Source organism: Streptomyces sp. AM25, from assembly GCF_058146165.1.
In genome coordinates this window covers 1-56,927 of sequence record NZ_JBKIWN010000030.1, presented here as the reverse complement: position 1 = coordinate 56,927, position 56,927 = coordinate 1, and the positions used below count along the sequence as shown (strand labels likewise).

The following is a 56,927-nucleotide window of genomic DNA, read 5'->3' as shown; positions in this document are numbered from 1 at the left end:
CGTCAATTACCACCTGCCCGGAGGCCGGGGTGCTCGGCCGGGAACTGCCCCCGGAGGGAAGGTCGTCCTCGGAGGCCTCGTGACCGAAGTAGGTGACGCCGTCGCGGCCCTTCCATGCCGGGTCGGCGACGACGATGCCCTCGGGGTAGTCCGGGTAGCCGTATCCGTAGACGTAGGACGACTTGCGGGAACGGGCCATCCGGTACACGCCATCACCCTCCGGGGAACCGCGTCACCGAAGACGGCTGCCTCCGTGCTCCGGAAGGCGGAGAGGCAGCGGCAAAGGCCATGGTCGACCAGCTGCTGTGGTGGGCCAGGGCACTCCGGCGCGCCCGGAGCGAATCCGCCTACCAGCGCTGAGTTCTGACGAGTGGATGCGAAATGAGTCATTTGACTTTCTCCGGCCTGCCGGAGATCCGACGCTCCGATGTGGCATCGATTTTCGTCGGCCAACGACATGAACCGGACCGTGCTGGAGCACAGGCCGTACTGGAACGGACGGTTGCGGAGTGGAGCAGTACCCCATGGCCCGCCGGGATTCTCTCGTTCAACTGCTACCTGAGCACCGAGGAGGACACGGTGCTGACCTATACGCAGTGCTCCGACGGGGATTCCTACGTGCCATTCGTGGACTCGCTGCGCGGACCCGCCAGGGCCGGAGCGGTCGAATACCGGCTTCGCGCCAGCGTGGTGCCGCAGGGGACGTCCGGCGTCCCGGCGTGCGTGGTCATTGCCATGTTCGACGTCGACGGCGCCGAACGACAGGAGCGGGTCATCGCTTCTCTGACCGACGCGCTGGACGGGCCGCCGGACAGCGGGCCGCCCGGCATGCTGTCCGCGAACTTCCATGTCAGCACCGATGCCACCCGCGTGCTCAATTATGCGGAGTGGACATCGGACGAGGCTCACCTGGCGTTTCTCGACAGTGCGGCCCGGGTGACCACCATGCGGGTGAGCGGTGACATCCCGGGGGTTCGGCCCATCGGGTTCAGGCGGTATCACCTGTACCGCAGTGTCGGCCGCCGGATCGCTTGATGTCTGCTGCCGGCACATTTGAGCTCCCCTGACACTGATTTGACATTCCCTGGCAGGCTCCTGCGGAACTTCTGGTTCCAATCGAAAGGTTTCAGCGGCTGCTATGGGAAAACACCGCTGTGCCGCCGAAAATGGACCCGTGGTTCTGTCGGATTGCCGAAGGGGATTGATAATGGCGAACGCCCCTGCCGGCCTGCCGGCCATCGACCGTCCGGACGTCGATGCCGTCCTTGTCGAAATGATCACCGTCAATGGCCCCGGTCTGCAGGACGAGGTGGCCGATGCGATGTCCGCCCACTGGAAAACGGCGGAGTGGCCGGAGGAATTGCTGTCCGCCAGCTGCTACCGGAGCTCGGACGGCAACTCCGTGCTGGCGTACGCCCAGTGGTCGTCCCGCGCGGCGCTGCAGGTCTCCTTGCAGCAGGAAGGGAGCATCTCCCGCCCTGCTCCGGTCTGGGGGGTGGGAGATGCCCGGTCCCTGGGCCCCGGTCCGTACCAGCTGTACCGCGTTGTCCGTGGTGGAGCGATACCCCAGTCGGCGCCCGTGCCCGAGTGCTTCCCCGCAGCAGTCTTCCCGATGGCCGGTGCAGAGGCGGCCCGTCAGTGGATCGACGGGTTGCTGGCGGCGGAGGAAGAGGCGGAAGGGGAGGAGCGGGCCTATCCCGGAGCCATTGCTGCCAACTTTCACGTGAGCCAGGACGGCAGCAGCGTGCTCGTGCTCTCCGAGTGGGCCTCCGAAAAGGAGGCCGCCGACCACATCGACGAGGTGATCGAGCCGTTGCTGGACGCGGCGGGCGGAGGCGACGCGGGTGCTCTCTACACCCACTGGCTGACCCTCACGGCCTCGGAGGCCTGAACGCCGTCGACACGTCCGGATGGCAGCAAACATCGTGTCCAACGGGGGAGTCCATGTATTTCGCCATTCTCGGCCCGATGGAAGTCTGCGGGGATCGCGGACCGTGCGGGCCCGCCTATCCCATGAGCCGTCAGGTGCTGTCACTGTTGCTCGTCCATGCCAATCGGATGGTTTCCATGGAGAGCCTGGTGGAGGAGCTCTGGGGCGACAGTCCCCCGAAGCTTGCCCGGAAGACTGTCCAGACGCACGTCTACCACGTGCGGAAAGCTCTGCGGGACGGTGCCCGGGACGGGGCAGGGGTGGAAACGGCGCAGCGCGGCTACCGGATCCGTGTCGACAAAGGACAGCTGGACCTGTGGCGTTTCGAGGAGCTGTGTACTGCAGGGAGGGCGGCACTGAGCGGGGGGTGCCCCGAGGCCGCCTCCGGCGCCTATCGCGAGGCGCTCGCGTTGTGGCGGGGACAGGCCTTCTCGGGAACGGAAGCCGGCGTGTTGCTCTCGGCCCAGCGGGCCAGGCTGGAAGACCTCAGGATGAGCGCCCTGGAACAGCGCATCGAGGCCGATATGGCGCTGGGCAGGCACCGGGAACTGCTCAGTGAGCTGAGGGGCTTGGCCATCGACCATCCGCTCAATGAGGTGATCGCAGGCCAGCTCATGCGCGCCGCAGCGCGCTCGGGGTACCGGCAGGTGGCGCTCGACGCCTACCGGCGGCTCCGCGCGACCATGGTCGACCAGCTCGGCCTGGAGCCCTCGGCGAAGGTGAAAGGACTGCAGCAGGGCATTCTGGAGGATGTCCTGCCGCCCGAGCACCGATCCGCGGCTCCCGTCGACGAGGCGGTTCACCTGGCCGCTCCGGCAGAACTTCCGCCGGCGATAAGCGACTTCACCGGTCGGCAGGAGGAACTGAAGGTGATCGTCACCGCGGCCCGCCCGGCGGGCGGTGATGCGGACGGTCCGTCCGTCCGTATCGCGGTGGTGTCAGGCGGTGTCGGATCCGGGAAGACCGTGACGGCCGTCGAGGCGGCGCATCGGCTGCGGGCGCATTTCCCCGGCGGTCAGCTCTTCGCCACCTTGCACCGGTCCGACGGCACTCCTGTGTCCGCTCGGGACGCGCTGGCCTCCCTGCTCATGTCCTCGGGTCACTCCGGGCATCGGCTGCCGGAGGCCGTCGAGGACCTGGCCAGGCTGTTCCGCAGCTGGACGGCAGAACGTCGCATGCTGGTGGTGCTCGACGACGCTCACGGCCCCGAACAGGTGCTGCCGCTGTTGCCCAGCAGCCCCGACTGTTCGGTGGTGATCACTTCTCGCCGGCGCCTCGAGGGGCTGCCCGGGGCCGTCACCCGTATCCCCCTGCAGGGGATGAGCAAGGACGAAGGGGTGGCACTGCTCGAGCGTATTGCCGGAGCGGAACGGCTCGGACGGGAGCGTCGCGCCGCCGAGGAGCTGGTGCGGCTGTACGACGGGCTTCCGCTGGCCGTTCGGGCTCTGGGAGAGCGTCTCTCGGCTCGTTCGGACCTGCTGGTGGGCAATCTGCTGGGCCGGGCGCGTCAGGACGCCCAGCGGCTGGCGGTTCTCCGGGGGCCGTGGAGCGATCTTCTCGCCCGTCTCGTGCAGGCGCACCTCCGGCTGCCGGAGGCGGAACGCGAACTGCTCGCCTTCCTGAGCCGGCTGCCGAGGCCGGTGCTCGAGCAGGAACTGCTGCAGGCCATGGAGCGCTCCGGCCGGTTCTCCGGGGAGTTCGGCCGCTTGGTCGAATCGCTGGTGGTGGCCGGCTTCCTCGAGCTGCACACATGCCGCAAGGGATCGGCCTTCACCGTTCCGGAACTGTCCCGGCGAGTGCTCGCCGAGCACGCTCCGTCCTCCCCGTGCATGCCGCTCCCGGCCGTCGCAGCGGATGCACAGGCCGACCTCCCGTCCGCCGGCCGCGCCGGCAGGAGTGCAGCGCTGACCTGTTGATGCGCTCGACATGAACCGATCGGTTCAGGTAATTGTTTGCGTGGGTTGTGCGCAGGCCCGGCTGGTGGGGCAACCCTACGTCGGCAGCGCCGTGTTGAACGGTCGGAGCGAGGAGAACAACATGAAGCACTTCGTGGTCCAGGGCGGCACCGACGGGATGGGCAGGGCCATCGCACTCGCCTGCCTGAAGCGCGGGGATGCCGTCGTGGTCATCGGGCGTGACGAGCAGAAGGGAGAGTCCTTCCTCGCTGCCGCGGATGAATCGGGTGCAGTGGAACGGGCTTCGTTCATCCGCGCGGACCTGGGCCTGATCAGCGAGAACGAGAGGGTCGTTCGGTGGGTCACGGACAACTTTCCTTCCGTGGACGGCCTGGTGCTGTGCGCGCGCCACTACCTCTCGCAGCGACGGGAGACCGTGGAAGGTCGGGAGGCCACCTTCGCGCTCTTCTACCTGAGCCGGTACCTGCTCGGCCACGGCCTGCGGGCGCTGCTGGAGAAGGCCGAGGAGCCGGTCATCATGAACGTCGCGGGTCCCGGGTCGCCGATGGGTGAAATCAACTGGCAGGACCTGGAGTTCACCCGGGAGTACCACGGTCTGGCTGCGCAGATGCAGGGCGGCAAGGCGAACGACCTGCTGGGCGTGGCCTTCGCGGACAAGTACGGATCGGGCCGTACCCGGTACGTGCTGTTCAATCCGGGCAGTGTGTCCACCAGCTTCTCCGGAGAGTATGACGCGGAGACGAGGCGTCACATCGAGGCGATGAAGCGCACGGCCAAACCAGTGGAAGCAGGTATCGCACCCATCGTCGAAAAACTGTACGCGCCTCCGGCTGAAGCGTTGAGCGCATTCGTGGAGGGACGCCGGATGAGTCTGGAGGACAGGTCCTTCGACGTGCGTGCTGCCCGCAGGCTCGATGAACGGACCCGGGTGCTGCTCTCCCACTGAACGGAGCGGACCGGCCGTCCCGGTACGGCCGGTCCATCCCGTACTCGGAAGCCTTTCTGCCTACTTGACGACGTGGAGGTTCCCCTCTTGCGCCTCTCTTCGCCCCCGGCCGGTGGTCCTGTCCGCAGAACCGAGTTCGATGCGGGCGGCCTGGTCCTCTCGGGGTTCCTGGCCCTGCCGGAGGCTGTTCCGCCCCGAGCCGTGGTGGTGGCGCTTCACGGCGGAGGCATGCGCGCCGGATATTTCCACGGGCAGGCGGACCCGGCCACCTCATTGCTGACGCTGGCTGCGTCCTGTGGTTACGCTGCGCTTGCTCTGGACAGACCTGGTTACGGGCTTTCGGCGCCGGCGGTACCGGAGGGGATGGGGCTCGCTGGACAAGCGGCCCGGGTCCGTGCGGTGTTGACCGACTATGCGCGCCGCCTTCCGGTAGGAGCGGGGTTCTTCATGGTGGGGCACTCGCTGGGTGGAAAGGTTGCGCTCTGCACTGCGGCCGACTGGTCGGCCGACCACCTGCTGGGAGTGGATGTTTCCGGGCTCAGCGACCGCTGGGCCGCAGATCCGGCGCTGCTGACGGGAGCGGACGGGCTGCGCGCTCGCGGGCTGCACTGGGGTCCTCTCTCCCTCTATCCGCCCCGGACTTTCCGGTTCGCCGAGGAACTGGTGGCGCCGGTCCCCTTCGGGGAGTTGGCGGAGGCGGTGAACTGGCCGAGCAGGTTCGAGGAGGTGGCGCGTGCCGTGCGAGTTCCGGTGCGCTTCACCTACGCAGAGCATGAACGCTGGTGGCGGTGTGATGCGCAGACGGTGAGTGCCATGGCCGGACGTCTCACTGCCTCGCCCCTGGTGCGCATCGATCACCAGGCACGTGCGGGCCACAACATCAGCCTCGGCCGGGTCGCCCGAAGCTACCACCATCGCGTCCTCTCTTTCCTGGAGGAGTGCTTGGTCCGTCAGGATTCGGGCCGGGAGTGAGTCACGCAGCACTTGCCCCGTCACCCAGACGGAACCCGATACCTCGGACCGCGATGATCCAGTCGGACGAACCGAGCTTGCGACGCAGGCTGTTGACGTGAGTGTCGATCGTCCGGCTGCGGCTGATGTCGGTGTCGTGCCAGATCTGCTGGAGGATGCGTCGCCGGGTGACCACCTCTCCCGGCAGGGAAGCCAGGAGCTGGAGCAGGTCGAATTCCTTGCGCGTGAGCGACAGGGCGTGGCCGTGCAGCAGTACGGTGCGCGTGGCCTGGTCGATGATCAACGGGCCCAGGTCCGCACGGGCAGGGAGCGCGGCGTCGGGGCGGGCGCGACGCATCACGGCGTCGACCCGGGCCAGCAACTCACGCAACCCGTACGGCTCGACCAGATAGTCGTCGGCGCCCGCCTGGAGAGCCAGGACACAGTCGAGTTCGCTCCCGTTGGCAGTGATCGCGAGGGTGGGAGTGTTCCGCGCAGTTGCAATGGAACGGCACACCTCCAGTCCGTCGACGTCCGGGAGGTCGAGGTTGAGGAGTACGACGTCGGCGTCGGCGTGCTCGCGGAGAGCTGCTGCTCCGGAAGTGACGGCTCGGGCATCGTGTCTGTGCCGTTGAAGCTGTCGGCTCAAGTCATGCGCGGAGACTTCGTCACTGTCGACCACGAGTATGCGCCATGACCTGCCCGGCACGCTGCCTTGCTGCCGGGGCAGCGACGGCAGAAGCGGTAACGCGACCGGTGTGGATGTCTGCACTTGCTCTCCCCTGTGGCCGGGTGCATGGGTCACGGCAGTAGTGGTGCAGGTGCTCTGTGACCACGACGGCATGTGTTGCCGCGCGTATAGGCGAAGGAGTGCAAGGCCCCCCCGTCCGAGCCCTTTTGCGCTGCCTATGGAAGCGTTGCATGCGCAGCCCTGAAGGTCGATGTATATATCACCAAAGTTGATGTCGTCCATCTGGCTGCCACCCGCTTGCCCGCATGCAAGAGCCGGGTCCGCGCTCGGCGCGGCCCCGGCCCTGTCATGCCGCTTGTGCGGCTGTCCACAAGCGATTCGGCTCAGACCGTAACGGTCTCATGCACCGACGGGACCGCCTCCCTCGGCGAGCGCATGCTCCTCCTGCCGGTCACCGTCATCCTGCTGCTCTGCGGGCGCAGTCCTGGGGCGACCGGGAAGAAGCGGAGTGGCGGCCAGAATGACCAGACCCACCGCGAAGACGAACCAATAGGCGTCCTGGAACCCGCCGGTCCCACCGGAGCCCTTGTCCGTGCCGACTGCTGCGAGGATCAGGGCGACGCAGGCCACGCCGAGCGCTCCGCCGAGCTGATTGAGGTTGTAGAGGACGGAGCTGCCCTGCGGTACCTTCTCGGGCGGCAGCGTCCGGTACAGCGATCCCATGGTGGGTGCGCCCACGGCGCCGAGCCCCAAGCCGATGGCGAGCGCGGCCATCGCCGACCACGCCTCACTGTCGCTCGCACCGAGCCGGGTGAGGACGACTGCTCCGAGAGCTGTGAGAGCCGCTCCGCCGCCCACCAGACTGCGTGCCCCGAACCGGTCGCTGAGTCGCCCGGCGAGAGGCATGGCGAGTGCCGATCCGATGCCCAGTGGGGCCACCAGGAGGCCGGCTGCGCGGGCGCCGTGTCCGTGCACCACCTGGTAGTACAGCGGCAGTGCGAACAAGCCCGCATAGGTGCCGAGCCCCACCAGCCCCTGCACGACGACACTCGCGGCGAAGCTGCGACTGGCGAAGAGCCGGACGTCGATCAATGGTTCGGTCTCCCGGGCGTGCAGCGCGTGGATCACGTACCCGGCAAGCAGCGCGAGCCCGGCGGCCAACGGGATCAGCACGGAGGGCGCGCCGAAGCCGGCGTGCTGGCCGGCCTCGGTCAGGGCCAGCACGATCGCCGCGAAGCCGGGTGCCATCAGCACGGCACCGACGATGTCGAGACGAGCTCCCGGCCCTCGTGCCTCCGGCGGATCGGCCGGGACGACCCGCAGCGCGAGCAGGACGGCGACGATACCGATGGGCAGGTTGATGTAGAACATCCAACGCCAGCCCAGGGATTCGAGCACGATGCCGCCCAGCACCGGTCCGAGTACCGGGCCCAGGGACAGTACGACGCCCATCATGCCCATGACGCGTCCAGCTCTGCTGGGTCCTGCGGCGCGGGCCAGGATCACCAGGACCAGTGGGTCGACGACCCCCGCCCCGATGCCCTGGACGATCCGGAAGCCGATCAGGCTGGTCACGTTCCAGGCGAGCGCGGAGGAGATCGAGCCCACGAGGAACAGCGCAAGGCCGAAGAGCCACAGTCTCTTCACGCCGTACCGCCTGACGGCCCAGCTGGTGATCGGGATGGTCACGGTCAGTGCGAGCAGATAGCCGGTCGAGGCCCAACTGATCGAGCTCAGCGACGTGCCGAACTCGTCGGCGAGGGAGTCGGCCGCGACGGTGACCATGGTGCTGTCCAGGATCCCCATGATCCCGCCGAGCAGGGTGACACCGATCAGCCGTAAGAGGGCGGCATCCAGGCGGTCATCTCTGGCTTGAGACATGTCTTTCCTAACCGTTGAGCGCCTAGTAAAGATCTTTGAACCGACCGGTTCAGTCTACTGGTCAAGTCGGTGCAGGCTCAACCTTGTTGGGTGCCCAGTTGAACTGATCGGTTCAATCAAGTGCTGTGGCGGTACGATGCCGGGGTGAACGGAGCCAAGACGTCAGAAGCGAGCAGGCGCGGCGGGGCGCGCGGGCGCATCGACAAGCGGCAGGCGATCCTCGAATCCGCCTTCCGGACCTTCGCCCGTGAGGGATACGGGCAGTCCTGCGTAAGGGAGATCGCAGCCGAGGCGGGCGTGGCCAAGCCCACCCTCTACAACCACCTCGGCGACAAGGAGACGCTGTTCCGCGAGGCGATGCTGGCTGCCGTCGGGCGCACGGTCGTCAGCGAACTCGCAGCACTCGACCGGTTGCGTGACCCCGAGGGCGGGATACGCGCCATGCTGGAGGAAACGGGCTACCGCCTGCTGCGGAGCCATTGCGACGAAGAATCCCAGGCGCTGCGATGCCTGCTCCATGCCGAAGGACCCCGGTTTCCGGACCTCTTGAGGGACATTCAGCGGAGCGGTGCGCAACGTGTGAGTGAAACGCTCGCCGACCGCCTGGCCCGCCTCGTGCTCTCCGGCCAACTGCGTGCGAGCGACCCTGAACTGGCGAGTGAGCAGTTCCTCGCGTTGCTGACGGGGCCGATGGAGCTGCGCTCCAGGCTGGGTACACGCCGCGTTCCCGCCGCTGAACTGCGCGCTGTGGCAAAGGCTGCCACCGACACCTTCCTGTACGCCTACGCCTCGCCGGCCCCGAAGGCGCGGGCCTCCGACGCGGCGTCGTCCGGCACGGGTGGCACGTCATGATGACAACGCTCGTCACCGGCGCGAACAAGGGTTTGGGGCTGGAGACCGCCCGACGTCTTGTCGAGGCGGGTCACACCGTCTACCTCGGCGCACGTGACCCCGACCGCGGCCGAGTGGCTGCGGAGCGGATCGGTGCGCAGTGTCTCGAACTCGATGTGACCGGTGACGAGTCGGTCGCGGCAGCGGCGGCTTCGTTGCGGGAACAGGCTGGTTGCCTCGATGTCCTGGTCAACAATGCAGGGATCACCGGGCCTCTCAAGGAAGCCTCGGAAATGACGGTCGACGACGTCCGGACGGTGTACGAGACCAACCTCTTCGGGGTCGTGCGTGTCACTCAGGCGTTTCTGCCGCTCCTCCGGGCGAGTAGCGCTCCTGCCGTTGTGAACGTGAGCAGCGGCCTGGGGTCGTTGGCCATCGCCCAAGATCCCGAGCAGTATGTCCCGCTGCTGCCCGTCTACTATCCGAGCCTGGCGTACAACTCTTCCAAGGCTGCCCTCAACATGCTGACCGCCCAGTATGCGAAGGCGTTTCCCGGAATTGTGTTCAACGCCGTGGACCCGGGCTGGACCGCCACCGATCTGAACGGACACACGGGTGTTCAATCTGTCACCGAAGGTGCCGAGGTGATCGTCCGCACGGCGTTGGCGGGCGGAGAACGCCCGACGGGTGGATTCTTCGGGAATGCCGGCCCGGTCCCCTGGTGAACTGCCGGCTGCCCCTCGGAGCGGGCCGGTGCCGTGGGCGTACCCGTCGGAGTCACGCATGGGGTACGCGGCGACTGCCCGGTATCAGCATGGGGCCAGAGGGCCGGACCGATCACGACGGGGCGCCTGTTCTGCCGATGCTGTGCTGTTCGGCAGCCCGGACATCGGTGGTGCGATCAAGCCGGCGGCGAGCGCTTGGGTCACCGCGTCCAGCCGGGACACAGCTCCCAGCTTCCGGAAGGCGGCGTGCAGATGCCGTTTGACCGTACCGGTGGTGATGCCCAGGCTGTGACCGATCTGCTGGTTGGTCATGGCCGACGCCACACCGCGCAATACCTCCGTCTCGCGGCGGGTGAGTGCGGGTGAAGGGCTCCTGACGGCATTCCGTACTGCCGGAGGGGCGAGCGTGCGCACCGTGGACAGCAACTCGTCCAGGTCGGCGCCCCGGGGCAGGTAGGTGTGCAGTCCGGCAGCTTCCAAGGCGCGGCGGTCGGCCATCGAGTGGCGCACCGACAACGCGACCACAGCCGGCCTCGGAGACAGACGGTGCAGCGATTGCATTGTGCGCACCAAGGCATTGTCCATGGCCCAGGGCTCCAGGACGACCACGTGCGGATGCAGGGCCGCGGTCCTGTGCACCAAGTCGTGCTCATTGGCGGCCTGTGCCAGGACGGACATGTCTGCCTGGGAATGCAGTAACTCCGCAAGCGCATCGCGTAGCAGAGCAGTCTCACCGGCGACGAGAATGGTCAGGCGAGGCATGAATCCCCCTCGATGTGGGTTGTGACGCTGGATGGTGACTGATGCGAACGGGCCTTGGCGATGGGGTCTTCGGAGCAGCTGAAAGTTTAATGAACTCGTGTGCTGATCCTGGCTCAGATTGCCCAAAATGTTGACGGAAGGCTGCCGGAAGTGTGCAGTGGGCGGGATGCTGATCAGTTACGGCGATGTGGTGACGGGGCGTTGTGTCCCGGTGCTCCTGAGTGAAGCCCCGGGCATCGTCCGCGCTTGGCAATCTTCTGTAGATTTCCTGTACTTGGCCTGCTCGATGCCGGCGGCGGACTGCGCATAATGAAGCGGTCGGCCCGGGTTCCGCGCTCACCCTGAAAGGGAGTTGTATGGCCAAGTTGCAGAACAGGACGGCGCTCGTCACCGGGGCCAGCCGGGGGATAGGGCGCGGTATTGCGCAGAGGCTGGCCCGTGACGGTGCGCTCGTCGCGGTGCACTATGCGACCGATGCCTCCGCGGCGCAGGAAACCGTGAGGTCGATCGAGGAGGAGGGCGGGCGTTCATTCGCCGTGTGTGCCCGGCTCGGTGGGACGGGTTCCGTCGACGAGCTGATGAACAAACTGAAAGAAGGGCTCGAAGTCCGGGCGGGCGAGACCACGTTGGACATACTCGTCAACAATGCAGCACAGACGGGGTTCGGCGGTGTTGCTCCCGACGATGTCACGGAGGAGATGCTCGATCGGTATTATGCAGTGAATGCGAAGGTGCCGTTCCTTGTCGTGCAGCGCGCCATGGTCTTGATGTCCAGAGGCGGGCGGATCGTTAATATTTCTTCCGGTATGACACGTTCCGCCTTCCCGGCGCAGATCAGCTATGCGATGAGCAAAGGTGCGATGGAGCAGATTACTCTGCACATGGCTCCCTGCCTTGCTGCCAAGGGAATCACCATTAACACCGTTGCCCCTGGGGTGACCGACAACGGCGACCCGGTCTTCGACGACGCGGAGGCCCTGGAGGAGATGTCCCGGCTGTCGGTATTCGAGCGAGTCGGTGGGGTTTCCGATATTGCCGACATCGTGGCCTTCATGGCGTCCGACGACTCTCGCTGGATCACGGGATCGTTCATCGATGCCACCGGGGGCACGCTGCTCCGCTGAGAGCCGCCGATCGTCCGACTGGGTGCCATGGTGCGGATCCGGCCGGACATCCGCATGGCGCCGAGGGGTCTGTGTGTTCAGCCGGCCTGCAGTGCGGCCGCGGCGGGCGAGGCCGAGGTCGTTCTCCGGGCGTAGGGGCGGGGTGCGGGGAGGGGTGTCGGGAGTGGCGCGTTCTCATGGGTGACCCCTGACACCTCTTGTCACGTTCGCGGGCCTTCCGTTTCAATGCCCGGCAACGGTTAGGAAACTTTCCTAACAAGCCACCGGGAAACGGAGATCCGCATGCTCGCGAGCACGTGGAAGAAGACCACCCCCATCGCCCTGATCGGTGCCGCCATCGTCCTTCCCGCCTCCCTCGCCCTCGGCGGCGTGGGGCAGGCGGCCGCGGCGGAGCACGGGCTCCAGGACGCCTCCGCCACCGCCCTGATACGCGCCCAGGGCGCCGGGCTCGACGACCCGCACGAGAAGGACATCGCCATGCAGCTGGTGTCCAGCGCGGAGAACTCCTCGCTCAAGTGGCGCGACCAGTTCAAGTACATCGACGACATCGACGACGGCCGCGGCTTCACCGGCGGCATCATCGGCTTCACCTCGGGCACCGGCGACATGCTCGAACTCGTCGAGCGCTACACCAAGCAGAAGCCCGACAACCCGCTCGCCAAGTACCTCCCCGCCCTCCGCAAGGTCAACGGCAGCGACTCCACCGCCGGCCTGGGCAGCGCCTACAAGGCCGCCTGGAAGAAGGCCGCCCTCGAGGACAAGACCTTCCGGGACTGCCAGGAGGCCGAGCGCGACCGCGTCTACTTCGGCCCCGCCGTCGACCAGGCCAGGAAGGACGGCCTGCGCACGCTCGGCCAGTTCGCCTACTACGACGCGATCGTCATGCACGGCCCCGGCAACAGCAAGGACAGCTTCGGCGACATCCGCAAGCACGCCCTGGCCAAGGCCAAGCCCCCGGCCCAGGGCGGCGACGAGAAGACCTACCTCAACGCCTTCCTCGACGCCCGCAAGACGGCCATGAAGCACGAGGAGGCGCACAGCGACACCAGCCGTGTCGACACCGCGCAGCGCGTCTTCCTCGACAACGGCAACTTCGACCTCAAGCCGCCGCTGAAGTGGAAGGTGTACGGCGACTCGTACGAGATCAAGGAGTGACGGACCGCACGACCGGCCGCCCGCCCGCGCATTGCGCAGGCGGGCGGTCCTCATGCGAGCGTCAGTGCAACTCCATGTCGCAGCACGAATCCCGGCGCAACTGGCGCCCCACCGCCGCCCAGCCGCCGTGCGGATGCGGCTGCCGCGCCGCCGGAGCCGCCGCGTGCTCGTACGCCTCGACCAACTCCCGCTGCTCGTAGAGCACTCCGCCGCGCAGCACCGACGGCGTCCGCACGAGCACGTCGAAGTCCTCGAACGGATCGCCGTCGACCATCGTGGCATCGGCGAGCTTGCCCGCCTCCAGCGTGCCCAGGTCCCGTTCCGCACCGTACGCCCGTGCCGCCAGCACCGTCGCCGTGCTCAGCGCCTGGGCCGGCGACAGGCCGTAGCGGTGCAGGGCGCGCAGCCCCATGTGCAGCGAGAGACCGACGGGCACCAGCGGGGCGTCCGTGCCCAGGGCGACGATCCCGCCCTCGGCCAGGACCCGGCGGTAGACGTCGATCTCCCGGCTCAGCGCGCCCAGTTCGTCCTCCGTGGGCGCCCGGCCCGCCGTCTTCCGCACCAGGTCGACGTCCCACGGCGGCATCAGCTGCGTCACCCGCGGATCCTCCGCGAGCGCCGGGTCGCTGCCCACCAGCGGCACCGAGGTGAAGATGGTCGCGATCATGTGGAAGTCCACGCCGCGGGCGGTGTAGATGTTCACCAGGTCCTCGTACGAGCGACCTGTTGCCGTCGTGGCGTGCCCGAACTCCAGCCGCTGCGTGGCCTGCAGATGGGTCGTCAGATCCTGGCCCAGCTGCACACCCGGCGTGCACAGATGACCGCCGCTGCGCACCCGCAGCCGCTCGTGCGCGAACCGCGCCGCCTCCTCCATGATCCAGCCCGGGGCGCGCACATAGGTCTTCACGAAGTCCCAGTCCAGCGCCGTCGCACGGGACAGCGACCGGCGCAGCCCCTCGCGGGTGCGGTGCGCGCGGCCCATGCTGTACGCGACGCGCGGACCGTCCAGCAGCTCGCCCGTGGCCAGCAGCCGCGGCCCCGCCAGCGCCCCGGCGGCCACCGCCTCGCGGATGCGGGCCTGCTCGTAGGCGAAGCCGCCGAGCGAGACGGCCGTGGTGATGCCGTACGCCAGCTGCAGCGCGGTCTGGCGGCCGCCGTAGGTGTACTGCCAGGGGTGGGTGTGCGCGTCCCAGAGCCCCGGGATCACCGTCTGCCCGGACGCGTCGACCGTACGCACGGCGGCCCGGCGCGCCCGGTGCGGTTCGACGGCGGCGATGCGGCCGTTGCGGATCACCAGGTCGACGTCCTCGCGCACCGCCGTGCCCGTGCCGTCCCAGAGCCGCCCGGCGTGCACGACCGTGTCGGCGGGGGCGGGCCGCCGGTAGTCGAGCCTGACGGGGAGCGTGCGGGCGGATCCGTCGGCGGTGTCGAGCAGCCGCAGCCGCCCGGCCGACAGGTAGAGGATCTTCCGGGAGTCCGCGGACCAGGAGGGATGGTCGGCGGCCTCGTCCGTCAGCCGGCGCGGCGCACCGTCCGGGGTGCCGTCGGGGCGCACGGGCAGCAGCCACAGTGCCGACTCGACGATCACCGCCATCGAGCGGCCGTCGGGGGACCAGACGGGCCCGGAGTCGTAGCGGTCGGAGACCGAGGCGTGCGGGGCGACCGCGTGCAGCCGGGCGGTGCCGGTCGTGGTGTCGACGACCCTGATCAGGTTGTAGCCCTCGCGGAAGCGCTGGTTGAGCCGGTTGCGGTCGCACAGCGCCACGTAGCGCCCGTCCGGCGACCAGCTCGGCCGCCCCGGGAGCCCGCCGGCACCCATCGGCGCCGCGAGCACCCGCTCCGTACCGGCCGCCAGGTCGCGGACGATCAGGTTGCCGGAGAGGTCCAGGCACGCCAGCCGGGCGCCGTCCGGCGAGAGCGCGGGGTGGACGCGTCCGCCGCCCGCCAGGGCGGTCTCGGTACCGGAGGCCAGGTCACGGCGGCGGGCGGCGAGCAGTCCGTCACGGTCGTCGGCGTAGATCAGCGACTTGCCGTCGCGCGACCAGGAGGGTTCGAGGATGTAGCGGGTGGGGTCGGCCTGCACGATCTTGCGGGGCCGGACGGCCGCCTTGCCGTCCGAAATGTCCGCGACCCAGAGCGCATTGAGCGCGGCGAAGGCCACCTGCCGGGCGTCCGGGGACAGCGCGGGCAGATGCACGGAACGGACCCGGCTCACGCCGCTCGTGGCGACGTCGTACTGCTTGACCTTGTAACGCGGCCGGTCGACGGGCAGCTTGGCGGTGAAGGGGATCGTGGTGCGGTCTTCGGTCGCCGGTGCCGACGGCCGGAGGACGGTGAACTGCCCGCTGACAGTGACCAGCAGCTCGTCGCGCGAGATCCAGCGCGGGGGAACGGGCTCCAGGTCCCCGTCCAGCGGCACGGCCTCCCCGTCCACCACCAGCGTGCAGGAGGCGGCGGGCGCGGGGGTGGTCCGCAGGTAGGCCAGCCGCCCGGCGGGGGACAGGGCCGGCGTCATCAGCTGGGCGGCGGTCGTCCCGTCGGCGTGCTCGGTACGCACCGGCCCCGCGCCGTCGGCCGGCACGGACGCCACCGTGCGCGCGTCGAGTCCGCTCCCGGCCGCGACCTTGCCCCGCACGAACCACAGCCGCTTGCCGTCCGGCGACCAGACGGGGTCGAAGTCCTCCCAGGCGCCGTCCTGCCCCGGGCCCTCCTGCCCGGACAGACCGGTGACCTGGTGGAGCGCACCGCTGCGGACGTCCACGGTCCAGATCCGGTACGGGCTGCCCGTGACCGGGTCGCCCGCGCGCTCCGAGGCGAAGGCGATGCGGGTGCCGTCCGGCGACCAGGACGGGCCGCGGTCGTCCCAGGGCCCGTCGGTGAGCTGGTGCAGGCCCGACCCGTCGGGCCGCAGCGTCCAGATGTGGAACCCGCCGCCCCGGTACGCGCAGACCGCGAGCCGCCGCCCGTCCGGGGAGTGCACCGGCCGGGTGGGCTCCAGGTCGGGCGGGGTGACGGCGACGGCGTCGCCGCCCTTGCGGGGGATGGACCACAGGACGTTCTGCACCTCGGCGATCAGCCGGTCGCCGGAGGGGGCGAGGGAGGCGGAGCCGTTGGTGGCGGCGGTGAAGGAGAGGGCGGGGGTGGTGGCCGTGGTGCCCGTGGTGGCGGCCGGGGCGTCGGCGACCGCCGCGACCGCGTCCGTGGGGAGGGCGGCAGCGGCACCGGCCACCGCGGCGGTCCCGGCGGCGGCCTGCAGAAATCTGCGCCGGGAAAGGGGGGACGGCTCGGTGCCCGTGGGGCCGGTGGTGTCCAACAGTCCTCCTGCGGCAGGGGAGTTGCGAACGGTGAACCCCTGATGGTGGCATGAGGGACTGGCCCAAGGTCAACACCGCGGAGGTGGTTGATCATGGGCGGTTGATCGCGGGGTGTTCGAACGCATGCTCGAATGTGGCGGGGTTGAGGCCGAGGCCCTCCGTCCGCGGCCCGGCACCGGCGGCCCCGTCCGGAAACGGTGCGCGACCACCGCCTGAAGTGCGGTATTGTTCTCGTGCGCGGTCGGCAGGGGCGAAAGCCCAGGTCGGACAAGCACCGGGACGTGGCGCAGTTTGGTAGCGCACTTGACTGGGGGTCAAGGGGTCGTGGGTTCAAATCCCGCCGTCCCGACACGGTAAGCGAAGCCTCTGACTAGCGGGAAACCGCAGGTCAGAGGCTTTTCGCATGTGATCATCTGACGAGTCGTAGGTGGCGGACGCGGGTGGGCTCTGGGACCAGTTTGGGACCAGTGGGGCTTTCGGTGGGACCTGCGGGGTGCTCGGGGATCGGGCGGCCTTCGGTGAGGTAGTTGCTGAGGGCGGTGCCGGCCAGGTGGATTGCCTGGTGGTCGGGGTGGAGGTAGCGCTGGGTGGTGAGGATGGATCCGTGTCCGGCGATCTTGCGGAGGACGTGGAGGGGGATGCCGGCGTCGGCCATCCATGTGAGCCCGGTGTGGCGGAGTGCGTGCCGCCGCAGATGCTCGTAGCCGAGGCGGACGACGACGGTGTTCCAGTGGGTGGCGTCGCGCAGGATGGCGGTGGTGATGCGGCCGCCGCGGGGGCCGGTGAAGAGGCGGGCCATGGGGTTGTGGCCGACGGCGGCGAGGCGGGCCTGGACGAGGGGCTGGATCTCGGGGATGAGGGGGATGGTGCGGCGGTGCTTGCCCTTGGTTCCTTTGTCGAGGAGGCCGCCGGGTCCGGGGGTGGTCTGGCGGCAGCAGTCCCAGGTCCAGGCGTGTGGGTCGATGTCCTGGACGCGGACGCCGGAGACCTCGCCGATGCGGGCGGCGGTGCAGGCGGCGAAGCGGACGACGTCGCCCCAGCCCCGGTAGCGGTCGGCTGAACTGTCGACGAGTGCTTCGGCGAGGGCGTCGAGGGCGGCCCAGTCGCGCAGGGCGAGGGAGCGCGGGTCGTCGAGTTCGTCCTCGGCCTGTTTGTAGGTCTGCTGCCAGCCGGTGACCCGGGCGGGGTTGGCGTCGATGATGCCGTCGCGGAGCGCCTGCTCCATGACGCGGTTCAGGGGCGCGATGGAGTTCTTGACAGTGGAGCGTCCGTGCCCGTCCGCGATCCAGGCGTGGACGGTGCGGTCCACCACCCCGTGGGTGATCGTGGGGACTTGGAGGTGCCCGATGGTGGGCACGACGCGCAGCCGCCACCCGGCCCCGTAGGGGTCCATGGTCTTGGACTCCAGGCCCCGCATGGCCAGGCCCCACTCCAGCTCCCCGTAGTCGGCGAGCGTCATCGTCGCCACCGCCGGGCTCACGCCGCGCCCGGCGATGCGCTCCATGCGGCCGATCCACGCCTCGGCCTCGACGACAGTGGGCAGCATCTGGGAGCGGGAGAGCCGCTCACGCGACTGCGGGTCGAACCACCGCACGCGGGCACGATGGGGGTTGGGGAAGCCCTCGCGGTACTCGATGTCCGTCGACAGCTTCACGCCGATCGGCGGCATCTGCTGGATCATCAGGCGGCCTGCGCCGGGTCGATGCGGCGGCTGGTGAGCCACTGCTGGACGTCGAGGGCGCTGTACATCACCACGCGCTCGGAGAGCCGGATGAACGGCGGGCCTTGCGGGGGTCTGGCGGTGCGCCAGCGGCGGACTGTGGAGGGATCGACTTCGAGGAAGCGGGCCAGGTCTTCGGTGGAGAGCCAGGAAGGGGCCGAGGTGGGAGTGGTGCTGGTGGGGGCCTCGGGGTGGTGGGGTATGCGCGGTGGTTCGGGGTGGTGCATGTCTTGCCTTGTGCTGGGAGTGAACGGGCAGGGTGCGGCTCGGAGTTCAGCGGACCGTGCTGGATGCGCGGGAGGCTGTTCTCCGGCGAGACACACCATGGGAATGAGCGGGCGGGAAGTCCACCGGTACTGGTGAAAGTTCTCTCCCGGAGAACGCATCCCCAAGTTGCCGTATAGCGAGACCTGTTGCTGCCAGGACGGATCAGGGATGCTGCGGATTGCCGCTGTTGGCGCGGAAGAGTGCTTGCCCTGTGAAATCTAGTGCGCGACGTTCGCGAAAATGGCCAGGCCAGGCGCCGGTGCAGCGCCTGGCCGAACACTGTGGATCAAGCTATTGGCCTGCGAAGATGCCCTCGCAAGGTCGCTTTCCTGGAAGGCTGTTGCACGTATGTTGCACGCTTCCTTGATGAAGTCGTTATGAAGTGCTGCTCATGCGGAAGCAGGCCTGTCCCGCCTCCTCTTCAGGCGTTGCAGAAATGAGGAGGATGATGGAGCGTGTTGGGACTGAGACTGTTCAGCGTTGGCCAGGCGGACTGCGCGGGAGTTTGCCGTGAGAGGTGGCGGCCCGCCGGGCCTGGTCGGCGTGAGTATGGAGCAACCGTTTAGAAGGCACTCGACCCAAACTCATCGATCATGCCTCTGACCTGCGCATATGTGCTGGGGAAACACGATCTTCCGACGGCCGTTGCACGTATGTTGCACGCGCTCGGAAAAACGTTGGCATCGCACTGCCCCGGCGGAAACAATCTCCCTCCCGTCGCCCGTTGTGGCTGACGGGAACGAGGAGAGGGCAGAACGTGTCAGGGCTGAAGTTGTTCGACGTCGACGGCGGCGTGCGGGAGATCACTACGCGGGCGGTGGATCTGGAGCGCGAGCTCCAGGATCTGGTCGAGGCGGACATGGAGCTCTTCCTCGGGGCGCGGTTCCTGGCCACTGAATACAGCACCGGCCCCCAGCACGGCGGGCGCATCGACTCCCTCGGGCTCGACGAGAACGGCGCCCCGGTGATCGTGGAGTACAAGCGGGGCCGGGACGCGGGCGTGATCAACCAGGGGCTGTACTACCTGTCCTGGCTGGTGGACCACAAGGCGGAGTTCCAGCACCTGGTCCGAGACCGGCTCGGGGCGACGGCCGCGGACCGGGTGAACTGGAGCGCACCGAGGCTGGTCTGCATCGCCGAGGACTTCACCCGCTACGACGCCCATGCCATACGCGAGATGTCCCGGTCGATCGACCTGGTCCGCTACCGCTGCTTCGGCCGCAGTCTCTTCGCCCTTGAGCCCTTTGCCTCCGCCACGGCACCGGGCGCTCGGCCGCGCACACTGTCCCGGGTCCGGGGCGGCGGGAGGCCGGCGGTCCCTGCCGACGGGGCGGTGGCCGGGCTGAAGGACGCCGTCGGCGAGTTCCTCGCGGGGCTGGGTGACGACGTGACGCAGGTGGAGCGCAAGCAGTACCGGGCCTACCGGCGGTTGCGGAACTTCGCTTGCGTCACCCACAGCCACAAGAACCAGGTCCTCGTCTACCTTCACACCGACCCCCGCGGCATCGACCTGGTCCCGGGTTTCACCCGCGATGTCACCGGCATCGGCCACCACGGCACCGGCAACCTGGAGATACGCCTGCGCACTGAGAAGGACGTGCGACGTGCGGAGGGCCTGTTCCGGCTGAGCTACGCGGTCGCGTAGCTCGCTTGTGCCGCCAGCCGGGGGCGGGGCGGTCAGCCTCTTCGGGGAGGGCGGTTGCTGCGGGGTTTCCGTACGCGCTGGGCTGTGCCCTGCCCTGCGAGGTCCGGTGTCCCGGGCCCCACAGGGCAGTTCGTCACTGACCTCGGATCATCGTCACCGGGTGCTGCTCACCGGGCTTCTTGCTTGGCCAGGTCGTCGACGTCGAGGGTGATAGTGCCGTGGGAGCTGATGGGCTTGTAGTGCCTGTCGCCCGGGAAGGAAGCGTCGTAGCCGCTGAGGGCGGTGTCGAGGGTGCTGGCGCTGGGGGCCAGCGGGGCGGAGCAGCCGGCGTCGCCGTAGGGGTCGGTGACCGCTCGGCACAGTTCCCTGCCCGCGGTGTTGGTGAAGACGACGAGCTTGCCCTGGAGGGCCTCGTTGGTGTCGGCGTCGGTCAGGACCGCGTGCAGGCCCGCGATGTGAGGGGGGACGAGGTTGACCGCGGCCTCTGTCGTGCTCATCCGGGTGGCGTGCAGGTGGTGGTGCCCGTGCGGGCCCTCCTGAGGCGAAGCGGCTGCGAGGGCGGGCTGTGCGATGCCCAGACCTGTGGCGGCAAGTGCGGTGACGGTGACGAGCATGGTGCGGGAAACCACGGCGACTCCGAGTCGTGAACGGCGCGGACACGGCAGACGGCAACTGCGGTCCGTCTGCGTAGGGTTACGCGACAATCAACGACGGCGAAAATCCAAAGAGGCAGTAAATCCGCCAAGTTCACTGGTTAGAGCGCATTAGGGCGAACGGGTGACGGGTCGGCCTGCGGAACTCCGGGAAGAACAGTTCCGCGACGGCCCGGCCCACCATCTCGCGGCCCGTCGGCCGTCATCGTCGGGGCCGGCTAGCACCGTCACTTGCCGCTCGTCGAGCACCAGCGTGACCGTGGCCGCCTCCGCAGGGCCCTCGTCACCGGACGCGCGGCTCACCGTGCCCACCACCCTGCCCCGGGTACAGCGAACCGGCCCTCGCGCCCGGCCTGCCAGACCAGGGAGCACGCGCGGTCGTGGCCCCGGGCGGCGAATCCCACATCGTCACGGAACTTTCAGAACCTGATTTTGAAGCGCTCTGCATGCACGTTATGGCCTCGGCAGAAATGCCTTGTTGCCTGCTAAACAATATCTTCTCTTGTTAAAGTCACTTTACTGATGCTTGACCATGGTGGTGGACACGAGGGTGCAGCGCAGGTGCCGGCCGATGCGGCCGGCACCTGCGCGTTGGCGTCTCATACACAGGCGCCGGTGCCCGTGCCCGTCCGGCGGTTCCTCCACCCTTCCCGCGGTCTTGCATCCCGCAGTGAACATTCCCGTCGCCCAGGTGGCGCGGCCTTCCCCTGTCCTGGGTGGCGGGCGGCATCGGCTGGTCGATGTGGCGGGCCCAAGAGAAGCAGATGAGAACAGTTTTCAAGAGATCGACGCGAGTGATGCTGATCGGTACGCTCGTCACAAGCAGCCTTCTGGGAGCCATTGCCCCCGCGGCACTGGCTGCATCCGCTGCCCCGGCGCCTTCTGGCCGTAAGGCAGCTGGCCAGCTGCCGCTGGCATTGCGGGCGGCCGGGAGTGGTGTGGCGGCTTGGAGTGGCATACCGGCCTTGGCGTCGCGCGCTCCCACGCACAGTGCCCTGCCGGTCGCCGAAGGCTCGCCGTCGCCGCAGGTCCCGGAGGAGCTGCGGCCCTTCAACCCGGTTCTGGTGGACCTCCCGCGTGTGGGGCATCGCGATGCTCCTCTGCGGGTGTGGACGTACGAGGTTGCGCCCGGTGTCCGCGTCGTCGACGTGTACAACGTCGTCGATCTGCAGGGGGCGAAGATGCCCGGTGAGCACAATCCGCCGCCGGAGAATGTCCCCGCTGACGTGATGAAGAAGTATGTCGAGGACGTCCGGGAGAATCTCGAACGGCTCAAGAGCAGCTCGCCCCAGGGGAAGCGCCTGGTCGAGTCTTTTGGCAAGGTGTCCCTGCCGGATGCTCCGGTCCGGCCAAAGAGTGCGGACGGAAAAGTCCGGGATGAGGTCCTGTTCATCTCTCCTGTGAAGGAGGATGCCTCCCTCGCCAAGACAGAGAAGTGGGGATACCCCAAGGCCGGGGCTTTCGACTCTAAGCGGGCGAAGACTCCGGGGGTCGGCTCATGGGGATTCCTGCAGTACTCCCCGCGCGACATCTATGACTTCGGGGTAATGAACGGACGGCAGAACTTCCTGCTGCCCTGGGAGGCGTTCGGACACGAAGCCATCCATGCGGGGCACTTCCTCGCCGGCACCCAGTCGACCGGCGCTGAAGAGATACCTCCTTTGCCGGAGGGGGATCTGTCGGATCTGGTCAAGAAAAAGATCAAGACGAACAGAGAAGAGATCCTCACGCACGGCGGGCCCTTCGACCGCGAGTACGCGATCACTGTGGAGCAGGTGAGGCGCGCACCCCAAAATCCTGGCCCGCCGGCCCTGGAGTGGCGGACCATCGAGAGTCCTGGGGGCCAGTACAAGATCCCCCTGTCCTTGAGCGAACGGAAAGTCGCAGCACTCCGCGAAGAGGCGGAGGCTGCGTATACCAAGGCCAGGAACTCCGGTACCGCCGGCGAGGAACTGGAAAAGCTCCGCACGAATGCAGACCGTCTGGCCGCACTCGATGACATCGCGGGCATCTCCGAGTACCAGATCGTCAAGGAAGCTGGCCGCGAAACCCGCCCCGTCTACAGCATGGGGCAGGCACGGCCGAAAGGCTGGGACGTCAGCATCTACCAGGTCCGTGAAGGGGTTGCGTTCACAAGCCTGCAGGGCAAGACACTGGACGACATCAAGAAGGCCGACGCTGTAACCCTGGCCGGAGAGGCAGGCATCGCGTGCGACGGCGCGAACATGATCTGCAGCCTGCCGGACGAGCCGGTGGAGAAGGCTCCGGACGATCTGCGGGAGAAGACCGCTAAAGACATCACCGAGCGGTTCAAAAAGGAAGAGCCGGCCCTCGCCAAGGATTACGGTCTGGACTCCGAGAAGCGCCCGGTCGTGGACCGGGAGAAGGCGCGTGCGGAGGCGGTCGCGGAGGCTGAGAAGCTGCCGGGCCGGGCGCAGGAGCGGGCGAAGGAGCTGTGTGCCAAGTCCGGGACGGCGTCGTGTCTGGAGACGGTGGACTGGGAGCAGGTCCGTCGTGAGGCGCGGGCCGGGGCCGAGGATCTGGTGGGGAAGAAGCTTGCCGGTATCGGCGAGGTCTCAGAGATCAAGCTGTCCAAGGACATGCAGGCATCGCTGAAGGACCCTGCCACCTTCTACGTGCCCTATGAGAAGACGCGCGGGAAACTTGCGAGCCCGGCCGGAGACCTCGCGTGGGAGCGGGCGAAGGGCGCCGGCGGAGCAGCCCTGTACCTTGCCGGTGTCTATGGTGCGTTCGCCGGTGACTCCACCGATCTGGACAAGGCCGCTGCCGTCGCGGCGATCGTCCCCGGGGTGGGCGACCTGCTGAACCTGGCGGTCGATGCCGAGCACAAGGACTATGCGGGCCTCGGTGTCGATGCCGCCGCCTCGCTCGCCGGTCTCCTGGAGATGGCAGGGGTGGAAGGAGTCGGCGGCCCGGCGTTCGCCGTGGCCATGGCCTACCACCTCATCGCGCAGCTCACCGCTGATGACTTCCACCGCTACGAGGAGGTCGCAAACGCGGTGGCCAAGCGGGACACAGACTGGCACGACTCTCTGATGAAGTACCTTCAGGACCCGGAAAAGGGCTGGCTGTCCAAGGAGGGAGGCAGCCAGGTCGTCGCGATGGCGATCGGCTTCCTCCAGGCCGTCGAATTCCAGCGGGCCTCGGTCAAGGCGACCGCCCACGCCGCCACGGCAGCCGCCGGCGGAGGCGCCTACACCGCCCCCAAGACCGGTGACTGGGCGCGTACCGACGCGTCCAAGGACGCCGACGCCGCGGTGGACGCACTCGCCGGCAAGACACCCGACATCGTGCGCCAGGCAGCGGCCAAGTCGATCGCCGACGCAATGAACGCAGCCTGGAAGGAGAAACAGGGCAAGGACTTCAACCAGGCCTACATCGACCGCGTCAGCAGCATCCAGCTCGGAATCTGGTGCGGGCGCAGCATGCCGGACGGAAGAAACCCCTGCTACGAGAGCTCGCAGAGGATGCACGATGAGGTTCTCGAGAAGCTGAAGAAGAATCCTCCCGCCGGTGTCACAGCGGAGGAAGTCGAAGACGTCCTGAAGAACTTCGGCCTCACCGACCCCGGATTCCTTCCGCTCGGACGCCCCTTCCGCCTCTCCACCACGTCCGACAGCGCAAAGACGTACCTGCACTTCGACATCGAGAACAAGAAGGCCAACCACGCGAAGGACGCCAACGACCCCGCCCGGCAGGAGTTCTTCTTCCGCACCACCGGCCGCATCACCACTCTCGAAGGCGGGCTGTGCATGGCCGGGGGAAAGAAGGCCGGAGACCCGGTCACCGTGAACGCGTGCACCCACCGCAACGCACCCGAACAGCGCTGGCAGCCCGACGACAAGGGACGCATCAAGAACCTCGCCACCGGCCTGTACCTGGACTCTGCGGACCCGGACGGATACATCACCACCTGGTCCAGCGAAGACGGCAACCCGGCGCGCCAGACCTGGAAGGCCGAAGAACCCGCACGGAGCATGACTGCGCAGAGCAGCAACGACGCGATCAGCAAGCTGCTCTCCGCACCCGGCTCGTCCAGGCAGATCGACGGCGTCGTTCCCAACCAGTCCCCGGACAGCTACTACCTCTTCTCCGGAGCCAACATCCTGGGCGTTTCCGCCTCGTCCGGCGGAGGTGACCTGAAGCTGTCTCCCGGCGAGGTCAAGAAGACGACCGAGCACTGGGAGGGCCTTGCACCCCTGTTCGCCGCGTCGCGGGACAGCAGGATCACCGCCGGCATGAAGGTGCCCGGGCGGCAGGGTGAGCTGTACCTGTTCTCCGGAGACAGGTACGCGCGCCTCGGGGCCGACAGAAAGATCATCAACGAGCCCCGCAGCATCGAGGACAACTGGGCAACCCTGAAGGGCCTGTTCGCCAAGTCGGGTGTCAAGCGCATCGATGCGATCCGTCCCATCCCCGGCGTCGAGGACTGCTTCCAGTTCTTCTCCGGCGCCTACAGCAACCAGGTGTGCCTCAACAGCGACTTGGAAGACCGCGAGACGCGTCCTGTGCAGCGGACCGCGGAGCGCTGGCCGGAGATCGGGGCGAACACCGGGAAGGACGAGGTGCACGGATTCCTCCAGGTACCGGGCAAGCCCATGGCGAACCACATCTTCACCGGAGACCAGTTCACCTACGTGGACCGGACGGCCCTGCCCTCCAAGCCGGACGTGCAGTTCGAATTCCACACAACCTGGGAGTACTTCACCTTCGCCTGGAGCAACGGGAAGGGACTTCCGGATGGGACGAAGATCGCAGTCGAGCTGTCCGGGGATGCCTCCCATAAGGGAGAATTCGACGCGTCACTCGGCAAGCTCTCCCCCGACGACAAAACTGCCAAAGGACTCCTCAACAACTATCCCCGGGACCTCGTGGGGGCCAAGTCGTACACGATGAAGGCCCACTACCGGTATGTCCACCCGGACGGCTCTGAAGAGACGAGCGGGCAGTGGTCACAGGGGTACTGGTGCAGCCTCTGGAAGTGCGACAACTCCTAGTACTGCAACAACGGTTATGGGGGTCGGTGGCCTCGGCGGCGGTAGTGGCTGATGCGGGCTCGGTGTTGCTGTCGTCGGCGCCAGTGTGACCAGTGCAGGATGTGCTCGATGTCGTCGCGGACGGTGTGGACGATCCTGCTGAGAAGGCGGCGGATCTCGTTCAGGCTGAGCCGGATCAGACCGTCGCCGGTTGCTCTTTTCCCGTGTCCTGGCCGCAGGCTGCGCGCAGGACGGTGAGATGGGCGGCGGCGGCCATGGCGAGGGTGATGTGCCGGTACCAGGCCCGGTAGAAGCGGACTTGGTAGTGGTCGAGTCCGGCCTCGTTCTTCGCGGCCTGGAACGCTTCCTCGATCGCCCAGCGCATGCCCGCACCCGCACGAGCTCCGCGAGCGGAGTGCCCTGGGGTGCGTGCACCCGGTAGTAGGCCAGCTCGCCGTGGTCCAGGCTGCGGCGGATCAGCAGACCGGCCTCGAACCCGTCGGCCTGGCCGGGGAGCTGGACCAGGGCCCAGCCGTATTCGCGAAGCCCGTGGGCACCCTCGCCGGCGGAGCGGGTCTCGAAAGCGCCCGCGGGCAGGATCGCCGCAAGAGTCCGGGCGTTCTGGCCCCTGGGGCCGCACCTGAACGAGCGGGGCACGGCCATCACGTACGGGATGCCGCTGGTCTCCAGCCACGAGCGCAGGGCGGTGTCCTGCCCGTAGGCCTCGTCGGCGGTCACCCACGAGAACGGCACCCCGGCCCCAGCCGCCCGCTCGATCATGGCCCTGGCCAGACGGGGCTTGGTCGCGAAGGCGACACCGGAGCCGATCCGGGCAGCCGCCCGCCGGGCATCGTCCTCGGTCCACGAGACCGGCAGGTACAACTCCCGGTCGACCAACGCCCGCCCCGCACCGGAGACATAGGCGAGGAACACCCCCAGCTGACAGTTGTCGATCTTCCCTGTCGTGCCGGTGTACTGCCGCTGAACGCCCGCGGACCGCACCCCCTTCTTGACAAATCCCGTCTCATCGACCACCAGGACCCCGTCATCGGCACCGATGTGCTCCAGCACGCAGGAACGGACACAGTCACGGACCGCGTCCTCGTCCCAGTCCGCCTCGTTCAACATGCGCTGCATCCCCTGCGGGCCCAGCTCACCGGCTTGTTCCGCCAGCGTCCACCCGTTCTTGCGCTCCAGAGGAGCCAGCAGCCCCCGCATGTACTCCAACGCCCGCCCACGCGGCTCCGACCGACGGAAACACAACCGGAACCGGGCATGCAACGCATCCAACCCCGCAGCCCAGCCACGGATTTCATCAACCGAGACGTCCCCACCCACGCACCATCAACGAGCGAGAACCACACACGTCACTCAACTGTTGTTGCAGTACTAGCTGGACCGCGCTTTCACGCGGTATGCACCTGCTGAACCTCTTTCATCCTGTACCGCGGTGGTGAGATGAGCTGGTCAGAGGTGTGACGGACAGGGCCCCTGGTCGTCGGCGTGGTGATCTCACTCATCACACCGGCGACCGAGGGGCCCTTTCTGCGTCCGCTGGTACGCGTGCTGGCATGGGCATGCGGCCAGCCCGTTCGGGAACCTCGGTGGCCTCACGGCCTGCATGCCCCGGCACATCCTGCCAGGCCCCGACGAGTTCCTCGCCGTGGTGGCCTGTGACCCGACCCCGCGCCCCGGGACCGCGACTCACCACGGCAGGCCGCCGCCATCACAGGTCTGGTCGGCGCCGGCCTCCTGGTCCTCGCCGACGACGCCATGCCCGTACTGGCCGACGACGTCCAATACGGACTCCGCATTCTCAACGCCCCGCCTACCTACTGACACCTCACGGCAAAACCGCTGACACCAAGTGGCAGAGCCCACTGAAGTTCTCAGAGGACGTCCTCTCAGTCGGTGCCGTCTGCTTGGTCCGTCGCGTGGCGTGTGTGGATGGTGTGGCCGGTCACCTCGGTGGGGGTGATACGCACCCATGCCTCGGACGGTTTGGGTGTCCGGGGCTGTGGGTCGAGGTGCCGGGTGAGGCTGGTGATCGTCTCGGGGTCGGTCACGGGCGCTGTGGTTCCGGTGAGCGTGACGCTCCAGCCCAGGCTGAGGTCGTCCTCGAGATGGCCGGCCTCGAAGACCGCCTCACCCCCCGGCCCCGCCGCATGTTCCTGGGGGGTCCGGCAGATAACGGTGCGGCCGTCGACGAGGTAGCCCACGGGAACGGGAGAGGGCTCGCCGTCCCCGTGGTGGCCCAGGCGCCCGAGACCGTGCGTGCCCAGATGCTCCCAGCATTCCTTCTCCGTCATCCGCGCCAGCACCGGCATGCCCACCAGCTGCTGGCCGGGCGTGGCGTCCGGGCGGCCGTGGAGCAGTTCCTCGTAGGGCATCTCCAGCACGGCGGCGATGCGCATCAGCGCCGACGGATCGAAATCGGCCCCCAGCCCCTGAAGACGGTGGCTGTACGTGAGCGACATCCCGGCCTGCCGCGCGAGCTGTTCGCGGGTCATCCCCAGCTGCCGGCGCCGCAGGCGGATCCGCGCGTCCACACCAGGGTGGGGCAGGTCCGCCCTGTCGCCGGGCGGAGGCGGGCTGTCGTGCAGCGTGGCGTCCGTTGTCTGCAGGCGCTGCTGCCGTTGTGCGCGTTCCTGTTCCTGGCGTGCGTCCTGGCCGGCGTGACGGCGCCGTTCGAGGAGCTGGTCGTATTCCTCCCAGCGGCACACGATCCGCTCCCGCGGGACGGGGCGCAGGTGCAGCCAGGTGTCGCTGCCGTGGGACATCCGCTCCGCCCGCCGGGTCAGCTCCGTACCGGCGGCCGCGTCGTCGGCGGGCAAAGGCTCCCAGGGGTATTCCAGCAGGCTCTGCCCGTCGACCGCGTCCGACCAGTACAGACAGGGCACCCCCACCACCGCGCTCGACGGCACCGCACCATTCTCCGTGGCGACCGCCCACGGATAGCTCGGCCCCTGCTCGCCGACGCCCACCTGCGACACCCAGATACGGTCGTCGAGCACCCGCACCATGAACGGCTCACCCCGCACCGTCTCCGCCGCGTACAGCACATCACCACGCAACGGCAACGGCACCGGCACCCCGCCCGGACCACTGGTCATCAGCGGATTGACGCCGGGGTACTCTGCGCTGCCCATCACACCGTCCCTTCCTGACGCGCCCCAGGGCGCGCGGCCGAAGGAACCGGCACCGGCCGACAGCCCGGGGCATGACACCAGCCTGCGGGCCCGCCCGCCTCTGCGCATCCCGGCCCCGGCCGCCTGGCTACGCCGTGAGGGCTTCGCGGACGGTGGGGACGACCTTGCCGGGCTCCCGTGTGGTGGACGACGAGCCCGGCGGCAGCGAGACGTCCGCGCCCGCGGGGTCATGCGGTCATCGGGCCCGTGCAGGGGCTTCCGGGGTGGCAGCGTGTCCCTGGGCGCAACACGCCTCTACCGGGGCTTGAGCGGTTACCGGGTGCCGAAGACCTGGGTCCAGCGGGGGCCGCCGGTGTCCTGGTTGATGCCGACGCCGATCTCGGTGAAGGCGCAGTTGAGGATGTTCTTGCGGTGGCCGTCGCTGTGCATCCAGGTGTCCATCACCGTCTTGGGGTCGGGCTGGCCTTCGGCGATGTTCTCCCCGTACGCCGTCCACTGGTATCCGGCGGCTTCGATGCGTGCGTCGGGTTCCTTGCCGTCGGGGTTGGTGTGGTCGGAGAAGTGGCGGGTGGCCATGTCGTCGGAGTGTCCCTGTGCGGCCTTCGTCAGCTGGGAGGCCAGGCGCACGACGGGGCAGCCGGCTGTGGCGCGTTCCTTGTTGACGAGGTCGGTGATCTCCTGCCGGAGCCGGTCGGCGCCGTCCTTCTCCGGTGCCTCGACCTTGGCCGGGGCCGGAGTGCTCTGGCCGGGGGCGGGGAGCTTGCGGGAGGTGACCGGGGCGGCGGGCGGGGTCTGCGCGGGGAGGGGCAGCAGGGGCGGGTGGAAGGCGGAGGTGAGCTTCGTCAGTAGCGGCAGCAGCCACGGGGTGGCGGTGCCGGCCTGCGGCTCGGTGAAGTCCGGGGCGCGGGAGGGCGTTCCGGCGCGGGGCCTGCTGCGGTGAGGGGAGGATGCCGGGTCGGGCTGTTCCGGCTGGTCGTTCGCGGAGGTTCTCCGTGCTTGTGCGGCGGTCGTGGCGGGTGCGGAGCCGGTACGGGCGGGGGAGCTGACGGGGGCGGCGGTCGCGGCCTGGTGTCCGGGCTCTGTCGGCTTCCGCGAAGCCTCCGTGTCCGGTGTGCCTGCCGGGGTGAGGGTGCCGGTGGCGCTGGTCGGCTCCAGGGCGACGGAGCGCTGGCTGTCGGCGCCGTTGTGGGGCAGGAGGACCGCGAGGAGCGTCCCGCCTGCGGCGAGAGCGGTGCCGGCCCCGACGCCGATCCGGGTACGGGCCGTGCGTGCGGACCGGGCACGGTGCTTGGCCCCGCGCTGCCGGACCCGCCCCGGCTCGGACGGAGTCTGCTGCGCCGCGGGCGTGGCGGCGGAACGGCGGAGGGTGTCGTCGAGGGTGACGGTGATGCCGTGCTCGCACAGGGCGCGGGCGGCCTGGTGGGCGTGGTGGGCTTCTTCGCCGTCGAGGCGGACGAGGATCATCGTCTGCTCGTCGAGCGGGCGGAAGGAATGGCCGGCGAGGACCTCGCGGACAGGGGCACTGTTGCCGGTGAGGGCGGCGATGACGGCGGTGGGGTGGGCTGGGTGCGGGGTGAAGACGACCTCGGGGCGGGTCGGGGGTATGTGGTCGCGCATGCGATCCCTTCTGGAACGGGCGGATGAGTAAGGGGAGTCGGGGTGGGGAGCGGCCGGTGCGGGGGCCCAGCCATGGGCGGGGGTGGTCTGCTGCGGCGGGCGTGGTGTCTCCGGGCCCGGGTGGCGGTCAGCTCGCCCAGGGCCCGGCGGGAGGCAGCGATCAGCTGGTGCGGGGTGAGGGTGGGGTCGGCCGCCAAGCGCACCACGCGGTCGGCGGCTTCTGCGGCGGTGGCGAGCAGCGCGTGCTCCAGGACCCGGTCGGCCCAGTAGACGGGGTCGGCGCCGGACGGCTCGCACACGGCGAGGACATCGGCCAGCACGCTCCGGCCGTCCTGGAAGACGCCGCGGTGCTGCGCCTCCCACATCACGGTCACCGGATCGATCACTTCGCCGCGGTGGTCGAGCGCGGCCAGGACCCCGTAGAGCTGCCGGTGGAGCGGGAGGGCGAAGTCCTCCGGCGCCAGGAAGGAGCGGATCTCCTTGAGTGTGCTGGGGCGGGCGGTGGCGGCGGAGAGGAACACCTGCTCGTCCGCGACCCGCCGCTCGTCGGCCCCAGCCTGCCGGGACGGGCCGCCCGGCGCGGCGCGGGGAAAAGAGCCGGGGTGGGGGCGCCACTGCCGGGCGAGCTGCTCCAGCACACCGGCCAGCTCGTCGGCCCGGCCGCAGGACAGCTCGGCTCCTGCCGTGGAGCGGGGGGCTTCGCGGGCGGTCTGCTGCAGACGGGTGGCGTGTTCGGCGATGGCACGGCGGGCGTGACCGGCCAGCACCATCCGCCCGTACGCAGCCGCGTGCCGGGGCTGTGGGCACGCGGCGATCAGGGCGTAGGCGTAGGCGGGGGTGAGGGCGGGGGCTTGTTCGGCGCCGAGCGCGGTGGCCTGCTGTACCCAGTCCAGCCCGTTCTCGCTCGACACGCCGTCTTGCAGGGCCGGGTGCCCGGCTGTGGCGAGGCGGCGCATGGCGGTGAACAGGGCTTCGTGGTGGGGGAGATAGAAGTGCCGGGCTTCGAGCGTGGCCAGGGTGGTGGTGAGGTGGCGGGGCTGGAGGAGCAGGGCGCCGAGGAGGGCCTGCTCGGCCAGCACGATCGTCTCGTGTCCGGGCAGGCCGTCGAGACGGCCGGTCACGCGGCGAGTCCGAAGTCGCTCTGCCGCACCCGCGTGTGGAGGTGCGGGGCGAGGAGGTGGGCCGCGAGCAGGGGTGGGACGGCGTTGCCGATCTGCTGGAACTGCTGCGACTTCGTGCCCTGCCACGGGTAGCCGGCCGGGAAGGACTGCAGGATCCCGGCCTCGGCCGCCGTGATCCGGACCGCCGGGCCCTTCCTCTCACCGTCCGGTGCTGACTCGGATGGTGGTGCGGAGGCGGGATGTTCGGGGACCCAGACGCACTCGTTCGCCCGATGTCCGAAGAACAGGGTGCCGGCGGGCTCGTCCGCCCGGCGGACGGTGGCGTTCGTCTGGTTGTTACTCCGCAGCATCCACGACGAACCACCCCCGGCCACCCGGGAGTCCGGGACGTCGCCGGGGTGTTGCCAGGTTCCGCGGGTACGGGAGGAGGCCAGGGCGTTGCGGGAGCCGGAGGGGAACGGTTCGGGCCCGCCACCGGGTCCGCCTCCGGCGCACACGGTGGGCACCGGGCGGTCGGTGGCGCCCCAGCCGAGCGCCTCGGCCATCGACACCCACCGCCGTCGCCCCGGCCCGAACAGCGAGGGCGGGTGCGGAACTTGGGCATGGGTCGGCTCCGGCGGGCGGGCGGTGTGGACGCGGGAGGCGATCAGGATCGCCCGCCGCCTCGTCTGCGGCACACCGTAGTCGGCCGCGTTGAGGATGCCCGTCCACACCGAGAACCCCCATCCGCGCAGGACGTGGGCGTACTGGCGCCACAGGGGAAGGACGTCGGGGACTTCTTCCATCACGGCCCACTCGGGCTGGCCCGCGGCGTGCAGGGCGTGGAGGTAGCGCATGGGCTCGGCGGCCAGCAGCGAGCGCTCGTCGCGGCACGCGGTCAGTAGCAGCGTGCGGGTGTCGCGGCCGGCGGCGAGGTCGGCGACGGCCTGGTGGACCAGGGGCTGGTCCACGATCCCCAGCCGCTTCCCGGCCCGCGACCACGCCTGGCACGGCGGACTCGAGATGAACCCCTCGACCTTGCCGGCCAAGGGCTGCACCGGGTACTGCGCCACGTCGGCCCGCACGGTCAACTGGCCTGCGGCCGCACGGGTCTTGCAGGCCGTCTCGTCCCATTCCAGGCCGACGTCGCGGGCGCCGAGGACGGACAGGGCGTGGCCCCAGCCGCCGGCCCCGGCGAAGGTGTCCAGGATCAAGCAGCCTGGCCGTAGTCGTCGCGGCGGCGGGTCTTGGCGATGGCGCGGCTGGTGATGGCCTTCGAGGCGCGGCGGGAGGCGTCGGCGATCCGGTCGGCGCCGGGCTCGGTGTACCAGGGGCGCAGGGTGAGCATGGCGGCGCGCAGGCCGGTGGCCAGGCAGATGGCGGTGCCCTTGGGCAGGGCGCGGACGGCGTCGGCGGGCAGGATCCGCTCCTGCCGCATGGAGACGGACTTCGAGGTGCCGGTGTCGGAGGTGGAGGTGGAGACGGTGGCGACGTCGTGGTCGCCGATCATGCGGGAGAGTTTGTCGGCGAAGTCGGGGTCGTCGATGCCGGATCCGACGAGTTTGACGGTGGCCGCGGACCACAGGGCGTCCATGCCGGCGTCGCCCCAGACTTTCTGGCCCTGGCGGTAGGACTGCAGGATCGTGACGGGCAGGATTCCGCGGGAGCCGAGGTGGGAGTACAGGTCGGGCAGGTCGCTGATCTTGCACACGTTGGCGGCCTCGTCCAGCACAGCGAGCATGGGTGGGTCCAGGCGGCCGCCGTTGCGTTCGGCGTGGGCGGTGGCGGCGCGCATCACGGAGTCCGCGCACGCGGCGATCAGCGCGCTCGCGCCGCCGCCGCCGTCCTTCGAGAGCAGGAACAGCGTGTCGCGGCCCTGGGTGAAGTCGGCCGGGCGGAATTCGGGGATGTCGTCCTGGGGGGTGATCCAGGCGGCGATGTCGGAGTTGAGGAGGCAGGCGGCGTACTGGCGGGCGGTCTCGTAGATGCCGTCACGGGTCTCGGGCGGGCCTTCGACGGTGCCCTTGAGCTGGGCGGCGACCGCGTCGAAGTGGTGGTCGCGCAGCAGGTCGAGGGGGGTGCGGTCGGCGGGGAAGGCGAGCCACTCCATCACGTCGGTGATGGGGCGCTGGCCGAGGGCGGCGGCGAGGAAGAGCTGGGCGAGGATGTTCTGGGCGGCCTTGGTCCAGAAGTCGCCGGAGTGTGCGCCGTCGACGGAGGCGGCGACGAAGTGCCCGGCCAGGCGCCCGGCGCCGTCGAGGCTGCCGGCGTCGGCGAGGGGGTTCCACCACATGGTGCGCGGGGCGTGGGCGATCTGCTGCGGGTCCATCGTCCAGGTCCGCCCCACTGCGGCGCGGGCGTCGAGGCAGGCGGTGTAGGCGTCGCCGCCGGCCTTGTTGGAGGTCAGCACGACCGGGCCGGGGGCGGTGAGGACGGCGGGGATCGCGAGGCAGGTGGTCTTGCCGGAGCGCGGCGCCATGATGGCGACGGCGACGTCCTCCAGGCCCATGCGGACCTCGTGCCGGGTGCCGGCCAGGTTGCCCAGGAGGATGCCGGTCTGCTCCGGAGGGATCCCCTTCACATTCGTGTCGGCGAGGCTGGGGCGCAGGGACTGGGCCTTGGCCGTGATGGCCTTGGCCAGCAGCGGTTCGATGTCCCGGCGGGTGGCCATGCCCTTGACCGCCTTGCCCTTGCCGCCGAATGCGTGGTGGCGCAGGTACAGGCGCGCGCCGACGGCGGCGGGGGCCAGGAGCGCGGCGATGGGGGTGACGAGGGTGCCCAGGGTCAGGGCGGTGGTGCTGGTGTGCGGCCACAGGAGGTGGGGGTCGAGGACGGCGGTGGCCGGGTGGAACGTGGTGGTGGGGTCGGTGCCGGTGAGGAGGGCGGCGGCGTTGCCGCCGAGCCAGGCCACGACGGTGAACGGCACGGCGACCGCGGTGGCGCCGATCAGGACACGGAAGAGAACGTCGGTGGCCGGCGGCGAGGAGGGGACGGGGGTGCGAGAGGGCAAGCGGGGTCGTTTCTGTGGTGCGGGAGAAAGCGTGCGAAGGAGGAGGCAGCGGTCAGCGGCGGCGCATGGGCGGTGCGCTGTTCACCGCGGCGGGCGGAAGCCCGGTGTCCGGCGGTGTGAACAGGCTCCGGCGCCGGGTGCCGAAGAGCCGGGCCGGGAGCAGGCGGTACGTGTCAGCGCGTGAGCGGCTGGCGGGTGCCGACGGGTGCGGATGGGGCGATGGGGGAAGACGCGGCGCGGGTTTTCTGGAAGTCGGCCAGGACGGCGGTGTGGGTGGCCTCGTCGTACAGCTCGGTGGGTACACCGGCGCGGTAGCGGGCGGCGGTCAGCAGCAGTCCGGCCCGGGTGGCGCGCTGCTTCACCTCGGATCCGGGGAGTTCGGCGGGCAGTTCGTGCCAGACCCGTCCGGAGGGGTCGCTCTTGCGGTCGAAATGAAGGCGGTCGAGGAGGGCCAGGAGGTGGTCGGGGGCGCCGGTGCGGCTCTCGGCGCACACGGTGCCGCTCCACCGGCGGTAGATCTCCACGTCAGTGCCGGCCTCATCGGCCCGGCTCACCGGCTCCACCGCCGCCGGCAGCACGGGCGGCTCGGGGAGGGTGGGAAGGGTGGGTTCGCTGGGTGACGCCGGAGCCGGGACGGAAGGAAGGAGAGGTTCGGCCGAGGCCGTCGGTGCTTCCTGGGTGCGGGCCGGGGCCGGGTGGGTGAGCTGGTCGTGTGGGGTGGTGCGGTGGGGGTGGGGGGTGTGGCGGTCGGCGAGGGTGGTGCGCAGTCCGGCGAGGTCGGTGCTGATGCCCTCGATCTGCCCGGCGAGATGGCGCAGGCGCTGGGCGCAGTGGTAGTCGACGCGTTCGCCGAGGTTTTCCCAGAACACGGCCGTGGTCTGAAGGAGTTGCTCGACGGCGGGGAGGATGCCGTTGCCGTGGGCGGTCAGCTCCGTCAGCGCACCCGCGACCTCCTCGCTGTGCCCGGCGGCACCCACTCGCTCGGCCAGGGAGGCGACCTGCTGGCCGAGGGGTACGGCCGGTGCCGTGGCCGGGACGTGGGTGTGCAGGGCGGGGTCGAGGTCGGTGGCGTACCCGGCGGCGGCCAGGCTCGCGGCGGCCCGGGAGGCACGGTCGCGTTCGGTGGACTCGTCCATGCCGTAGGAGAGCCGGTGGAAGCGGTCGTGGACGTAGACGACGGGCAGGAAGCCGCTGCGCTCCAGGATGCCCAGGGCCCGGGCGTCGCCGCCGCGGGCGAGGACTTCCCCGCTCCGCGGATCGCGGGTGATGGTCACAGCGTGGTCAGCGGGCACAGGAAAACGGTCCGATCAGAAGAGCAACAGGGAGAGGGCGGGCGGGGGTTAGCGGGGTGCGTGGTGGTCGTGGGCGTGGACGAGCTGGTCGAGCGGCGTCACCCGGTACCAGGCGCCCCTCACCGTGCCGGTGGGCGGGAGCTGGGGGAGGAGCTCCTCGGCCACGGCGCGCAGGAAGGCGGTGCAGGGCGGGCAGTGCTGTTCGATGTGGATCAGGTGGCGGGGGTGGGCGGTGAGGAAGCTGTGCTCGCCGCCGTGGTCGTGCCGCACACGCCACCCGTCCTGGCCGGTCGGCAGATGGCGGGAGGAAGCGACGACGGTCAGGGTCTGGCTCTGCAGGTCGCCGTCGGTGCTCCCGGTGACGACCGCCACCCGGTCCCCGGGGGCGAAGTGCCGGTGACCGATGGCGCGTTGGGCGGTCGCGGTGTCCGCGATACGGACCGGCGAGCGGTGGCTGGACATGGACAGGGTGGTCTACCGGTAGGGGTTCTCGGTGGCGGAGCGGCCGGTGTCGGTGGCGGCGGCGAGGAGTTCGGGCAGGTCGCCTCCGTCGGCGTCGCGCTGGTCGATCCACCATCCGGCCAGCGTGATGGTGCGGGCCTGTTCCTCGATGCGCGCCCATGCGGTCTCGGGCAGGGTGCCGTCGAGGACGAGGATGGTGTGGGCGGCCAGGACCAGCTGGTGCCGGCAGCGCGAGGCCCAGCTGACGGCCCGGTCGCTGCCGTCCAGTGGGGGCATGGCGACCTGGGTCTCCCACTGGGCGGCGGCTTCTTCCTCGGCGCGGCGGATCCCCTGCCAGGAGGGGCCGTTGGTGGGGTGCTGGTCGCGGGTGGCGATCCAGCAGTCGGTGCAGGTACGGGTGGCCAGCCAGCGGGCGAAGCCCTCGCGTCGACCACCGGGTCGGGCGGTCAGGTCGTGCTCGGCCTGGTGGCCGCAGGCGTGGTCGACGGTGAAGTGCGTGGGGACGGACAAGGAGTTCTCGATTCAGTCGGTAGGGGTGGTCAGCGGCCGAGCTGGCTGCGCGGTGACCACAGGGGCGGGTGTTTCGGGCGCGGGGGGAGGGGCTTGAGGTCGGTGCGGCTCTGCCACGCCGCCGACCGGGCGAGGGCGGCCTGCGCCGCAGGCGTGGTGCGCGCCGGCGCCGCACGGTCCGCAGCCGCTCGTGGGGCCTCGGCCTGGACCGGGCGGGCGCCGTGGCCGCGGTTGTGGTTGCGGGCCGGCTGGTCAGGGGCAGGTACTGGGGGGTCGAGGGCGAGGTCGGCGGCGACTTGGTAGCGGGCGGCCCGCAGGCTTGCGATGGCCTGCTGGGCCCGGTGGGCGCCGTCGCGCTGCGGGTCGGCCAGGGCGTAGAGCTTGCTGCCGGGGACGGGCTGGAAGCCGAGGGATTTGAGGATGTGGTCGGCGACGAAGTGGTCGCCGCCGTTCAGGGCGACGTAGCCGAGCTCGGGGTGGCTGCCGACGACCACGTGCGGGTCGGCGGGGCTATCCACAGGCTGTGCTCCAAGCTGGGGAAAAGTGTGAACGGATCAGCGGCGTGCTCCGGTCCGTCCGGCCGGCGCCGCCACGGCCGGGGTCGCCGGGGCGGTGCGGGAAGTGGCCGCCCGGCGCGTGGACGAGGGGGTGTCGGGCGCGAAGAAGGCGGCCCGGCGCAGCTCGTGCATGTCGACCTGCAAGTCCAGGCCGATCTCGCGGCCCGCGGCGCCGAGTTGCGTGGCGGAGACGATGCGGTAGGCCGACCGGAGGTCGGTGCCGGGCGGCAGGGTGTAGATGAAGTCGTGTTCCTGGAACCCGGCTTCGGTCAGGACGTCGTGCGCAGGGCCATGGCGCTCTTCGGTGGTCAGGGCGGTGATCCCGAAGGCGGGATGGACGCCCACGCGGATGGCGGGCTGCTCGCCAGTGGGCAAGCGGCAACTCCTCTTCTATGTCTATCGGTATGTACGGGGGTGGGGGATGTCAGCGTCCGTGGGCGGGCCTGCCCGCGGACGTGGTGGCGGCCGGTGCCGGGGGAGCGGGCACTGCGGTGGTGGCGGCCGGGATGTCGCGGATGGCGGGGTGCTGGTCCTGGGCGAGGAGGTCGGTCCAGATGTGCTCGCCGTGCACGTGCGTGAGCACAGCGATCTCCCCGACGGCCAGCCGCAGATCAGCAAGGTCGACGGTCAACTGCTGGAGTCGGGTGGTGATGTCGCCGAACGACGCGGCGAAGTCCGCGCGCAACGCCGCCGGTCCGGTGGCAGCCGTGCGGTCGGCGCTGTGGCGCACGACCGTCTCCAGAGCGCGCTGCGCGTCGAGGGCCTCGTCCAGGACACCGGCCACCTCGTACAGATCGCCGGCGGCCACGGCCCGGCGGACCAGCGCACCCAGCTCCACCGTCTCTGCGGGTTCACTCCGGTGGCCAACGGCGGCGCGGACCGTGACGTGGGCGCCCTGGGCGCCGAGTGCCAGCGCTGTGGTGCGTACCCGGTCGTCGCGCTGCGCGGCGGACAGCCTCGGAGGGAGGGCGAAGGTGTCTGCGGCGCGGGCGTCGCGGTAGAAGCCGGCACGCTGCAGGTACTCGACGGCGTAGGGGTGATCGGTGACGGCGGTCACTGTCTGGTCGGGTTGCCAGGCGAAGACCACCTCGGCGGGCTGGGCGGCGCGGGTCTGTTCGGCGGCGGCATGCCGGTGGACAGCGGCGACGGCCCTGCTGTAGCGGGGGAGGAGACGGCGCGTGACGGCGGACGCGGCGCGTACGGGGTCGGAGGGGACCACGACGCCGTTCGGTTCCTCCACCGCTTCGACGTGTCGGCGGTCGAGGTGCGCGGGGACGAGGGGCGCCACGATGAACTCGCGCTGGCGCAGCGGCCGGTCGATGACGTACAGGCGCTGGTTGTCGGGTCCGGTCAGGACGGCGTGGCGGGTGAGGACGAACTGCGAGACGGCCCAGTCGGCATGGGCGGCGTCCCACAGGTCCTCGGCGGCCGGGAACTGGTCACGGTAGCGGGCGAGAGGCTGGTGGTCGCTGGTCCAGGTGCCGGGCAGGCGCTCGGCGAGACCGGTGGCGAAGGCGGACAGGTCGGCACGGGGCACGAAGCGAAGACGAACTTTCTCAGGATGAAGGAAACAGCCGGGGAAGCCGGCGTGGTCAGCGGCGGGCAGGAGAGGCCGACGGAGCCGGCGGCACGAAGGGCCGCGCGGCCGGTGCGAGGGTGCGCGAGGTGCTGGGGCGCGGGGAGGCGGGGATGGTCCGGCGGATGTCGCCTTCCAGCTGGGTGGCGGTGTCCTCCAGGGCGAGGAGGGCCTCGTCCAGACGGTCCTCGATGACGCTCCAGGCCGCGGCACGGGCATCGGCGAGATCGGCGCCGGCGGGGGTGCGGGCGTGCTCGCCGAGGAACGCGCACTGCCGCAGGGCCTCGGCCAACGGCCCCATGGCCCTAGCCGACCCGGCGCTCGCATCCGCCAGGGCACCGGCTGCCCGCATCTCCAGCGGATCCGTGGCATGCGGGCCCTTGAGCTGGGCGATCAGCATCGTCGACGCATCGCGCGTCATCCGGCCCAGGACCGCGAGCTGCGCGCTGGCAGTGGAGGCCACGGTGCTCGGGGCCCGCAGCGCGGGGTTGCCGAGTTCGGCGGCCATGACGCGCAGGGCACGGGCCATGGCCGGCAGCGTGTCCGCCTGGCGGAGCGAGAACGGCACCTGCCGGCCCGCAGGCCGGTGCGCGGTGGTAAGCGGGGGACGGGGAGGGGACATCGTCGTGGGCATGCTGGTGGCGGGGTCTTTCATCGGCTGTGGGTGGGGCGGGAGGCGGTGGTGACGGCGGTGGGCACGGGGGCCGGTGGCTGGGGTGCGTGGGAGAACAGGCCCGTGAACGGCGACGGCACCGCGCGCACCGTGCGGACGGTGGCGGCCTGGGCGGTGGTGCGCTGCCGGGCGGGCACGGGCGGCGACATGGTCCGGGCGGCGGGGGTCTGCCAGGTGGCGAGGGCGTCGTAGACGGGGCTGAGGGCGTGGCCTGCGGGGGTGAGGAGGTAGTCGGCGCCGTGGTGGGTGCCGGAGCGGGTCAGCAGTCCGTCCTCGCGCATCCGCTGGAACCGCGCGCCGGTCGACCCCGACGGCAGGCCGGTGGCCTTGCGCAGTTCACCGTGGGGGAGCGCCCCGGAGCGGGCCAGGGCCAGGACGGCACCGGTGGTGCCCTTGAGGCGCAGCCGCCCCAGCGCGTCCTCCACGCGCTCCGCCCAGGCTGTGGGCGCGTCCGTGGAGAAGTGGCGGTAGTGCCAGTCCGCCAGCGCCTGGTGCACGCTGTGGACGGCGCGTCCGCGGGCGGAGAGCGCGTAGTGGCCGTACCGCGGCTGCTCCACCAACCCGTCGGCCACCGTGCGGTAGAGCACGTGACGCAGATTGTTCATGGAGGTCCAGGGCATGGCCTGCGCGATCTCGCCCATGCGCAGCTGCTCGTGCTGGCGGAGCGTCTGCAGGACCCACGTGGTCTGCTGGGGCGCCAACTGCTCCAGGGCGCGGGTGATCGACTCCTGGCGGGACGAAGCCGGGGACAAGGACATCGCGAGGGACATGGTGCTGCTTTCGAAGAAGACGAGCGGGCCGGGAAGGCGCTGCGCGGGACGGGCGGGTGCGGGCTACCGGCGTGCGGCCGGGCGCCCGGGGACGGCAGGGCGCGATGCGGCCGGCTGGGCGGTGGCCGGAGGTGATGCGGTGGTGGTCCGTCGCGGGGTGCGGGGGCGTATGCCGGTGACGGTGGGCACGCCCGTGGGTGTCCAGCGGTGCGGGTTGTTACTGAAGCGGGTCAGGGGGTCGGTGGCCCAGTCGACTACGGGCCCGCGGCTCGCGTGGGTGAGGGGGATGGTCTCGATGCCGTGGGGGTGCAGGATGTAGGCCCACTCCAGCCATCCGGCGGACGCGGCCCGCGCATTCAATGTCATGCGCGGGGCGGGTATGCCGTCGGCGGTGACGGCCGACGAGTGGGGGTCGCTGTCGCCCATGGTGTCGGCGCCCAGCGCGGTGCGGACCGGTTCGGGGGCGCCGTGGAGGAGGTCGGCGCCCAGGCCGCTCCAGCTGGGGACGGTATCGATCAGGTGCCGGGCGAGCGCCTCGGTGTCACCGCCGAACCGGTGCCGACGGGCGGCGAGGAGGAGGGGGAGGTGGTGGCTGGGATAGCCGTCCCAGTGGACATAGATCCCCTCGAAGCCCCCGCCCGGGGCGGGGCGGGCGATGCACGATCGCGTGGCCAAAGGTCGTTCTCCTAAAGGAAGCGTTGGGGAAGGGGGGCTGGTCAACCGGTGCCCGGGGCGGGCTACTGCATCCGGGCGTCTGTATCGAACAGTGCCAATTCCTCGGGGTGGAGGAGGTGTTGGACGATGAACGACCGGCCGGCGACCTTCCACAGTCCGCGTCCGCGGTTGAGGTGGGCGATGGCCTGGGACTCGACGGAGGTCAGTCCGAGCAGGGAGGCGGCGGCGAGGAGCTGGTCGGCTTCCTGGCGGTAGATGATGCGCGTGGAGCAGTCGGCGAGCAGGCCCTCGGCCAGGGCACGTCCGCGGGAACCGGCGTCACCGGCGGTCAGCAGGTCCGACAGCCGGTGGATGACCATGAGGTTGGCGATGCCCAGGCCGCGGCTCAGCTTCCACTGGGCCTGCATGCGTTCCAGCAGGCCGGCGTGGCGCATCAGGCGCCATGCCTCGTCGTAGACGACCCAGCGCCGTCCGCCGTCGGGGTCGGCGAGCGCGGCCTCCATCCAGGCGGAGGCGCAGGTCATGGCGAGGACGAGGCCGGTGTCGTCGCCCGCGCTGCCCAGGCGGGAGAGGTCGATGGTCAGCATCGGGCTGCGCGGGTCGAAGGTGACGGTGGATGGGGCGTCGAACATCCCGGCCAGGTCGCCGGCGACCAGGCGGCGCATGGCGTGGGCGAGGTCGCGGGCCGCCTCCCCGAGATGCCCGGAGAGCTCGCCGCCCGCCGTGTCGAGGCGGGTGCTGTCGTTGAGGGTGCGGGCGATGTCACCGAGCAGCGGGGCCGTTCCGTGCTGGGCGGCGTGGAGGGTGACGAGGTCGAGGGCGATGTCGAGCGCGGTGTGCTCCATCGGCAGCAGGTCCCGCCCGAGCACGGTGCGGGCCAGCGACCCCAGCAGCATCAGCCGCCGCTTACGGACCTCGCCAGCCCAGTCCTCCGCGCTGACGTGCTCCGGCCGGGCCGGGGCGTCCAGCGGGTTGAGGCGGCCGGGCAGGCCGGGGCCGAGCGCGATGGTCGTCCCGCCCAAGGCCCGGGCGACAGCGGTCCATTCGCCCTTCGGATCACACGGCACGTAGATGCGGTAGCCGAACGCCACGCTGCGCAGGGCGAAGCTCTTGGCCAGCGCCGATTTGCCCATGCCGATCACGCCCGCCAACAGCACGTTGGGGTTGGTGAAGCCGTCGAGCTTGCCGTAGAGGGCGAACGGGTCGAAGACGAAGGACGCTTCGGCGTGGACGTCACGGCCGATGTAGGTGCCTTCCGCGCCGAGGCCGCCCTCGGCGAGGAACGGGTAGGCGCCGGCGGCGACGGCGGTGGTCATGCGGTGCGGGGGCAGCTTGAGCCTGCCGCCACGCGCCGAGGCCGGTCCGGGCCGGCCGCCCGCGGGGTAGAGGGGCAGCGGGGCGTCCTCGCCGGCGCGGGTGGCCTGGTCGTGGGCGGGGACGGCGTCGCGGGCCTGGTCACGGGCGGCGGCCAGCTGCTGACGGGCCCGGCGACGCTGCTGACGGTCAGCGCTTGCGGGGGTGAACAGCAGTGCGGCGGAGGCCCTGCGGGTGGACCGGAGGTTCATGCGGTGGTGCTCGTCTTTCGGCAAAAGGCGGGGCGGTGCTAGGCGGCGCGGGGGTGGAGGGGGTGGCCGTGGAGCGGGGGACGGAGATCTGCGGGGGTGGTGCGGCGCCGGATCAGGGCGGTGGCGCGCCGGTGGCGCCGGCAGGGACCGGAGCGGGTGGTCTGGTCTGCGGGGGTGTGGTGGTAGGCGGTGTGGAGGTGGTCGGCGGTCTGCCACAGCCGGGTCCGGGCCGCCGCCAGCTCGGCTGTCTGGGCGGACGAGGTGCCGGGGGCGGTTTCGGTGAGGTGGTCGAGGAGGCGGTGCAGGACGGTGAGGTGGTGGTGGAGGGCGTCGATGTGGGGGCGGTCCGCGGCCAGGACCGGGGACCGGTCGGGGAAGCGGCTGCTGTGCGCGGTGGCGGTGTGGTGCTGCAGTGCGGTGGTGGCGTGGGTGAGGTGGGCGAGGGGTTCGCCGGGGGTGGTCAGCGGGGTGAATTCCTTTGTGCAGGCGGGGGGTTAGTGGGTGGTGCGGGCGAGGGGCAGGGCGGCGGTGGCGAACGCCTGGGGCTGCTGGCACAGCAGCCGGCGCAGGTCGACCTGGGCGGAGACGGCCGCCGTCTCGACTTGGGCGCAGGCGGCGTCGAGCTGCTCGTTGCTGTCGGCGGAGACGGTCAGCAGGCCGGTGAGGGCGACGTCGGCGTGCCCGGCGATCAGCTGCCGCTCACGGACCTTGACGTCGGCGTACTCGACGCTGTCCTCCTCGCTGTCGACCTGCCCGCGGCGCTGGCGTTCGGCGGCGTCGGCGATGATCGTGGCCTTGCGGCGCTGGACGTCCTTGAGTGCTTCTTCGAGTCGCTGGGGGACGTAGATGAGGGAGAAGGAGCGGCGGACTCCGGCGGAGAACAGCAGCCCGTGCAGGAAGCCGCAGCCTGCTTCGGTGCGGGGCCAGTTCTCGATCCAGTAGGTGGCGTGGTGGCCGCCGTCGGTGGTCAGCCGGTCGGTGTCCTCGACCTGGACCACGGGCCCGGCTGCCGAGGGGTGGGCCTCGGCCCGGCCGGTGGGCGACCACTGCTGCAGGGCGGAGAGAGCGCTGGGCTGGTAGGCGGTGCGGATGACCGCGGAGATCTCCCGGGCCGTGAGCCAGCCGGTGATGGTCAGTCCGGCGGTGCGGGCGGCCTGGGCGAGGGTGGTGGTGGTCTGCTGGAGGACGGTGAAGCCGCCCGTGGTGCCGCCGCCGGCCTGCTGGATCAGCCGTCGCGCGGCCTTCATGTCCAGGGCGATCACCAGGTATGCCTCGTGCGGGGCGGCGGCGGGGCCGGCGGCGGCGACGAGCTCGGCGTAGATGTCGCCCGCGACGCTGCCGGGCTGGCCGTGGCCGGCCCAGTGCCGGGTCAGCGCGTCGCCGGAGTCGGGCACCGTGCGCTCCAGGACCTGGACCGCCTTGATGTGCCCGGTGCGGGCCAGGCCCGCCAGGGTACGGCCCCACCCCTGGACGCCGGCGTTCTGCGTGGCCGGGTCCAGCAGGGCGAAAGCACGGCTGGAGACGCGCGCGACGGCGGTCAGGGTGTTCGCGCGGGGGTCGTGGATCGCGGCGAGCTGCCCGTCGTACGAGGTGAACACCCGCAGCGAGGCGTCGGTGCCGGGGAGGTGGAGCATGCCCTCGGCGGTGGGCCGGGTGGCGGGGCGGGCGAGCCACTGGTGCTGGCCGAGCAGACGGCGGAGAAGGAAACGCACGATGACGGGGGTCCAGTCGGTCAGGGAGAGTCCGCCGCGGCGGATGAGCACGAGAGCGGCGACGGCGGCCCACAGCGGGGCCAGGACGACGGCGCCGGACAGACCGGTGGTGACGACGGTGAGCATCAGCACCGTGAGCGCACCGGAGGTCAGGACCAGCTGCGCCAGCGACAGGCCCAGCAGAATGCCGCGGCGCGAGCGGTGCGGGAACTTCACCGTCATCGGCTCGACGGTCAGATGGTCAGGCAAAGCAACAGCCGTTCGTCGTACGGAACATGAGAAGCGGGGGGGGTGAGGCCGGCCCGGGGGCGGGGATGCCCGCCTGGGGTGGGGCGGGCATCCCCGGACCGGTGGTTTTACGGGCCGGTGGGCGGGCGTGAAGTGGTCGCGCGGGGAAGCGGCGCGGTGACATCCGGGCCCTGCGGCGACAGCCCGCCCATGCCGCCCCCACCTGCGCCTGTTCCCGCGGCCACCGCGGTGGAGACGCCGGGCGGTGCCGGGGCGGCGCCGGCGGCCAGCTGCCCCATCTCCGCCAGCGGAGAGCCGCTGCCGGAAGCGGAACCGGAGGACTGCGAGGCAGCCGCTGCGAACGACGGCACACTCGGAACACCGGCAGTCCCCTCGGGACCACCCGATTCCTCCAGCCCGCCGGACGACGAGCCGTTGCCCGAGCCAGCCTGCGGGGAAATGTCCTTGCCCGGAGCGCTGTCCGTGTTCAGGCCGGGGACCGTCGAGGGCCCCTGGGGGGCCGCGGCGAGCGCGCCCGCGCCGCCGGCGGACATGGCCGTGGCCTTGCGGGCGGTGCTCTGCGCGGTGCGGGAGGCGGCAGCCAGGCCGGCGCCGCCGGAGCGGTGCAGGTCCATTCCCTGGTTGCCGTCGGCCGCCCAGTGCACGAACTTGTACGTCATGTAGGGGGCGAGCAGGACCATGACCATCACGACGATGCCGGCCATCGCGTCCGACAGGGCCGCCAGGCCGCCCTTGGCATCGGTCTTTCCCATGGCGGAGACGCCGAGCAGGAAGATGATCGTCATCACGAGCTTGCTCACCACCAGGGTGGCGGTGGCTTCGATCCAGCCGCGGCGCCACCGCTTGGCGGCCTCCCACCCGCCGCCCGCGCCGGCGAAGCAGGCGAGGGTGACCAGGACGAGGATGCCGACCTTGCGGACCATCATCACGCACCAGAACAAGAACGCCCCGATGGCCGCCCCGATGGCCACGAACGTGGGCACCAGCCACCCGAGTTCATACATGCCGCCGTACTGGGACACCTTGATCATGCGCCGCACAGCATCGGAGATCGAGGAGTTCGCCGCCTTGAACAGTCCGTCGCTCAGGGCGTCGACGGCGGTCAGGGCGACGGTGGTGAACGCGATCGCGCCGAAGGCGAACATGACACCCACCGCGGTGCCGGTGAACGCCTGGGCCAGGGCCTGGCCGTCGCGCCGCCAGGCCGCGCGCACGAGCTGGAAGCAGAACGTGCCGACCAGCATGGTCAGCGCGATCGGCAGGACCAGCGCGTAGTTGTCGCGGAACCAGGTGGCGTTCAGGTCGATCGTGGTGGTGGAGTCGATGGCCTTGGCCGCCAGGTCGGCGGCGCTGGCGGCGAGTTCACCGACGCTCTTGGCGATCCAGGCGCCGAGACCTTCGGTGATCGACTTGCCAGGGTCGCCGACGAAGTCGATCGCGTCGACGACCGAGCAGACCTTGTCGACCAGGGGGACGTCGCAGATGCCCACGGGGGTGGCTGCCTCTTAACTCAACAGAAGACGGGCGGGGTTACGGGGCGACGCGGGGCGCGACGCCGGACAGGGCGCAGTACGCGTCGGGGCGGCACTGGACGGCCAGGGTGATCGCGCGGGCCTCGGCCCCCGCACCGCCGCCGTCCCACGCGATGGACTGCTTGCCGCTGACCGTCACCGCGTACACGTACGCGGCCGTGATTGCGCCGGGGTCATCGGCGAGGGCGGCCTTGAACGCCTGCGGCATATGGGCCTCGACGGCCTTGGCGTCGGCGTGCTGGCCGTTGTCGTGCATCCGCGACCACAGGGTTGGATCCGGCACCAGCGCTTCGACGGAATCGAAGTCGGCGTACTTCTTCTCGCTGGTCATCGCTGCCTGTAGCCCCTTGACGTGCCGGGCCTGGGTGAGCGTGCGGGTGTCGTAGGCCCACAGGGCCTCGGCCGCGGCTTTCGCGAAGACGACCGGGTCACGGGTACGCGGCGGAGACGGCACCGCACCCTTCGCGCCGTCGGCGGATGCCCGGGCAGGAGACGCTGGGGAGGCGGACCTCGCCGTGGGCGGGGCGTCGTCGCCGGTGAGGCAGGCGATGCCCGTGGCGCCGGCGGTCACTGCGGCCAGGAGAGCGGCGCCGGTGGCGATCCGGCTCCGGGCCGGCCACTGGCGGGTGCGTGCGAGCAGGCCCTCGGGCAGGGAGAACAGGGAGGAGAAGTGTTTCTTCATTAGTGGACTTGCGATCCCAGGCTGGAGAAGAACGTCACGATGCCGTTGGCGGCGCCCAGTCCGAGGGCACAGCCTGCGGAGACGACGGCGCCCTTCTTGCCGTTGGCTTCGGCCTGGTGGCCGCCGGTGTAGTGGCCCCAGGCCCACACGGCCAGGGAGACGGCGAGGGCGCCGACGATCGCGATGATCGAGAACAGGTTGATGGAGGAGATGATCTTCTTCAGGACGTCCAGTCCTGGCAGACCGCCCTCGGTCGGCGAGATGCCGGGGTTGTAGGCGAGGTAACGGACGTGATCGGCCAAGGTCACTGGCGGAAGGACTCCTTACTCGCACGCCGTCGGAAAAAGGGCATGCGGAAAACGGGGACGGGGAAAAAACGGGTGGGGGATGATCCGGGGCGAGTGCCCTGAAGGGGAAAGAGGCCGGCGGGGCGGGTGTCAGGTGACGATGCGGCGGGCGGCGAGGATCTGGGGCTTCCAGTCCGCGACCGTGGCGATCCGCACCACATCACCGGTCTTGGGCGCGTTGATGATCAATCCGCTGCCGATCACCATGCCCACGTGCTCGGGCACTGCGGCGCTGCCGCGGGTGAACACCAGGTCACCCGGCTTGAGTTCGCCTGTGGAGACGGCCTTGCCCTCGCCGACCTGGGTATAGGTCGTGCGGGTGAGCCCCACACCGGCCGCGTGATACGACATCTGCATCAGCGACGAGCAGTCGCACCGGCCCATCGGATCACTGCCGTGCGGGTTCGAGCACGTGCCGCCCCACTGGTAGGGGGTGCCGAGCGTGCCGAGCGCCCAGCGGATCGCCGTCTGCACCGTCTTCGGAGCGTCCTTGGGGATCTCGTACCCTTTCGGCACCGCACCCGCCGGGATCGGACCGAAGGCGCTGCCGTCCGGACCGCCACTGCAACCGGCCTTCCCTGCACGGCCGTCCGCCTTCTCGGCGGCCTGCTGCTTCTCGGTATCAGCCGACTTGCGCTTGTCCGCCTCTGGCAGCGTCTTCGCGATCGCCTCCTGCAACGCCCGCGCCACCGGCTCCCACTGCGCGTACGCATCCGGGTAGGCCGAGCGCTGTACGGCCTGGGCGGCCTGCGTCACCGACAACTGCTCCCAGCCGTGGACATCGCGCAGTGCGTCGTAGAACTTGGTGGAGGCGTGGACGGGGTCGCGGACCTGGGCCGGGGTGCCCCAGCCCTGGGACGGCCGCTGCTGGAACAATCCCAGCGAATCGCGGTCGCCGTAGTCGAGGTTGCGCAGCCGTGACTCCTGCATCGCGGTCGCCAGCGCGACGACCTGCCCGCGGGCCGGGATGCCCATCGCGAAGCCGGTCACCACGATCGTCTTCGCGTTGGGGATCTGCTCCTCGGGAAGCTCGAGTCCCTCGACCTTGACCTTGTCGCCCTTGTTGCCGCTCAGGATGGACTGCACCTGCTTGGCGACGGCCTCGGTGTCGACCGAACCGCCACTGGTGCCGGAACAGCCCGCGGCCGTGGCGCCACCGCTGCCGGCGGCGGCCACCGCGGCGGTCCCGGCCAGCAGCAGCGGCGATAGCGCGGCGATCCCGATCACGGCCGTGAGAGCGGCCTTCACCGGCCCAGCCGGGACGGTCTACCGGAACACAGGGCCGGTATCGGAAAAGGGCATGGGGGTGCCACGACGGATCCTTTGGGTGAGTGGGGCGCAATTCCGGGTGGTTCTCGTGTCAAAGAGGCCCGGGACTGCACGGGTTGCTGATCTCTCCACGCAAGCGGGAGGTGAATGTGGAAGATCCGTTCCCCGGATCTGGCGGAGTTGCCGCTCCGTCGGGATCAGGGCACACGGAAAAGGATCAAAGGGCTAACACGGGAGAGGTCCTTCGCTGCACGGTGAACTCGCCCCCGAAGAGGAAACGGGGGCATGGGAGAAGGGGCCGCCCGGAGTGAGGTCCGTGGCGGCGATGCCTCCGACTGTAGACCAGGTTTTTCAGACTACTTGGAGAGCGATCTTGAAATGGGTCTGGGATTTGGAGACTTCACCGTGAAGCCCAGGGGAGTCTGCGGCGGATGCCCTACAGTCGGAGCCGTTGCGCGTTCGGCGCCCCGCGGTTCTGTGGGCCTCGATTCCTGCGCCGTATCTCCCTCTTCCCTTTCCCCGACCCTGGGACCCGTATGACCTTTTCCCTTCACCAGGGCGATGCCCTGACCGTCCTCGCCTCCCTGCCCGACAACAGCGTCGACGCCGTGATCACCGACCCCCCGTACAACTCCGGCGGGCGTACGGCCAAGGAGCGCACCTCGCGCACGGCACGCGAGAAGTACACCAGCGGTGATGCACAGCACGCGCTGGCCGATTTCCCGGGCGAGAACATGGACCAGAGGAGTTTCACGTTCTGGCTGACTCAGATCCTCACCGAGGCGCACCGGGTGACCCGCAGCGGCGGGGCGCTGGTGCTGTTCACCGACTGGCGGCAGGCCGGCTCCGTCTCGGACGCGATGCAGGCCGCGGGCTGGACGTGGTCGGGAACCATGGCCTGGCACAAGCCCGCCGCCCGCCCGAGGAAGGGCGCCTTCAACCAGAACTGCGAATTCATGCAGTGGGGAGTGAAGGACCGTCTCGACGGGGACCGGAACCCGGTGTACCTGCAGGGGATGTATTCGGCGTCGCAGCCGCGCAAGGGCCGCCAGCACATCACCCAGAAACCGGTCGGGGTGATGCAGGAGCTGGTGAAGGTCTGCCCGCCCGGCGGCATAGTCCTGGACTTCTGTATGGGATCGGGATCGACCGGCGTCGCGGCACTGCTGGAGGGCCGCGACTTCATCGGCATTGAAAAGACCCGGCACTACACCGACATCGCCCGGGCCCGCCTGACCGAGACCCTGCAGCGCGAGCCCACCCAGGACGACTTCACCCTCGCCGGCCCCGCCGCCTGATCCCCCCTCGCCACCGAAAATCCCTGCACCGCCTACACGGCCTGCGCGCGGGGTGACCTGCCCTCTGTGAAAGGACGTATTTGCCCGACTCCCACGATCCGGATCCGGACGGCATACCCGAGCCGGTCCGCCTGAACGGCCCGGAACTCGCCGACCTGTCGGCGAATGTGCAGCGGCTCATCGGCCAGTCCCAGGAGCAGGCCCGCCTCCTCGACCAACTCGCCACCGAACCACCCGCCCCATACCCCGCCCCAGGCGCCGACTTCGCCACCTTGCCCCCGCTGCCCGGCGCTGAGCCGCTGTTCATCGTGGCGATGGAGGGCGAGGCGTACGAGCGGGAGCTCGACGACCTCACCGACTGGGTCGACCTGGTGCTCCTGCCGTACTACGGGCGGGAGATCACCGCGAGTGCGCCCTGGTGCTTCTCGTGGGACCGGCACCCGGAGGCGGTGGCCCGACTGCACGCGCTGTGGCTGGCCTGGCAGCAGCACCTGGACCCGGAGTCCGGACCGTCGGGGATATCCACCTGGCACCGCGACCACCTCGACCACACCCTCGCCCAACTCCGCGCACCCAACGGACCGTTCGCCGCGTGCACCACGAACCCGTCCCGGCCCTCCCACCGGCTGCTGCCCGGCCCCCAGCCGCCCACGGACACGACACCGAAGGCCGGTAGCGCGGCGTGAGCAGGCCGCGCTTCGGCTTCGCCGCCGACCCGCGGGCCCTGGACGACCTGCGCGAAGCACCCCAGAAAATCCGGGACCTGGCACTGCTGGCCCTGCAAGAACTCGTGCACGGCGAGCAGCGCGGCCAGCGCCTGGGCGAGCGATGGGGACGGGATCTGTCCGACTGCCGCAAGCTCTACGTCGACGCCCACGTCGACTGGCGCCTGGTCTACCAGGAACGCCCCGCCCCGCCGGGCAGCGAACACCGCCAGGAGATCTTCCTGGTCGCCATGCGCCCGCGGGCCGGTTTCGAGGCGTACAACGCCACTTTCCACCGGCTCGGCCGCCAGCACGGAACGCCGGCGCCGCGCGTACAGGCGGCCCGCGCCCGCTCACCCCGCATCGCCACCACCGCCCCACCCCGGACCACCGCGTCCACCGCTCTCACCGCCTCTGCACCCGCACCGGCCGCGCCCACCGCCAGGCCTGCTCCCTCCGCTCCGAAAGGCATGACCCGATGACCACCTCCTGCTCGCCCACCCCTGCCCGTCTGCCCGGCCCGTCGGACTGCGAGGCCGGCACTGTACGGCTGCTGCACCAGGCCATCACCACCGTTCACCAGGACCTGCGCCACCTCGAAGCGCAGCTGTGGCAGCACCTGGCCTCCGCTCTCGACACCGAGCCGCCCACCACCCCGGCGGCGATCGGCCACCACGCCGCTGCCCGCGCCGTACTCAAGGAACGTGCCGCGCGCGACGCGTTCTTCGCCCTCCTCGTTGACGCTCTGGAGTACCTGCCGGACCTGTCCTGCGTGACGGCCGAGGAGGACGAAGAGGAAGGCGTGCTGCTGTGGCAGTGCCGGGACGCCTTCACCGCCCAGGGCGACCCGGAGGTGCTGTCCACCGCGGAGCTGCTGCGGGCCCTCAACGGCCACCCACAGGCAGCAGGCGAGGAGATCACGTCCCGGACCCTGGCGCAGTACCTCGCCCCGTTCGGGATCCGACCGCAGAACATCACCGTCGGGAGCCGGCGACTGAAGGGATACCGCAAGACCGCCTTCGACAACATTCTCCAGCGGTGAGCGCCGGCGCCCCCGCCCGGCCGGCAGCGCCGACGGGACGTGCTGACTGGGACGCGCGGGTGGAAGCGGCGACCGGCATGGACATCGAGCTCCTGCACCGCGACGCGGAACACGAAGTGGGCGGTGTGGGGCGTCTCATCCGCGCGCACCGGGCGCTGCGCGATGCCGAGCGGGCCGCGGACTACCACCGCTCCGTCCTGCACCGTCTCTCCGGTGATCACCTCACCGTCGATGACGCTCTCGTCGCCCGCATCCACCGCACGGCGGACCAGCTGGCGGACGCCGCCCGCCAGCGCGAGGTCCGCGTCGCCGAGCTGCTGGACGCCCTGATACCGGTGGAGGAGCAGGCCCGTTCGGCCCGTGGTCTTGCGCTGGTGGAGCTGTCGTCACCAGATCTCGCCGCGCTGACGGCCATCGCCGCGGGCGGAGCGGTCCTGCGCGAACACCTGGTCACCCACCGCCTCTCAGCGATGACCGCCGATGGCACCCGCGTGACCTGGGCCGCCCTCCAGCGCCTGGAGGCTCACGGCCTGACCACCAGGGACGGCACCCGTCCCCTGCACGTCGGCCAGCCCGTCACCCTCACCGACGCAGGCCGCGCGGTCCTCGACCAGGCCCGCCACACCCGCCGCTCCACCCCGCCGGCCACGGTGGAGCGCAGTCCCATCGCCCTCGCGGCGACCCGCCTGCTGTCCGCCCCCTCCACTCCACGCCGCTAGCCCCCGACACACCACGCCGCCCGCACCACGAACGTCCGACCAGAAAGCCGCCTTGAGCCATTCACCACAGTCCACCGCCCCCGGACCGGACCTCCGCCTCGACGGGTACACCCTGGCCGACGAGGACCAGGACCACCTCGACGCCCTGACCGCCGACCCCATCTGCCTGACCGAGCTGGTGGCCCACCACAGCGCGGACGGCCTGCGCAGCGATCTCGTCTGGCACGATTCGACCGCCACCTTCGGACTGCCGGGCGCCCCGCAGCTGCTGGCCATGACGGTAACCCGCACCCCGGAGCACCGCACGGCCCGGCGCCCGCCCGGCACCGTTCCCGGCCCGGCGCACATATCACTGCCGTCGGCTACCACCCGGCGGAGCCGATGAGCACCGCCCCACCCCCGTCCGGGTCCGCAACGGCCGGAGCGTCGAGCATGGACCACACGATCGAGACGGCCCTCGGTCACCGCCCCGCCGAGATGATCCAGCAGCACGCCCCGGGTGCCCGATCGCCCCTGCAGCACCGCGTCCTCGAACTCCGCGAACTCCTCGCCGCCGCCGAACGCCAGCTGGCCGACGCACGCGAGTACCTTCACCAGGCCACCGCACCCGGACAGGACCCGCACACCGGTGACCTTGCCGACGCCCTCCAGCGGTACGCGGTCGGCCAATATGCCCGCGACCGCCACCATGCCGCCCTCACCGACCTGCTGCGCACCATGCCCCCCGCCCGCACCGCCCGGCCACCGGCCGTCACGGCCGCCCGGCTACCACCGCGCCCCGCGACGGTGACCACCTCGCCCCGCCGCACCCGCTGACCCCTCCCCGGCTCACCAGAGAAGCCCGTGGAATACCAAGTCCCTCCATTGCAGCGGGAAGTGGAACGCGCCTTCGGCCAGCCGTTGGAACGCCTGCGCCAGCGCGTCCGGAGCCCCGGCGCCGACCCTCTGCTCGACGTCGCCCTCGGCATCTTCGACCACCTCGCGTTCGCCGAGCACGTCCTGGCCGCTCAAAAGGAGCGGCTGCGCGAACTGGCCGACCCTGGCCACGCCATCGGCGACGCCGACGTCAGCCACATCCTCGACTGCGCCCAGCGCCTGGCCAAAGCCCACACCGCCCGCACCGCACACACCACCGCCCTGACCGCCCTCCTCACCGCCCCCGCCTCCCGCACCGCCCCGCCGCCCCGCCGCGCCGCACACCCCGCCCCCCGCAGCCGCTGACCCCTCGGACAAGGAAGCCCCCGTCATGCCCCCGTCTCACACGACCCCGCCACCCACGACCGTCCCTTTTGCCGCCGATCTGCGGCGGGTGGAGCAGGCTCTCACCATGGCCGGCCCCCGCTGGACCGTCCAGGTGCTGGATGCCCTGCGTGAGCACGGCCCGCTGCGCTACGTACAGATCCAGCACCGGGTGCCGGGCCTGGGGGACGCCTCGGTGACGGCACGCCTGCGCGCGCTGACCGACGACGGCCTCCTCGACCCGGCCCACCACGCGGCCTGGGGCGAATACCTCCTGACCGACCGCGGCCACACCCTGGCCACCGCCCTTGCCCCCCTGGCAGATTGGGCCACCGCCCACCTCGACCCCGCTACCGGCCCGCTCACCACGGCCGAGCAGATCGAGGACGCCCTGCTGCTGATCACCCCGCGCTCGGCCACCGCCATCGTGTGGACACTGCGAGCCCACGGACCGCTGCGCGCCACCGAGCTCGGACAGACAGCCTGTCCGCACCTGCACCGCGCCACGGTCTCCAACCGCCTCCGGCAGCTGACCGACGACGGCCTCATCGAACGCACCCACCCGTCCCAGCGCGCCCCCTACCAACTCACGGCTGCCGCAACGGCCCTGGCCGCCACCTACACCAGCCTCTCCCACTGGGCAGCGGGCACGCCGGAGGGAGCCCGTGCCCGTCACCCGGTCTGGAACGCTGAAACCCTCACTGTTCCAGCCGGATCGTCCTGCCGCGCGTCCAACGCGGTGTGAATCGTTGACGGTTGCTGGTGCCGGGCCGGTGCCCGCATGAATCATCCCTACCGCGAGCGCCCTGCACATCCGTGCGGGGCGCTCGCGTTTTCCAGGGAGCGGCATGCCATGGAAGGCGCTTACCTCATGGGCGCGTTCGGAGCCGCATCGCGCAGCGGATGTTCTCCCCTGGCAGAGCGGGCCGGTGACGGCTGGAAGCCCGGCGGGGCCCCATGTCACAGTCACCGGACCGACAAAACCACAGGTCAACGAAGGGATCACCGGATGACCATCGATGTGCCGCCAGCGCCGGGGTTCACCGCCAGCGTCGCGGAACTCCGGCTGCGCCCCTGGCTCATCGGCCCAGGCCAGCCCGCCCTGGTCACCAGCCAGTTCACCGACCGGGACTGGACGCACGTCGTCGACGACCTCTCCAACGTGCACATCCAGTCCAGGGACGGCCGGGTCTACCTCGGCTGGTACCCCGTCCCCCGCCCCGGACGCGAACACGAGGGCTGGAAGATCACGGTCACCGGCACCGCCGACCAGCCCGGCTGGAACGCTTCCTTCGACAGCGAGACCCCCGCCGAACTCGTCGCCGGACTCCTCGCCACCCTCATCAGCACCCCGGACCGAAGCCGGTCCCCCTTCCCGCGCGATACCGCAGAACAGGACAACTCCTGTGCCTGACCTCACCGTCCGCATGCTGCGCCGTCTCCTCGACGGATGCGATCCCGGCGCCGTCGTCCGCCTGGCCGTCTGCCCCGACTTCCCCTTCGCCCACCACGTCACGGGCTATGTCGCCGGGGTGGACGAGGGCGGGCAGCAGATCGTCTTCCTCGCCGACGGCGGACAGCAGGACTACCTGCCCCACCCCGTGGCCGCAGCCCTCGGCTGGACCGGCACCCCGGACACCAGCACCAAGAACGTGCTTCATCTTCCCGTCCCCGGATAGGAAATGACCTTGAACTCCCCTCCCGGCAGCCCCTCCCACGACGCTTCGGCCGGGGGTCTGCCCTGGCCCGGGGCGCCGGGCAGTCCGCTGTACCTGGTCTCCCCGCGCTACCTGGCCGGCGACGACGGACTCCTGGGCGAGCGTGTCGCCGGCACCCTCCGCGCGGCCGGCTGGACCTGCTGGACCACCCGTCGCCAGGCCGTCCACCTCTACGACCGCGACCAGCTGCGCATCGCCGAATGGTCCCCCCAGGACCCCGACTTCCTTCTCGACGACCACCCGGTCGGGTGGCGCTTCGCCGCCCGCACCGGCCGCCACGAACCACCGCTGTGGCACGCCTACTTCACCACCGGAACCCCGCACGAGCTGGTCGCTGGGTTCGCCACAGCGCTCGCGCGACTGCCTGAGGCGACTCCCGGGCCACTGTCTGTTGGGTCCGTGCTGGGGCCGCTGGCCGAGGCCGGCTGGTCCACCGACCCCACCGACCCCGGCGGCGCCTACCACGCACCCCGCCTCCAGGCATGGGTCCGCCACCAGCCGCTCGGCGACCTGCTCGAGGCCGGCGACCCCGCCACCGGAAGACACGGCCACGCCGCCTGGGCCCAGGCCACGGCCACCACCCCGTACCAGTGGTCCGCCGTCTTCAGCCCCTCCACCCCGTCCCAGCTGATCGAGGCGTTCTGCACCGCGCTCGCTGACCCCGCCCCCGTCCCCCGCACCACGCTCCCGGACGGCACCGACGGACACCTCCACCTCACCTTCCCCACTCCGTGAACCACGCTGGCCGCCCGCCCGGGCACGGCCCCGCTTGCCGGAAGGCACCCGCCGCATGACGATTCCCCTGCTGCCTCTGTCCGCCTCGGCCACCGCCACGCTCCATTACGGCGTCCTGACCGCGGACGGTCCCCCGGTGACCGCGTGCGGCCTCACCTCCCCGCTCCTGCGGGGCATCACCGCCCCGCGGGCCCAGGAGTGCGCGCAGTGCACCCGCGCCCGCGCCGTCCTGCTCGCCCCGCCCGCCGAACCCCAGCGCCGCCTCGCCGATGGCGCCGGCCCCAAGGCCGCCGGACACCTCCAGCTCCCCGGGCAACTGCGGGCCTACTGCGGCAAAACCCTCGGCAGCACCACGGCCCCGGCCAAAGCCAGACCGTGCCACCCGTGCAACTACCTCGCCCTCCTCATCGCCACCGTACGGACCACGGCCGAGGTGACCCGCACCCGGACGGCAATATCCGGTACCGGGGAACGGTGGGAAGCCCAGGCCCTGTGGGATGACGGCGAGCACCAGGATGTCCTGCCCGCCGCACGCTCCCCAGAACGCTTCGCGTGAAGACCCCCTGCCGCGCGCTTTACCCACCGACGGAGCCCCCCTTGTCCCGCAAGTCTCTTGCGGGACAAGGGGGGCTCCGTCATGTCCGTGGCTGTGATGCTGGAGGTGTTGTCACTGGGTGTTCTGCGGGGCTTTGCATGCTTTGCCGCGTCACCATCGGATGTGAGACAGACACAGAGCCACTGACGTGCGGGCTCGCGTGTCCTGCGTGCCGGTCCATCGTTCTCCTGACGACGCGTAATCGGATCTTCCGCTTGCCGGAGAGGGTCTATCATGATTTAGGTGTTTTTAGGCCTTTTGGCCTAGTGGTTTTTGGTTGGGCCGACCGGCCTATACCCGTCCGGCGGTAAGGCGGCCGTCGAAGAGCTGGTCGAACTCGTTGAGGGCGGTCTTCCACTTGTTGTTCCACCGCTTGCGGCCGCGTCCGGACGGATCGAGGGCGAGGGTGGCCAGGTAGATCCTCTTGAGCGCCGCCTGCTCGCTGGGGAAATGTCCGCAGGCCGTGGCGGCCCTGCGGTAGCGGGCGTTGAGGGACTCGATGCTGTTGGTCGTGTAGACGACCTCGCGGATCGCGTCGGGGAACGCCAGGAAGGGCACGAACTCGCTCCAGGCCCGCTCCCACACCGCGGCGACACTGCCGTACTTCTTGCCCCACTTGGCA

At 70.4% G+C, this 56,927-nt stretch carries 54 protein-coding genes, 1 tRNA gene and 1 pseudogene (1 of these 56 running past the window's edge); 25 read left to right on the top strand and 31 right to left on the bottom strand.

Going from position 1 to position 56,927, the window contains the following annotated elements:
* Positions 1-199, bottom strand: the 5' end (the start) of a protein-coding gene (locus ACLHRZ_RS30600) for a peptidoglycan-binding protein (protein WP_490421819.1). It extends 239 nt beyond the left edge of the window; only the first 199 of its 438 coding nucleotides appear in the window; its start codon is at positions 197-199; its stop codon lies beyond the left edge, outside the window.
* A 182-nt stretch (positions 200-381) separates the two neighbouring features.
* Here ACLHRZ_RS30600 and ACLHRZ_RS30595 point away from each other — a divergent pair, with 182 nt between their 5' ends.
* The 5 genes from ACLHRZ_RS30595 to ACLHRZ_RS30575 all read left to right on the top strand — a co-directional run bounded on the left by ACLHRZ_RS30595 (position 382) and on the right by ACLHRZ_RS30575 (position 5,764).
* Entirely contained in the window at positions 382-1,035 is a 654-nt protein-coding gene (locus ACLHRZ_RS30595; protein ID WP_490421818.1) for an antibiotic biosynthesis monooxygenase family protein, read from the top strand.
* 172 nt (positions 1,036-1,207) lie between these two features.
* Positions 1,208-1,891 (top strand): hypothetical protein, encoded by a 684-nt coding sequence (locus ACLHRZ_RS30590; protein WP_490421817.1) that lies wholly within the window; start codon positions 1,208-1,210, stop codon positions 1,889-1,891.
* A gap of 53 nt (positions 1,892-1,944) precedes the next feature.
* Positions 1,945-3,846 carry an AfsR/SARP family transcriptional regulator gene (locus ACLHRZ_RS30585; RefSeq protein ID WP_490421816.1) on the top strand — a complete coding sequence of 634 codons (1,902 nt, stop codon included), beginning with the start codon at positions 1,945-1,947 and terminating at the stop codon, positions 3,844-3,846.
* Positions 3,847-3,856: 10 nt separating this feature from the next.
* Positions 3,857-4,792 (top strand): SDR family NAD(P)-dependent oxidoreductase, encoded by a 936-nt coding sequence (locus tag ACLHRZ_RS30580; RefSeq protein ID WP_490421815.1) that lies wholly within the window; start codon positions 3,857-3,859, stop codon positions 4,790-4,792.
* Positions 4,793-4,864: 72 nt separating this feature from the next.
* Positions 4,865-5,764 (top strand): alpha/beta hydrolase, encoded by a 900-nt coding sequence (locus tag ACLHRZ_RS30575; protein WP_490421814.1) that lies wholly within the window; start codon positions 4,865-4,867, stop codon positions 5,762-5,764.
* A 1-nt stretch (position 5,765) separates the two neighbouring features.
* Here the strand turns inward: ACLHRZ_RS30575 and ACLHRZ_RS30570 are convergent, their stop codons facing one another.
* Together ACLHRZ_RS30570 and ACLHRZ_RS30565 are read right to left on the bottom strand one after the other, a co-directional pair.
* A complete protein-coding gene (locus tag ACLHRZ_RS30570; protein ID WP_490421829.1) occupies positions 5,766-6,587 on the bottom strand; it encodes a response regulator transcription factor in 822 nt (273 codons plus the stop codon).
* A 246-nt stretch (positions 6,588-6,833) separates the two neighbouring features.
* Positions 6,834-8,315: a DHA2 family efflux MFS transporter permease subunit gene (locus ACLHRZ_RS30565; protein WP_490421813.1), complete on the bottom strand. Its 1,482-nt coding sequence runs from the start codon at positions 8,313-8,315 to the stop codon at positions 6,834-6,836.
* A gap of 144 nt (positions 8,316-8,459) precedes the next feature.
* On the opposite strand from ACLHRZ_RS30565, the gene ACLHRZ_RS30560 reads away from it, so the two are divergent.
* The gene (locus ACLHRZ_RS30560; protein WP_490421812.1) at positions 8,460-9,167 is read left to right on the top strand and encodes a TetR/AcrR family transcriptional regulator; all 708 of its coding nucleotides are present in this window, start codon (positions 8,460-8,462) and stop codon (positions 9,165-9,167) included.
* A complete protein-coding gene (locus ACLHRZ_RS30555; RefSeq protein ID WP_490421811.1) occupies positions 9,164-9,871 on the top strand; it encodes an SDR family oxidoreductase in 708 nt (235 codons plus the stop codon). Before ACLHRZ_RS30560 ends, ACLHRZ_RS30555 begins: the two co-directional genes overlap by 4 nt.
* Before the next feature lie 84 nt (positions 9,872-9,955).
* Here ACLHRZ_RS30555 and ACLHRZ_RS30550 read toward each other — a convergent pair whose 3' ends face one another.
* Positions 9,956-10,633 carry a response regulator transcription factor gene (locus tag ACLHRZ_RS30550; protein ID WP_490421810.1) on the bottom strand — a complete coding sequence of 226 codons (678 nt, stop codon included), beginning with the start codon at positions 10,631-10,633 and terminating at the stop codon, positions 9,956-9,958.
* Between the two features lie 356 nt (positions 10,634-10,989).
* Between ACLHRZ_RS30550 and ACLHRZ_RS30545 the strand changes: the two genes are divergently transcribed.
* Positions 10,990-11,757: an SDR family oxidoreductase gene (locus tag ACLHRZ_RS30545; protein WP_490421809.1), complete on the top strand. Its 768-nt coding sequence runs from the start codon at positions 10,990-10,992 to the stop codon at positions 11,755-11,757.
* A 282-nt stretch (positions 11,758-12,039) separates the two neighbouring features.
* Positions 12,040-12,912, top strand: a complete 873-nt coding sequence (locus tag ACLHRZ_RS30540) for a chitosanase (RefSeq protein WP_490421808.1) — start codon at positions 12,040-12,042, stop codon at positions 12,910-12,912.
* 61 nt (positions 12,913-12,973) lie between these two features.
* Here ACLHRZ_RS30540 and ACLHRZ_RS30535 read toward each other — a convergent pair whose 3' ends face one another.
* Positions 12,974-16,225 (bottom strand): amidohydrolase family protein, encoded by a 3,252-nt coding sequence (locus ACLHRZ_RS30535; RefSeq protein WP_490421807.1) that lies wholly within the window; start codon positions 16,223-16,225, stop codon positions 12,974-12,976.
* Positions 16,226-16,501: 276 nt separating this feature from the next.
* On the opposite strand from ACLHRZ_RS30535, the gene ACLHRZ_RS30530 reads away from it, so the two are divergent.
* Positions 16,502-16,575: transfer RNA gene (locus ACLHRZ_RS30530), tRNA-Pro, on the top strand.
* A gap of 60 nt (positions 16,576-16,635) precedes the next feature.
* Here the strand turns inward: ACLHRZ_RS30530 and ACLHRZ_RS30525 are convergent.
* Together ACLHRZ_RS30525 and ACLHRZ_RS30520 are read right to left on the bottom strand one after the other, a co-directional pair.
* Positions 16,636-17,895, bottom strand: coding sequence for a tyrosine-type recombinase/integrase (locus tag ACLHRZ_RS30525; protein WP_490421806.1), 1,260 nt, complete (start codon positions 17,893-17,895; stop codon positions 16,636-16,638).
* A gap of 11 nt (positions 17,896-17,906) precedes the next feature.
* Complete coding sequence (locus ACLHRZ_RS30520) at positions 17,907-18,173, bottom strand: helix-turn-helix transcriptional regulator (protein ID WP_490421805.1); 267 nt, start codon at positions 18,171-18,173, stop codon at positions 17,907-17,909.
* 797 nt (positions 18,174-18,970) lie between these two features.
* Between ACLHRZ_RS30520 and ACLHRZ_RS30515 the strand changes: the two genes are divergently transcribed.
* Positions 18,971-19,858, top strand: a complete 888-nt coding sequence (locus tag ACLHRZ_RS30515; protein ID WP_490421804.1) for a DUF5655 domain-containing protein — start codon at positions 18,971-18,973, stop codon at positions 19,856-19,858.
* A gap of 167 nt (positions 19,859-20,025) precedes the next feature.
* Here ACLHRZ_RS30515 and ACLHRZ_RS30510 read toward each other — a convergent pair whose 3' ends face one another.
* On the bottom strand, positions 20,026-20,487 hold the full coding sequence (locus ACLHRZ_RS30510) for a hypothetical protein (protein WP_490421803.1): 462 nt from the start codon (positions 20,485-20,487) through the stop codon (positions 20,026-20,028).
* A gap of 989 nt (positions 20,488-21,476) precedes the next feature.
* Here ACLHRZ_RS30510 and ACLHRZ_RS30505 point away from each other — a divergent pair.
* A complete protein-coding gene (locus ACLHRZ_RS30505) occupies positions 21,477-25,529 on the top strand; it encodes a ricin-type beta-trefoil lectin domain protein (protein WP_490421802.1) in 4,053 nt (1,350 codons plus the stop codon).
* A 175-nt stretch (positions 25,530-25,704) separates the two neighbouring features.
* On the opposite strand, the pseudogene ACLHRZ_RS30500 reads toward ACLHRZ_RS30505, so the two are convergent.
* From ACLHRZ_RS30500 to ACLHRZ_RS30395, 22 genes and pseudogenes are all read right to left on the bottom strand, one after another.
* A pseudogene (locus ACLHRZ_RS30500) lies at positions 25,705-26,846 on the bottom strand (IS701 family transposase).
* A gap of 566 nt (positions 26,847-27,412) precedes the next feature.
* Positions 27,413-28,657 carry a helix-turn-helix domain-containing protein gene (locus ACLHRZ_RS30495; RefSeq protein ID WP_490421801.1) on the bottom strand — a complete coding sequence of 415 codons (1,245 nt, stop codon included), beginning with the start codon at positions 28,655-28,657 and terminating at the stop codon, positions 27,413-27,415.
* Between the two features lie 312 nt (positions 28,658-28,969).
* Positions 28,970-30,121: a CAP domain-containing protein gene (locus tag ACLHRZ_RS30490; protein WP_490421828.1), complete on the bottom strand. Its 1,152-nt coding sequence runs from the start codon at positions 30,119-30,121 to the stop codon at positions 28,970-28,972.
* Positions 30,118-31,395 carry a DnaB-like helicase N-terminal domain-containing protein gene (locus ACLHRZ_RS30485; RefSeq protein ID WP_490421800.1) on the bottom strand — a complete coding sequence of 426 codons (1,278 nt, stop codon included), beginning with the start codon at positions 31,393-31,395 and terminating at the stop codon, positions 30,118-30,120. Before ACLHRZ_RS30485 ends, ACLHRZ_RS30490 begins: the two co-directional genes overlap by 4 nt.
* On the bottom strand, positions 31,392-32,588 hold the full coding sequence (locus ACLHRZ_RS30480; protein ID WP_490421799.1) for a DNA cytosine methyltransferase: 1,197 nt from the start codon (positions 32,586-32,588) through the stop codon (positions 31,392-31,394). The genes ACLHRZ_RS30485 and ACLHRZ_RS30480 overlap by 4 nt, the downstream gene beginning before the upstream one ends.
* Entirely contained in the window at positions 32,585-34,384 is a 1,800-nt protein-coding gene (locus tag ACLHRZ_RS30475; RefSeq protein ID WP_490421798.1) for a type IV secretory system conjugative DNA transfer family protein, read from the bottom strand. Before ACLHRZ_RS30475 ends, ACLHRZ_RS30480 begins: the two co-directional genes overlap by 4 nt.
* Positions 34,385-34,557: 173 nt before the next feature.
* Positions 34,558-35,676, bottom strand: a complete 1,119-nt coding sequence (locus tag ACLHRZ_RS30470; protein ID WP_490421797.1) for a hypothetical protein — start codon at positions 35,674-35,676, stop codon at positions 34,558-34,560.
* A 48-nt stretch (positions 35,677-35,724) separates the two neighbouring features.
* Positions 35,725-36,138, bottom strand: coding sequence for a hypothetical protein (locus ACLHRZ_RS30465; protein ID WP_490421796.1), 414 nt, complete (start codon positions 36,136-36,138; stop codon positions 35,725-35,727).
* Between the two features lie 12 nt (positions 36,139-36,150).
* Positions 36,151-36,648 carry a hypothetical protein gene (locus ACLHRZ_RS30460; RefSeq protein ID WP_490421795.1) on the bottom strand — a complete coding sequence of 166 codons (498 nt, stop codon included), beginning with the start codon at positions 36,646-36,648 and terminating at the stop codon, positions 36,151-36,153.
* 29 nt (positions 36,649-36,677) lie between these two features.
* Positions 36,678-37,166, bottom strand: a complete 489-nt coding sequence (locus ACLHRZ_RS30455) for a hypothetical protein (protein ID WP_490421794.1) — start codon at positions 37,164-37,166, stop codon at positions 36,678-36,680.
* 36 nt (positions 37,167-37,202) lie between these two features.
* On the bottom strand, positions 37,203-37,580 hold the full coding sequence (locus ACLHRZ_RS30450; RefSeq protein WP_490421793.1) for a hypothetical protein: 378 nt from the start codon (positions 37,578-37,580) through the stop codon (positions 37,203-37,205).
* A 49-nt stretch (positions 37,581-37,629) separates the two neighbouring features.
* The gene (locus tag ACLHRZ_RS30445) at positions 37,630-38,742 is read right to left on the bottom strand and encodes a hypothetical protein (RefSeq protein WP_490421792.1); all 1,113 of its coding nucleotides are present in this window, start codon (positions 38,740-38,742) and stop codon (positions 37,630-37,632) included.
* 55 nt (positions 38,743-38,797) lie between these two features.
* Complete coding sequence (locus tag ACLHRZ_RS30440) at positions 38,798-39,436, bottom strand: hypothetical protein (RefSeq protein WP_490421791.1); 639 nt, start codon at positions 39,434-39,436, stop codon at positions 38,798-38,800.
* Complete coding sequence (locus ACLHRZ_RS30435) at positions 39,433-40,224, bottom strand: winged helix-turn-helix transcriptional regulator (protein WP_490421790.1); 792 nt, start codon at positions 40,222-40,224, stop codon at positions 39,433-39,435. Before ACLHRZ_RS30435 ends, ACLHRZ_RS30440 begins: the two co-directional genes overlap by 4 nt.
* 63 nt (positions 40,225-40,287) lie before the next feature.
* Positions 40,288-40,899 (bottom strand): hypothetical protein, encoded by a 612-nt coding sequence (locus tag ACLHRZ_RS30430; RefSeq protein WP_490421789.1) that lies wholly within the window; start codon positions 40,897-40,899, stop codon positions 40,288-40,290.
* Between the two features lie 62 nt (positions 40,900-40,961).
* The gene (locus ACLHRZ_RS30425) at positions 40,962-42,464 is read right to left on the bottom strand and encodes an ATP-binding protein (protein ID WP_490421788.1); all 1,503 of its coding nucleotides are present in this window, start codon (positions 42,462-42,464) and stop codon (positions 40,962-40,964) included.
* Positions 42,465-42,502: 38 nt separating this feature from the next.
* Complete coding sequence (locus ACLHRZ_RS30420; protein ID WP_490421827.1) at positions 42,503-42,928, bottom strand: DUF6238 family protein; 426 nt, start codon at positions 42,926-42,928, stop codon at positions 42,503-42,505.
* Between the two features lie 30 nt (positions 42,929-42,958).
* Entirely contained in the window at positions 42,959-44,398 is a 1,440-nt protein-coding gene (locus ACLHRZ_RS30415; protein ID WP_490421787.1) for an SCO6880 family protein, read from the bottom strand.
* Positions 44,399-44,532: 134 nt separating this feature from the next.
* Positions 44,533-45,915, bottom strand: coding sequence for an SCO6881 family protein (locus tag ACLHRZ_RS30410; RefSeq protein ID WP_490421786.1), 1,383 nt, complete (start codon positions 45,913-45,915; stop codon positions 44,533-44,535).
* Positions 45,916-45,955: 40 nt separating this feature from the next.
* Positions 45,956-46,639, bottom strand: coding sequence for a hypothetical protein (locus ACLHRZ_RS30405; RefSeq protein ID WP_490421785.1), 684 nt, complete (start codon positions 46,637-46,639; stop codon positions 45,956-45,958).
* Positions 46,639-46,947, bottom strand: coding sequence for a DUF6112 family protein (locus ACLHRZ_RS30400; RefSeq protein WP_490421784.1), 309 nt, complete (start codon positions 46,945-46,947; stop codon positions 46,639-46,641). The genes ACLHRZ_RS30405 and ACLHRZ_RS30400 overlap by 1 nt, the downstream gene beginning before the upstream one ends.
* A 129-nt stretch (positions 46,948-47,076) precedes the next feature.
* Positions 47,077-48,234: a C40 family peptidase gene (locus tag ACLHRZ_RS30395; protein ID WP_490421783.1), complete on the bottom strand. Its 1,158-nt coding sequence runs from the start codon at positions 48,232-48,234 to the stop codon at positions 47,077-47,079.
* A gap of 557 nt (positions 48,235-48,791) precedes the next feature.
* Between ACLHRZ_RS30395 and ACLHRZ_RS30390 the strand changes: the two genes are divergently transcribed.
* From ACLHRZ_RS30390 to ACLHRZ_RS30330, 13 genes are all read left to right on the top strand, one after another.
* Entirely contained in the window at positions 48,792-49,553 is a 762-nt protein-coding gene (locus ACLHRZ_RS30390; protein WP_490421782.1) for a DNA-methyltransferase, read from the top strand.
* An 80-nt stretch (positions 49,554-49,633) separates the two neighbouring features.
* Positions 49,634-50,239 carry a DUF4913 domain-containing protein gene (locus tag ACLHRZ_RS30385; protein WP_490421781.1) on the top strand — a complete coding sequence of 202 codons (606 nt, stop codon included), beginning with the start codon at positions 49,634-49,636 and terminating at the stop codon, positions 50,237-50,239.
* Complete coding sequence (locus ACLHRZ_RS30380) at positions 50,236-50,739, top strand: hypothetical protein (protein WP_490421780.1); 504 nt, start codon at positions 50,236-50,238, stop codon at positions 50,737-50,739. Before ACLHRZ_RS30385 ends, ACLHRZ_RS30380 begins: the two co-directional genes overlap by 4 nt.
* Positions 50,736-51,299 (top strand): DUF3631 domain-containing protein, encoded by a 564-nt coding sequence (locus tag ACLHRZ_RS30375; protein ID WP_490421779.1) that lies wholly within the window; start codon positions 50,736-50,738, stop codon positions 51,297-51,299. Before ACLHRZ_RS30380 ends, ACLHRZ_RS30375 begins: the two co-directional genes overlap by 4 nt.
* Positions 51,296-52,018: a hypothetical protein gene (locus ACLHRZ_RS30370; RefSeq protein ID WP_490421778.1), complete on the top strand. Its 723-nt coding sequence runs from the start codon at positions 51,296-51,298 to the stop codon at positions 52,016-52,018. The genes ACLHRZ_RS30375 and ACLHRZ_RS30370 overlap by 4 nt, the downstream gene beginning before the upstream one ends.
* Positions 52,019-52,070: 52 nt before the next feature.
* Complete coding sequence (locus ACLHRZ_RS30365; RefSeq protein ID WP_490421777.1) at positions 52,071-52,403, top strand: hypothetical protein; 333 nt, start codon at positions 52,071-52,073, stop codon at positions 52,401-52,403.
* 47 nt (positions 52,404-52,450) lie between these two features.
* Entirely contained in the window at positions 52,451-52,834 is a 384-nt protein-coding gene (locus tag ACLHRZ_RS30360) for a hypothetical protein (RefSeq protein WP_490421776.1), read from the top strand.
* Between the two features lie 27 nt (positions 52,835-52,861).
* Positions 52,862-53,239 (top strand): hypothetical protein, encoded by a 378-nt coding sequence (locus ACLHRZ_RS30355; protein ID WP_490421775.1) that lies wholly within the window; start codon positions 52,862-52,864, stop codon positions 53,237-53,239.
* A gap of 25 nt (positions 53,240-53,264) precedes the next feature.
* The gene (locus ACLHRZ_RS30350; protein ID WP_490421774.1) at positions 53,265-54,002 is read left to right on the top strand and encodes a winged helix-turn-helix transcriptional regulator; all 738 of its coding nucleotides are present in this window, start codon (positions 53,265-53,267) and stop codon (positions 54,000-54,002) included.
* Between the two features lie 264 nt (positions 54,003-54,266).
* On the top strand, positions 54,267-54,671 hold the full coding sequence (locus ACLHRZ_RS30345; protein WP_490421773.1) for an SPDY domain-containing protein: 405 nt from the start codon (positions 54,267-54,269) through the stop codon (positions 54,669-54,671).
* Positions 54,664-54,936: a hypothetical protein gene (locus tag ACLHRZ_RS30340; protein ID WP_490421772.1), complete on the top strand. Its 273-nt coding sequence runs from the start codon at positions 54,664-54,666 to the stop codon at positions 54,934-54,936. Before ACLHRZ_RS30345 ends, ACLHRZ_RS30340 begins: the two co-directional genes overlap by 8 nt.
* Before the next feature lie 9 nt (positions 54,937-54,945).
* On the top strand, positions 54,946-55,710 hold the full coding sequence (locus ACLHRZ_RS30335) for an SPDY domain-containing protein (protein WP_490421771.1): 765 nt from the start codon (positions 54,946-54,948) through the stop codon (positions 55,708-55,710).
* 55 nt (positions 55,711-55,765) lie between these two features.
* Positions 55,766-56,266, top strand: a complete 501-nt coding sequence (locus tag ACLHRZ_RS30330) for a hypothetical protein (RefSeq protein ID WP_490421770.1) — start codon at positions 55,766-55,768, stop codon at positions 56,264-56,266.
* Positions 56,267-56,596: 330 nt separating this feature from the next.
* Here ACLHRZ_RS30330 and ACLHRZ_RS30325 read toward each other — a convergent pair.
* Positions 56,597-56,927 (bottom strand): transposase (locus tag ACLHRZ_RS30325; protein WP_490421769.1); only part of this gene is annotated, 331 nt, incomplete at its 5' end.

Coding starts and splice junctions, on each gene's coding strand:
- ACLHRZ_RS30595 (WP_490421818.1), top strand. CDS start 382: ATGAGTCATTTGACTTTCTCCGGCCTGCCGGAGATCCGACGCTCCGAT.
- ACLHRZ_RS30590 (WP_490421817.1), top strand. CDS start 1,208: ATGGCGAACGCCCCTGCCGGCCTGCCGGCCATCGACCGTCCGGACGTC.
- ACLHRZ_RS30585 (WP_490421816.1), top strand. CDS start 1,945: ATGTATTTCGCCATTCTCGGCCCGATGGAAGTCTGCGGGGATCGCGGA.
- ACLHRZ_RS30580 (WP_490421815.1), top strand. CDS start 3,857: ATGAACCGATCGGTTCAGGTAATTGTTTGCGTGGGTTGTGCGCAGGCC.
- ACLHRZ_RS30570 (WP_490421829.1), bottom strand. CDS start 6,587: ATGCCGTCGTGGTCACAGAGCACCTGCACCACTACTGCCGTGACCCAT.
- ACLHRZ_RS30565 (WP_490421813.1), bottom strand. CDS start 8,315: ATGTCTCAAGCCAGAGATGACCGCCTGGATGCCGCCCTCTTACGGCTG.
- ACLHRZ_RS30555 (WP_490421811.1), top strand. CDS start 9,164: ATGATGACAACGCTCGTCACCGGCGCGAACAAGGGTTTGGGGCTGGAG.
- ACLHRZ_RS30550 (WP_490421810.1), bottom strand. CDS start 10,633: ATGCCTCGCCTGACCATTCTCGTCGCCGGTGAGACTGCTCTGCTACGC.
- ACLHRZ_RS30545 (WP_490421809.1), top strand. CDS start 10,990: ATGGCCAAGTTGCAGAACAGGACGGCGCTCGTCACCGGGGCCAGCCGG.
- ACLHRZ_RS30540 (WP_490421808.1), top strand. CDS start 12,040: ATGCTCGCGAGCACGTGGAAGAAGACCACCCCCATCGCCCTGATCGGT.
- ACLHRZ_RS30525 (WP_490421806.1), bottom strand. CDS start 17,895: ATGCCGCCGATCGGCGTGAAGCTGTCGACGGACATCGAGTACCGCGAG.
- ACLHRZ_RS30520 (WP_490421805.1), bottom strand. CDS start 18,173: ATGCACCACCCCGAACCACCGCGCATACCCCACCACCCCGAGGCCCCC.
- ACLHRZ_RS30495 (WP_490421801.1), bottom strand. CDS start 28,657: ATGGGCAGCGCAGAGTACCCCGGCGTCAATCCGCTGATGACCAGTGGT.
- ACLHRZ_RS30490 (WP_490421828.1), bottom strand. CDS start 30,121: ATGATCCTCGTCCGCCTCGACGGCGAAGAAGCCCACCACGCCCACCAG.
- ACLHRZ_RS30465 (WP_490421796.1), bottom strand. CDS start 36,138: ATGTCCAGCCACCGCTCGCCGGTCCGTATCGCGGACACCGCGACCGCC.
- ACLHRZ_RS30440 (WP_490421791.1), bottom strand. CDS start 39,436: ATGAAAGACCCCGCCACCAGCATGCCCACGACGATGTCCCCTCCCCGT.
- ACLHRZ_RS30435 (WP_490421790.1), bottom strand. CDS start 40,224: ATGTCCCTCGCGATGTCCTTGTCCCCGGCTTCGTCCCGCCAGGAGTCG.
- ACLHRZ_RS30425 (WP_490421788.1), bottom strand. CDS start 42,464: ATGAACCTCCGGTCCACCCGCAGGGCCTCCGCCGCACTGCTGTTCACC.
- ACLHRZ_RS30415 (WP_490421787.1), bottom strand. CDS start 44,398: ATGACGGTGAAGTTCCCGCACCGCTCGCGCCGCGGCATTCTGCTGGGC.
- ACLHRZ_RS30405 (WP_490421785.1), bottom strand. CDS start 46,639: ATGAAGAAACACTTCTCCTCCCTGTTCTCCCTGCCCGAGGGCCTGCTC.
- ACLHRZ_RS30390 (WP_490421782.1), top strand. CDS start 48,792: ATGACCTTTTCCCTTCACCAGGGCGATGCCCTGACCGTCCTCGCCTCC.
- ACLHRZ_RS30375 (WP_490421779.1), top strand. CDS start 50,736: ATGACCACCTCCTGCTCGCCCACCCCTGCCCGTCTGCCCGGCCCGTCG.
- ACLHRZ_RS30360 (WP_490421776.1), top strand. CDS start 52,451: ATGGACCACACGATCGAGACGGCCCTCGGTCACCGCCCCGCCGAGATG.
- ACLHRZ_RS30350 (WP_490421774.1), top strand. CDS start 53,265: ATGCCCCCGTCTCACACGACCCCGCCACCCACGACCGTCCCTTTTGCC.
- ACLHRZ_RS30345 (WP_490421773.1), top strand. CDS start 54,267: ATGACCATCGATGTGCCGCCAGCGCCGGGGTTCACCGCCAGCGTCGCG.
- ACLHRZ_RS30330 (WP_490421770.1), top strand. CDS start 55,766: ATGACGATTCCCCTGCTGCCTCTGTCCGCCTCGGCCACCGCCACGCTC.